At 55.7% G+C, this 57,451-nt stretch carries 54 protein-coding genes and 9 pseudogenes (2 of these 63 only partly in view); 27 read left to right on the top strand and 36 right to left on the bottom strand.

What is annotated here, in order from left to right; translation table 11 throughout:
• Window positions 1–544, top strand: the 3' end of a protein-coding gene (locus CUC55_RS04460) for a Fic family protein (RefSeq protein ID WP_103087079.1). Its footprint begins 563 nt before the window's first position; the window shows 544 of its 1,107 coding nt (coding positions 564–1,107); its start codon lies beyond the left edge, outside the window; its stop codon occupies window positions 542–544.
• A 262-nt stretch (window positions 545–806) separates the two neighbouring features.
• Window positions 807–974, top strand: a pseudogene (locus CUC55_RS23115) (IS3 family transposase); the annotation flags it as partial.
• 176 nt (window positions 975–1,150) lie between these two features.
• Here CUC55_RS23115 and CUC55_RS04450 read toward each other — a convergent pair.
• From CUC55_RS04450 to CUC55_RS04425, 5 genes are all read right to left on the bottom strand, one after another.
• Window positions 1,151–1,429 carry a hypothetical protein gene (locus CUC55_RS04450; RefSeq protein ID WP_245417687.1) on the bottom strand — a complete coding sequence of 93 codons (279 nt, stop codon included), beginning with the start codon at window positions 1,427–1,429 and terminating at the stop codon, window positions 1,151–1,153.
• A 179-nt stretch (window positions 1,430–1,608) separates the two neighbouring features.
• Window positions 1,609–2,259: an ABC transporter permease gene (locus tag CUC55_RS04445; RefSeq protein ID WP_103087077.1), complete on the bottom strand. Its 651-nt coding sequence runs from the start codon at window positions 2,257–2,259 to the stop codon at window positions 1,609–1,611.
• Between the two features lie 50 nt (window positions 2,260–2,309).
• Complete coding sequence (locus CUC55_RS04440; RefSeq protein WP_067653176.1) at window positions 2,310–3,008, bottom strand: RES family NAD+ phosphorylase; 699 nt, start codon at window positions 3,006–3,008, stop codon at window positions 2,310–2,312.
• Window positions 3,002–3,415: an MbcA/ParS/Xre antitoxin family protein gene (locus tag CUC55_RS04435; RefSeq protein ID WP_103087076.1), complete on the bottom strand. Its 414-nt coding sequence runs from the start codon at window positions 3,413–3,415 to the stop codon at window positions 3,002–3,004. The genes CUC55_RS04440 and CUC55_RS04435 overlap by 7 nt, the downstream gene beginning before the upstream one ends.
• 592 nt (window positions 3,416–4,007) lie before the next feature.
• On the bottom strand, window positions 4,008–4,730 hold the full coding sequence (locus CUC55_RS04425; RefSeq protein ID WP_103087075.1) for an SDR family oxidoreductase: 723 nt from the start codon (window positions 4,728–4,730) through the stop codon (window positions 4,008–4,010).
• A 62-nt stretch (window positions 4,731–4,792) separates the two neighbouring features.
• Between CUC55_RS04425 and CUC55_RS04420 the strand changes: the two genes are divergently transcribed.
• The gene (locus tag CUC55_RS04420) at window positions 4,793–5,779 is read left to right on the top strand and encodes a LysR family transcriptional regulator (RefSeq protein WP_425352733.1); all 987 of its coding nucleotides are present in this window, start codon (window positions 4,793–4,795) and stop codon (window positions 5,777–5,779) included.
• Window positions 5,776–6,936, top strand: coding sequence for an AAA family ATPase (locus tag CUC55_RS04415; protein WP_103087073.1), 1,161 nt, complete (start codon window positions 5,776–5,778; stop codon window positions 6,934–6,936). The genes CUC55_RS04420 and CUC55_RS04415 overlap by 4 nt, the downstream gene beginning before the upstream one ends.
• Window positions 6,937–7,372: 436 nt before the next feature.
• Here the strand turns inward: CUC55_RS04415 and CUC55_RS04410 are convergent, their stop codons facing one another.
• The gene (locus tag CUC55_RS04410; protein ID WP_103087072.1) at window positions 7,373–7,984 is read right to left on the bottom strand and encodes a TetR/AcrR family transcriptional regulator; all 612 of its coding nucleotides are present in this window, start codon (window positions 7,982–7,984) and stop codon (window positions 7,373–7,375) included.
• 148 nt (window positions 7,985–8,132) lie between these two features.
• On the opposite strand from CUC55_RS04410, the gene CUC55_RS04405 reads away from it, so the two are divergent.
• The gene (locus tag CUC55_RS04405; RefSeq protein ID WP_067653189.1) at window positions 8,133–8,399 is read left to right on the top strand and encodes a hypothetical protein; all 267 of its coding nucleotides are present in this window, start codon (window positions 8,133–8,135) and stop codon (window positions 8,397–8,399) included.
• 257 nt (window positions 8,400–8,656) lie between these two features.
• Window positions 8,657–8,922, top strand: a pseudogene (locus tag CUC55_RS23110) (DUF4172 domain-containing protein); the annotation flags it as partial.
• Between the two features lie 276 nt (window positions 8,923–9,198).
• Here CUC55_RS23110 and CUC55_RS23540 read toward each other — a convergent pair.
• On the bottom strand, window positions 9,199–9,498 hold the full coding sequence (locus tag CUC55_RS23540) for a helix-turn-helix domain-containing protein (RefSeq protein ID WP_425352740.1): 300 nt from the start codon (window positions 9,496–9,498) through the stop codon (window positions 9,199–9,201).
• An 815-nt stretch (window positions 9,499–10,313) separates the two neighbouring features.
• Here CUC55_RS23540 and CUC55_RS04390 point away from each other — a divergent pair.
• A complete protein-coding gene (locus CUC55_RS04390) occupies window positions 10,314–11,219 on the top strand; it encodes a helix-turn-helix transcriptional regulator (RefSeq protein WP_245304042.1) in 906 nt (301 codons plus the stop codon).
• 48 nt (window positions 11,220–11,267) lie between these two features.
• Here the strand turns inward: CUC55_RS04390 and CUC55_RS04385 are convergent, their stop codons facing one another.
• The 6 genes from CUC55_RS04385 to CUC55_RS04360 all read right to left on the bottom strand — a co-directional run bounded on the left by CUC55_RS04385 (window position 11,268) and on the right by CUC55_RS04360 (window position 17,619).
• Window positions 11,268–12,104 carry an alpha/beta fold hydrolase gene (locus CUC55_RS04385; RefSeq protein ID WP_067653384.1) on the bottom strand — a complete coding sequence of 279 codons (837 nt, stop codon included), beginning with the start codon at window positions 12,102–12,104 and terminating at the stop codon, window positions 11,268–11,270.
• Window positions 12,105–12,380: 276 nt separating this feature from the next.
• Window positions 12,381–13,982, bottom strand: a complete 1,602-nt coding sequence (locus tag CUC55_RS04380) for an MFS transporter (RefSeq protein ID WP_103087071.1) — start codon at window positions 13,980–13,982, stop codon at window positions 12,381–12,383.
• Window positions 13,982–14,422, bottom strand: coding sequence for a DoxX family protein (locus tag CUC55_RS04375; protein ID WP_067653197.1), 441 nt, complete (start codon window positions 14,420–14,422; stop codon window positions 13,982–13,984). Before CUC55_RS04375 ends, CUC55_RS04380 begins: the two co-directional genes overlap by 1 nt.
• A gap of 170 nt (window positions 14,423–14,592) precedes the next feature.
• Window positions 14,593–16,575 carry an amidohydrolase gene (locus CUC55_RS04370; protein WP_067653198.1) on the bottom strand — a complete coding sequence of 661 codons (1,983 nt, stop codon included), beginning with the start codon at window positions 16,573–16,575 and terminating at the stop codon, window positions 14,593–14,595.
• A complete protein-coding gene (locus CUC55_RS04365; RefSeq protein ID WP_067653200.1) occupies window positions 16,575–16,865 on the bottom strand; it encodes a XapX domain-containing protein in 291 nt (96 codons plus the stop codon). The genes CUC55_RS04370 and CUC55_RS04365 overlap by 1 nt, the downstream gene beginning before the upstream one ends.
• Window positions 16,866–16,926: 61 nt before the next feature.
• A complete protein-coding gene (locus tag CUC55_RS04360; RefSeq protein WP_067653202.1) occupies window positions 16,927–17,619 on the bottom strand; it encodes a hydrolase in 693 nt (230 codons plus the stop codon).
• 214 nt (window positions 17,620–17,833) lie between these two features.
• On the opposite strand from CUC55_RS04360, the gene CUC55_RS04355 reads away from it, so the two are divergent.
• The 4 genes from CUC55_RS04355 (at window position 17,834) to CUC55_RS04330 (ending at window position 22,357) form a co-directional block, all read left to right on the top strand.
• Window positions 17,834–18,736: a LysR family transcriptional regulator gene (locus tag CUC55_RS04355; protein ID WP_067653204.1), complete on the top strand. Its 903-nt coding sequence runs from the start codon at window positions 17,834–17,836 to the stop codon at window positions 18,734–18,736.
• Between the two features lie 618 nt (window positions 18,737–19,354).
• Window positions 19,355–20,227, top strand: a complete 873-nt coding sequence (locus CUC55_RS04345; protein ID WP_067653208.1) for a lipid kinase — start codon at window positions 19,355–19,357, stop codon at window positions 20,225–20,227.
• 51 nt (window positions 20,228–20,278) lie between these two features.
• Window positions 20,279–21,250: a DUF808 domain-containing protein gene (locus CUC55_RS04340; protein ID WP_103087092.1), complete on the top strand. Its 972-nt coding sequence runs from the start codon at window positions 20,279–20,281 to the stop codon at window positions 21,248–21,250.
• 768 nt (window positions 21,251–22,018) lie between these two features.
• Entirely contained in the window at window positions 22,019–22,357 is a 339-nt protein-coding gene (locus CUC55_RS04330; protein ID WP_425352732.1) for an ArsR/SmtB family transcription factor, read from the top strand.
• A gap of 246 nt (window positions 22,358–22,603) precedes the next feature.
• Here CUC55_RS04330 and CUC55_RS23535 read toward each other — a convergent pair whose 3' ends face one another.
• The 5 genes and pseudogenes from CUC55_RS23535 to CUC55_RS04305 all read right to left on the bottom strand — a co-directional run bounded on the left by CUC55_RS23535 (window position 22,604) and on the right by CUC55_RS04305 (window position 27,269).
• Window positions 22,604–23,422, bottom strand: a complete 819-nt coding sequence (locus CUC55_RS23535) for a TPM domain-containing protein (RefSeq protein ID WP_425352739.1) — start codon at window positions 23,420–23,422, stop codon at window positions 22,604–22,606.
• A 1,073-nt stretch (window positions 23,423–24,495) separates the two neighbouring features.
• Window positions 24,496–25,095, bottom strand: a complete 600-nt coding sequence (locus CUC55_RS04320; RefSeq protein ID WP_425352738.1) for a DUF3667 domain-containing protein — start codon at window positions 25,093–25,095, stop codon at window positions 24,496–24,498.
• Window positions 25,096–25,560: 465 nt separating this feature from the next.
• Window positions 25,561–25,942: pseudogene (locus CUC55_RS23105) on the bottom strand (type II toxin-antitoxin system VapC family toxin).
• 8 nt (window positions 25,943–25,950) lie between these two features.
• Window positions 25,951–26,016, bottom strand: a pseudogene (locus CUC55_RS04310) (type II toxin-antitoxin system VapB family antitoxin); the annotation flags it as partial.
• 341 nt (window positions 26,017–26,357) lie between these two features.
• On the bottom strand, window positions 26,358–27,269 hold the full coding sequence (locus CUC55_RS04305) for a LysR family transcriptional regulator (protein WP_067653217.1): 912 nt from the start codon (window positions 27,267–27,269) through the stop codon (window positions 26,358–26,360).
• 138 nt (window positions 27,270–27,407) lie between these two features.
• Between CUC55_RS04305 and CUC55_RS04300 the strand changes: the two genes are divergently transcribed.
• Both CUC55_RS04300 and CUC55_RS04295 read left to right on the top strand, forming a co-directional pair.
• A complete protein-coding gene (locus CUC55_RS04300) occupies window positions 27,408–27,737 on the top strand; it encodes a nuclear transport factor 2 family protein (RefSeq protein WP_067653219.1) in 330 nt (109 codons plus the stop codon).
• Window positions 27,734–28,513 (top strand): SDR family oxidoreductase, encoded by a 780-nt coding sequence (locus tag CUC55_RS04295; protein ID WP_103087067.1) that lies wholly within the window; start codon window positions 27,734–27,736, stop codon window positions 28,511–28,513. The genes CUC55_RS04300 and CUC55_RS04295 overlap by 4 nt, the downstream gene beginning before the upstream one ends.
• Before the next feature lie 28 nt (window positions 28,514–28,541).
• On the opposite strand, the gene CUC55_RS04290 is transcribed toward CUC55_RS04295, so the two are convergent.
• Complete coding sequence (locus CUC55_RS04290) at window positions 28,542–29,009, bottom strand: MarR family winged helix-turn-helix transcriptional regulator (RefSeq protein WP_103087066.1); 468 nt, start codon at window positions 29,007–29,009, stop codon at window positions 28,542–28,544.
• 144 nt (window positions 29,010–29,153) lie between these two features.
• Between CUC55_RS04290 and CUC55_RS04285 the strand changes: the two genes are divergently transcribed.
• The 3 genes from CUC55_RS04285 to CUC55_RS04275 all read left to right on the top strand — a co-directional run bounded on the left by CUC55_RS04285 (window position 29,154) and on the right by CUC55_RS04275 (window position 32,513).
• A complete protein-coding gene (locus tag CUC55_RS04285; protein WP_103087065.1) occupies window positions 29,154–29,951 on the top strand; it encodes an alpha/beta fold hydrolase in 798 nt (265 codons plus the stop codon).
• 466 nt (window positions 29,952–30,417) lie between these two features.
• Entirely contained in the window at window positions 30,418–31,728 is a 1,311-nt protein-coding gene (locus CUC55_RS04280) for a hypothetical protein (RefSeq protein ID WP_103087064.1), read from the top strand.
• Window positions 31,725–32,513, top strand: coding sequence for a COG3904 family protein (locus CUC55_RS04275; protein ID WP_067653229.1), 789 nt, complete (start codon window positions 31,725–31,727; stop codon window positions 32,511–32,513). The genes CUC55_RS04280 and CUC55_RS04275 overlap by 4 nt, the downstream gene beginning before the upstream one ends.
• A 427-nt stretch (window positions 32,514–32,940) precedes the next feature.
• Here CUC55_RS04275 and CUC55_RS23530 read toward each other — a convergent pair.
• The 4 genes and pseudogenes from CUC55_RS23530 to CUC55_RS04250 form a co-directional block, all read right to left on the bottom strand.
• Window positions 32,941–33,272 (bottom strand): annotated as a pseudogene (locus CUC55_RS23530) (helix-turn-helix domain-containing protein); the annotation flags it as partial.
• A gap of 333 nt (window positions 33,273–33,605) precedes the next feature.
• On the bottom strand, window positions 33,606–33,776 hold the full coding sequence (locus tag CUC55_RS22675; protein ID WP_157940909.1) for a hypothetical protein: 171 nt from the start codon (window positions 33,774–33,776) through the stop codon (window positions 33,606–33,608).
• Window positions 33,777–33,962: 186 nt separating this feature from the next.
• On the bottom strand, window positions 33,963–34,976 hold the full coding sequence (locus CUC55_RS04255) for an ankyrin repeat domain-containing protein (RefSeq protein WP_067653235.1): 1,014 nt from the start codon (window positions 34,974–34,976) through the stop codon (window positions 33,963–33,965).
• Between the two features lie 21 nt (window positions 34,977–34,997).
• Entirely contained in the window at window positions 34,998–36,008 is a 1,011-nt protein-coding gene (locus tag CUC55_RS04250; protein ID WP_067653237.1) for an alpha/beta fold hydrolase, read from the bottom strand.
• Between the two features lie 1,120 nt (window positions 36,009–37,128).
• Here CUC55_RS04250 and CUC55_RS04240 point away from each other — a divergent pair.
• Window positions 37,129–37,746: a TetR/AcrR family transcriptional regulator gene (locus CUC55_RS04240; RefSeq protein WP_082760354.1), complete on the top strand. Its 618-nt coding sequence runs from the start codon at window positions 37,129–37,131 to the stop codon at window positions 37,744–37,746.
• A 64-nt stretch (window positions 37,747–37,810) separates the two neighbouring features.
• Here CUC55_RS04240 and CUC55_RS04235 read toward each other — a convergent pair whose 3' ends face one another.
• From CUC55_RS04235 to CUC55_RS04225, 4 genes and pseudogenes are all read right to left on the bottom strand, one after another.
• Entirely contained in the window at window positions 37,811–38,371 is a 561-nt protein-coding gene (locus CUC55_RS04235; RefSeq protein ID WP_067653241.1) for a TetR/AcrR family transcriptional regulator, read from the bottom strand.
• 2 nt (window positions 38,372–38,373) lie between these two features.
• Window positions 38,374–38,838 (bottom strand): nuclear transport factor 2 family protein, encoded by a 465-nt coding sequence (locus tag CUC55_RS04230; protein ID WP_067653243.1) that lies wholly within the window; start codon window positions 38,836–38,838, stop codon window positions 38,374–38,376.
• An 86-nt stretch (window positions 38,839–38,924) separates the two neighbouring features.
• A pseudogene (locus CUC55_RS23100) lies at window positions 38,925–39,196 on the bottom strand (IS3 family transposase); the annotation flags it as partial.
• A 105-nt stretch (window positions 39,197–39,301) separates the two neighbouring features.
• A complete protein-coding gene (locus tag CUC55_RS04225; protein ID WP_067653245.1) occupies window positions 39,302–40,195 on the bottom strand; it encodes a LysR family transcriptional regulator in 894 nt (297 codons plus the stop codon).
• Between the two features lie 120 nt (window positions 40,196–40,315).
• Here CUC55_RS04225 and CUC55_RS04220 point away from each other — a divergent pair, with 120 nt between their 5' ends.
• From CUC55_RS04220 to CUC55_RS04200, 5 genes and pseudogenes are all read left to right on the top strand, one after another.
• Complete coding sequence (locus CUC55_RS04220; RefSeq protein WP_067653247.1) at window positions 40,316–40,927, top strand: glutathione S-transferase family protein; 612 nt, start codon at window positions 40,316–40,318, stop codon at window positions 40,925–40,927.
• A gap of 53 nt (window positions 40,928–40,980) precedes the next feature.
• Window positions 40,981–43,035, top strand: a complete 2,055-nt coding sequence (locus tag CUC55_RS04215; protein WP_067653249.1) for a 2Fe-2S iron-sulfur cluster-binding protein — start codon at window positions 40,981–40,983, stop codon at window positions 43,033–43,035.
• Between the two features lie 79 nt (window positions 43,036–43,114).
• Window positions 43,115–43,435: pseudogene (locus CUC55_RS04210) on the top strand (IS701 family transposase); the annotation flags it as partial.
• A gap of 578 nt (window positions 43,436–44,013) precedes the next feature.
• Window positions 44,014–44,322: a type II toxin-antitoxin system RelB/DinJ family antitoxin gene (locus tag CUC55_RS04205; RefSeq protein ID WP_067653253.1), complete on the top strand. Its 309-nt coding sequence runs from the start codon at window positions 44,014–44,016 to the stop codon at window positions 44,320–44,322.
• Window positions 44,323–44,363: 41 nt separating this feature from the next.
• Window positions 44,364–44,611 (top strand): annotated as a pseudogene (locus CUC55_RS04200) (type II toxin-antitoxin system RelE/ParE family toxin).
• A gap of 144 nt (window positions 44,612–44,755) precedes the next feature.
• Here the strand turns inward: CUC55_RS04200 and CUC55_RS04195 are convergent.
• The 5 genes and pseudogenes from CUC55_RS04195 to CUC55_RS04170 form a co-directional block, all read right to left on the bottom strand.
• A pseudogene (locus tag CUC55_RS04195) lies at window positions 44,756–44,833 on the bottom strand (IS6 family transposase); the annotation flags it as partial.
• Window positions 44,834–46,965: 2,132 nt separating this feature from the next.
• Complete coding sequence (locus CUC55_RS04185) at window positions 46,966–48,090, bottom strand: NAD(P)/FAD-dependent oxidoreductase (RefSeq protein WP_103087060.1); 1,125 nt, start codon at window positions 48,088–48,090, stop codon at window positions 46,966–46,968.
• Between the two features lie 35 nt (window positions 48,091–48,125).
• Window positions 48,126–49,133, bottom strand: a complete 1,008-nt coding sequence (locus CUC55_RS04180) for a Gfo/Idh/MocA family protein (protein ID WP_067653259.1) — start codon at window positions 49,131–49,133, stop codon at window positions 48,126–48,128.
• 28 nt (window positions 49,134–49,161) lie between these two features.
• Window positions 49,162–50,676, bottom strand: coding sequence for an amino acid ABC transporter permease/ATP-binding protein (locus tag CUC55_RS23300; protein ID WP_103087091.1), 1,515 nt, complete (start codon window positions 50,674–50,676; stop codon window positions 49,162–49,164).
• A 104-nt stretch (window positions 50,677–50,780) separates the two neighbouring features.
• Window positions 50,781–51,578, bottom strand: a complete 798-nt coding sequence (locus CUC55_RS04170; RefSeq protein WP_245304049.1) for an ABC transporter substrate-binding protein — start codon at window positions 51,576–51,578, stop codon at window positions 50,781–50,783.
• Between the two features lie 267 nt (window positions 51,579–51,845).
• Here CUC55_RS04170 and CUC55_RS04165 point away from each other — a divergent pair, with 267 nt between their 5' ends.
• The 3 genes from CUC55_RS04165 to CUC55_RS04155 all read left to right on the top strand — a co-directional run bounded on the left by CUC55_RS04165 (window position 51,846) and on the right by CUC55_RS04155 (window position 54,101).
• Window positions 51,846–52,922: a LacI family DNA-binding transcriptional regulator gene (locus tag CUC55_RS04165; RefSeq protein ID WP_067653263.1), complete on the top strand. Its 1,077-nt coding sequence runs from the start codon at window positions 51,846–51,848 to the stop codon at window positions 52,920–52,922.
• A 329-nt stretch (window positions 52,923–53,251) separates the two neighbouring features.
• Window positions 53,252–53,725: an Hsp20 family protein gene (locus CUC55_RS04160; RefSeq protein WP_103087059.1), complete on the top strand. Its 474-nt coding sequence runs from the start codon at window positions 53,252–53,254 to the stop codon at window positions 53,723–53,725.
• Window positions 53,726–53,801: 76 nt separating this feature from the next.
• A complete protein-coding gene (locus CUC55_RS04155) occupies window positions 53,802–54,101 on the top strand; it encodes a DUF982 domain-containing protein (protein ID WP_067653268.1) in 300 nt (99 codons plus the stop codon).
• Between the two features lie 505 nt (window positions 54,102–54,606).
• Here the strand turns inward: CUC55_RS04155 and CUC55_RS04150 are convergent.
• The 4 genes from CUC55_RS04150 to CUC55_RS23525 all read right to left on the bottom strand — a co-directional run bounded on the left by CUC55_RS04150 (window position 54,607) and on the right by CUC55_RS23525 (window position 55,924).
• Window positions 54,607–54,810: a hypothetical protein gene (locus CUC55_RS04150; RefSeq protein ID WP_067653270.1), complete on the bottom strand. Its 204-nt coding sequence runs from the start codon at window positions 54,808–54,810 to the stop codon at window positions 54,607–54,609.
• Window positions 54,811–54,881: 71 nt separating this feature from the next.
• Window positions 54,882–55,121, bottom strand: coding sequence for a DUF982 domain-containing protein (locus CUC55_RS04145; RefSeq protein ID WP_103087058.1), 240 nt, complete (start codon window positions 55,119–55,121; stop codon window positions 54,882–54,884).
• A 242-nt stretch (window positions 55,122–55,363) separates the two neighbouring features.
• The gene (locus tag CUC55_RS04140; RefSeq protein ID WP_210176163.1) at window positions 55,364–55,600 is read right to left on the bottom strand and encodes a SemiSWEET family sugar transporter; all 237 of its coding nucleotides are present in this window, start codon (window positions 55,598–55,600) and stop codon (window positions 55,364–55,366) included.
• Between the two features lie 132 nt (window positions 55,601–55,732).
• Window positions 55,733–55,924, bottom strand: coding sequence for a DUF2934 domain-containing protein (locus CUC55_RS23525; protein WP_067653276.1), 192 nt, complete (start codon window positions 55,922–55,924; stop codon window positions 55,733–55,735).
• A 446-nt stretch (window positions 55,925–56,370) separates the two neighbouring features.
• Here CUC55_RS23525 and CUC55_RS04130 point away from each other — a divergent pair, with 446 nt between their 5' ends.
• Together CUC55_RS04130 and CUC55_RS04125 are read left to right on the top strand one after the other, a co-directional pair.
• On the top strand, window positions 56,371–56,985 hold the full coding sequence (locus CUC55_RS04130; protein ID WP_067653278.1) for a flavodoxin family protein: 615 nt from the start codon (window positions 56,371–56,373) through the stop codon (window positions 56,983–56,985).
• A 67-nt stretch (window positions 56,986–57,052) separates the two neighbouring features.
• Window positions 57,053–57,451 carry the 5' portion of an exopolysaccharide biosynthesis protein gene (locus tag CUC55_RS04125; RefSeq protein ID WP_103087057.1) on the top strand. 210 nt of this gene lie beyond the right edge of the window, so 399 of the gene's 609 nt are visible here — the first part of the coding sequence; the start codon lies at window positions 57,053–57,055; the stop codon falls past the right edge of the window.

Raw genomic sequence — 57,451 nt, 5'->3', positions numbered from 1 at the left:
GCTTCAAGCTTTGGCACGCGCCGCAGTAGGACACCTTTACTTTGAAAGCATACATCCATTTGAGGATGGCAACGGCCGAATTGGACGCGCGCTCGCCGAGAAATCCCTGGCGCAAANCATAGGGCAGCCAAGCCTCATTTCACTCGCCTTCACAATCGAGAAGCGCCGGAAGGCCTATTACTCAGAGCTTGAGCGGCACCAGCGCACGCTTGATATCACCGACTGGGTCATTTTCTTTTCAGAGACTATCCTGGATGCTCAACGAGCGACGCTTGAGCGCGTAGATTTCTTCATCCAGAAAGCAAAGTTCTATGATCGTTTTCGGGACAAGCTGAATGAGCGGCAAGAAANGGTAGTCTCGCGTATCTTCAAGGAAGGCACGGCTGGCTTCAAGGGAGGTCTAAGTGCCGAGAACTATATCTCGATCACAGATACATCCCGCGCTACAGCAACACGCGACCTTCAGCAGCTCGTGGAGATCGGTGCACTGACGCGTAGGGGTGAACGTCGGCATACCCGGTACTCGCTTTTATTGCTGAAATAAATTGCTGTAGTCGAGTTAGGTTGGAACTTGAAACCGATGATAAACAATGTGTCGACGGTTCGAATGCGTCCAGGCGTTTGCCCCGTCCACCTACTCTGACGCCAGCGCCAAGTGGCTGGACGTGGACCGCTTGTCGGTCCGCGCTCGCGCCGACATAGGCATGAAGATCGAGATACGTCGTGTGTTCCATGAGAACTTCCAGGTTTATTGCGTTCGAGAGGTCTGGTGGCAATTGCAGCGGGGGGNCTTCTACAGGGCCTAGGTCATCCGTTGGCGAAGACCATGGCGAAACTTCAAAGCCGTTGAATTCGCCACTCTCGAATGGGACTGGCTCAACAACCGCCGTCTTCTGGAGTGCATCGGAAACATTCCACCAGCCGAAGACAAGGAGCGATACTACGTCGTGATGGACGTGCCATCCATGGCAGCATATCTGAGGCTGGTCGCGCCCGTGGCAAGATTGTTCTCACCCCAGCAGACTAGCTCCGCCAATCTTTAGGCCTTTCCTTCCGCTGATCACGGTTTATGACAAAATAGAAAGCGAACGCCGGTAACATCGGCTGGGTGGCTCTCAATCAATCAGACTTCAACATGCTTGCGCCGCTGTCAGATGGATTCATCGAACAATTCTGCCTCAGTTTGAGAAGTGAAGGTGAATGTGACCCGTTCACTGTCATCTTCCTGACGGATGCCCACTGCAGTCACAATCAACCGAGCGATCTCATCCCGTGCGTCACTGCCTGATCGAGACGAGTTCACCGTTTTCTCGATCGCTTGTGCGAAGACTTCGCTGATTACACCAAGACGCATATTGTGTTTCATGATGATATCGCGATCCTCAATGATCGCTGCCTGTTCAGCTTTCGGGAGTCCGGCGTTGTCCATTGCTGTTATCGTGGCATTCGTCGCGAGCTTGATTGGACCCTCGTTAAGCCAGCGCTCAACCATCTGATGGAATTGGTGCGTACGCGCTGCGGGGATTATTTNCTGTACAGTTATCGACATCTGCGTTCCTTTGTCAGCTTCGATGCATGCTTATAGACGTCCGCAACGAAAGGGACCGGCTACAGCGAAACATTAACAACTTGCTCGAGCACGGTGTATGAGGTCGAGCGGAAAGCTTCAATGCATTTGTGTTGCATGCCAGCTCCGCCGAGGAGGGTAGCCGTTGCGCTCGAGGTACGTATTGCAAGCAGCCAGCCCGCAAGACCGGCGATGGCACCAGTCATAACGANGGCGAGGATAAGGTTGCGGGTGACGCGGATACCGGCCCGGAACGTCGCCGTTTCATTGCCGCCGATCATCACGAGATGCCGCCCGAGCGGCGTTTTCGACATGAGAACCGAAAATACGACGAAGCAGGCAATCGCGATCCAGCCGGAAAGCGGAATGCCGAGGAAGCGTTCTATTGCGAACACCCGGATGGAGGGGTGCGAGATCCTGCGCGGACCTGCCGCCGGAAACGGCCAGCACGATACCGCGCACCCATATGAAAGAGGCGAGCGTGATGATGAGGCGCTCGTCTTCAGCTTGACGACGAGGACACCGTTGAGAAATCCGATCAGCGCCCCAATGGCACAGGCAATCAGCAGGGAGACCGGAACCATCAGCCACTCCGGCGATAGCTTGATGCCAAGCCCGATGCCAGCCGAGCAAAAANGGATACCGACGGCCATGGCAGACAGAGCTGCCACCGACTTCACGGATAGGTCCATATGACCCACAAAACACGATTTTGGGCATTTCTGGTTGTTTCGAAGCTAGGTTAAATGACAGCGAGCACGGTTCCGCTATCATATTGGCGAACAAAATCCACCCTTGAACCATCCCAGTGGTAGCAATAGTGCCGCCCTTGAACGGGTACCGGCGCCGTGTCCGGCCAGAAGAGACCAATGCACTGATAACTCGGCATACGTACGCTATCCCACACGAGTCCGTTGCTGCCATCGTCCCTCAGTGCTTTGCCTTCGATCTGCGAAGGACCGTAGTCGGTCGCGTCAAGGACGTCAGGTACTGCATTTACGTTATCAAGGGTTGTGTCTATGCTCCCTATCAGGACACGGAAGTCTGAAGTCCAGCCTGGACTTTCGGATGTTGCAGCCATGAATTTCTGGTGATGATGGACTGTCTCGGCTACTGCAACTTCTTCGCTGCTTCCCGCGTAATAGATGCCGTAACTACCATCNGTAAAGCGGCCGGGTCTTGCAGGTGAGCAATGGACGAATGGAGCCATCAACAGGCTAGCACCAGGCCCTGACACCCGTCTGTGTGCGGGAACTTTACCGAGGTCCCCCACTTCCAATCGAATGCGTGGGTTGGATTTCGCTTCGACCGAAACCAGAGCCTCCCAGTCACGTGGATCGGCAATGTCCTCAAACAAATCAATCGGCGGGTAGATTGACCGAATTATTCGATAAGTCTGCGGCCATTGAACCGAAGTCGGTACCGCAAAACCACTCACCATGCGCCGCGCTCTGCATCGAGCCACTCTCTTATAGCTGCAAGGTCGGAGAGTTCGCCGCGAAGCATGAAGTCAAGTGCTGACGCACCACCAAACGCAGAATTGGGTGCCTTGACCCAGGCATATCCCNGCGCGGNTTCTTTAAAAAGATGACGCAGCCCCTTATGGATACCCATCAGATGAGCCATGCGCATTTTGAGATCTCTGTCGATGCGGCCAAGGTTTCCCTCTTTCCATCGCGCCCAGGTGCGTGCGGACAGGCCACCCAGCAGCGTACTGGCTTGGGCGTCCGAGATATTCCATTGTCGGAAAAGATTGACGGTCGTGCGGGCCAATGCCCCTGCTTCAGCATCAGAAATTTCAGTTGAATTTGTACTTGCAGGTGTGATTGTAATCCGCTCTAGCAACATGCTTCATGCCCTCTGATTTGGCATAAAATACCATATATTTGCCAAATGGCAAGTCGCCTATAGCGCAGCAATCTGCGCTGTCTCAGATCATTTTNGCCAGGGGTATCTTGAATTGAAAANCTCCGACGTGCTCAACATCATTTGGTAAGAGGTTTACAATGGGCTTGAGAGCTTGAATGACTATTATAGAGCGTCGCTCCCTTCGCTTGGAAGCCACCTCTGTTAAATCCATGTCCCGTGGCAGACGTCGCCAGCGCCATGTGCTGGTGCAAATGCTGCACATCATCCAGTAGGGTTTTTATGGCTTTGCGCTCATCACCATCGTGCTATGCGATAATGCGCTCGACCGGGTCAGCCTGCGGCATTTCGAATTGCGGTGGCACGTTATTCAATCTCCATCTTTNAGATTCATTGCCCTGGTTCTCCAGACTGGACGCAGCCTGCATTGATTTGGTTCTTTTTTTGTTCCGCTTTGCGGATGAGTCAAAGCAACTCTTGGATTTGATTGAACGCTAGAAAATTATGCTACTGCTGAGTCTAGGGGAGGGGGAATGTGACCCGCGCAAGTTAGTGCGAGTTAGCGACCGCACAGTTACCATGGCGCTTGGCTTCTTTCGAAAAAGAACCCGCCCGATGGTCCGGAGGCATCTTGGCACGCCAGCCAGACAATTGTATCAGCGGCCTGTTCGACTGTTCGATATCCGGTGTGGTTGTTGAAGTCCGTCTTCGTGTAGCCAGGATCGGCGGCATTGACCTTGATCCCATCCTTCGCGAGGTCCTTGGACAAAGACAGGGTGATAGCATTCAGCGCCGTCTTGGAACTGTTATACGCAAGAATGTTCACAGCGTGGTAGGGGTGTGTGGGATCAGAAAGCCATGTCAGCGATCCAAGACCGCTGCTGACCATGATGACATTGGCTTGGCCGGACGCACGAAGCATAGGCAAAANCGCCTGCGTCGTTCGGATCGGGCCGAAAACGTTGGTCTGGTACACAGTTTCGATTTCAGTGATTTCCTGTGCGCCCGGAGCGGCATAACTTCCTGGTATACCAGCGTTGTTAATTAACACGTCAAGCTTCCCATCGGTGGCGGACACGGTTGCCGCTGCGTTCTTGACGCTATCGTTATCCCCTACATCGATGGCGATCACTCGCACATTAACACCCTCTGAGGAAAGCTTTTGGGCCGCACTTGCACCCCGCTCGGCGTCTCGGCTCCCAAGCCAGACGCGATAACCGAGCCGGCCAAGCTGCCGGGCTGTCTCGTAGCCGATGCTCTTGTTAGAGCCCGTAATCAACACAGACTTAACCGTCATGTGATTTCTCCTGGTTTGAATATGGTTGAAGGTTTTGACTTTCAACAATCCGCCTGCAGCCGATGCAGTCAAATCTAGCATTGAGGGATTGTTTGATAAGATACCTGAAACCGGCTAGTCTGATCGCCATGGCGAACAGCGATCAACTTCCTATGGACGATCTGTCCATCTTTCTTTCGGTGTGCGAGACGGGTGGTTTTCGTAAAACCGCTAAGCGACTTGGGTTGTCGCCATCGACGGTCAGCGAGAAGGTTGCTTTGTTGGAAACCCGGTTGGGGGCTCCTCTCCTCATAAGAACCACACGGAGCGTCAGTCTGACGGACGTAGGGCGGACGCTTGCGGAACGTCTGTCGCCGCTTATGCGCGAAACGCGAGCGGCACTGCAGGATGCCATGAGCTCTCAGGACGAGGTGAGGGGTCAACTCAAGCTAAATGTCACCGGGGCCGTCATGGTCGATATACTGCCTCCACTCATTGATCGTTTCCTGATCCGTTTTCCAGATGTACGAATTGAGATTGTGGTGGAGGACAGACTTGTCGACATCACGGCTGCGGGATGTGACGCTGGTATCCGCTACGGTGAGCATCTGGCGCAGGATATGATCGCTGTTCCCATCGGCCCGAAGTTTCAGCGTCTGGCGCTCGCAGCATCGCCGGGTTATCTCGATACGCAGGGTACACCCTCGCATCCCAGCGATCTTTTGGCCCACGATTGCATCCGGCTCCGGTTCTCAAGCGGTGCGCTCACGGCCTGGGAATTGGAGTGCGGCGACCAGTCACTGACCGTCGATCCTCCAGGTCGTGTCATCATCGGTGTCGATGCGGCACCTGCTGCGATTGAACTGGCGCGCGGTGGACATGGAATCATCTGTACTTTTAAGAATTGGCTTGATCCCGCGTTGAAGACCGGCGATCTCCAGCCAGTCTTGCAGCATTGGTGGAGCACGTTCGATGGTCCACGGCTATACTTCTCAAGCAGGCTCATGTCGGCACCCNTGAGAGCGTTCGTTGATCTGGTGGGAGAAGAGAGATTTAAGGGTAGCGCATGATCTTGACTATCGCCATTTCGGGTTATCGGTCCCTTCGTAACCTCGTCCTGCCGCTTGAAAAACTTACCGTCGTGACCGGCGGGAACGGGGCAGGAAAGTCGAGTTTCTATCGGGCGCTACGACTTCTGGCAGATGTCGCGCAGGGACGGGCTATCGCATCATTGGCGGCAGAGGGTGGCCTGCAATCAACGATATGGGCTGGACCGGAGGCTTTTTCGCGTAGCATGAAGGACGGCACGGTTCCCGTGCAGGGGACGGTGCGGAAACATCCGGTCGCACTCAAGCTTGGATTTGCATCAGATGATTACGGTTACGCGATTGATCTGGGATTGCCTGTGGCTCCACCCCAACCGAGCTATTTTGCGCTTGATCCCGTCATCAAGGCAGAAGCGGTGTGGGCAGGTGAAGCGTTCAGCCGCCGAAATGTGTTCGCAGAACGTGCAGGGCCAGTCGTGACCGCACTTTCCGAAANCGGTCAACGTCAGGTGCTGCTGCATGATCTCGCACCATTCGAAAGCATGATGACGCAGTCCGCTGACCCCAAGAACTTACCTGAACTTCTGTATTTGCGTGCCCAAATGAGTGGCTGGCGTTTTTACGATCACTTTCGAACAGATCCCTCTTCGCCTGTGCGACAGATGCAGATTGGAACTCGAACATTGGCCCTGTCATCAGACGGCGCCGATCTGGCAGCAGCCATCGCGACGATCCGGGAAATTGGCGATGCGGCGGGCTTTGATGCCGCTATCGAAGATGCTTTNCCAGGCAGCACAATCGAGATCAAGACGGAGCAAGGGCGCTTCGAACTGCTGATGCGCCAGAAGGGCTTGCTGCGGCCGCTTTCGACGGCAGAACTCTCCGATGGCACTTTGCGTTATCTGCTCTTGGTGGCAGCTCTCACCACGCCGCGCCCTCCCTCCCTGATGGTGCTTAACGAGCCTGAAACCAGTCTGCATCCCAGCCTCCTTGCGCCCCTGTGCCGTTTGATCATCCGGGCGTGTGACCGGTCTCAACTCCTCGTCGTGTCCCATGCGGAGGAGTTGGTTTCGCAACTTGACGCCGAAGGAAAGGCATTGATGGTGAGGCTCTCCAAGGTACTTGGCGAAACGGTGGCTGAAGGGATTGACGAACCTGCATGGAATTGGCCTGCACGATAAGCACTTCCCAACACTGATTTGGTAACTTCTTGCGCAAACATGGGTGATTTGCCGTTCCTCCCATATTCGAAGGTGCAACCTGCGGCGGGATGAAGACGGTGACGACGGCAGAATAGTTCGACAAGTGTTCGTTTTCTTATGAATTTGATCCATTTTTTTNCGCCGTAATCCACTTGCACCGGATAAAATTATTGTCGGACAATTCACTTCACCGAATGTGGTGGACTGACGCGATTTGGAAANTCGGGTTAAATCCTGCTGAACTCAACAGTGCAAATGAACAGGTCGTAAGTTCGGCTCCCATCAAGACCTTCAGCTTGAAATGATAACAACATACGACGTATGGGGCGAGGTCTCATTTGATGAGTATTCAGGTGGTCGATCAGAATGCCAGCTTCGCGCTCTTAGTATCACTTCCTCCGTGCTCCAGCAGGATTCAGGAAGGAGCCTGTGCATATAGACCGAAGGAGACCATGGCCGCTTCACACGCACGCGTAAACCGCATAGACGGACCTTCTTTGCCCGCTGCAAGTTTGCTGACGCGCGCTCCCTCCAACAGCATGGATAGCGTGTCAGCTAAANGCTCTGGATCGCTAACACCTGTGGAACGGCAAAGATCGGCAAGCCGGGAATGCTGTTCCATCTTCAATGTTTCTATGATCGCATGCGCCGGGTGGCCTTGCTCTTTCAACTCCACCGCAGCATTGGCCAAATCACATCCATAAGGTTCGCTGGAAAGACATTGGGCGCGTGCTTTTACCCAGGCTGTAAGCTGAGCTCTTGGGTCGCCTGGGTTATCCGTTTCGAGATCTTCCCAGGCTTTCTCGAGCGTTCGAGAACTGTGCTTGAGCGCTTCACAGACGAGATCGTCCTTAGACCCAAAATGTCGATATAACGTCATCTTGTTGGTCGAGGCGGCTTCCGCGATGGCATCAACACCTATGCCGCGTATCCCGTGTTCGCGAAACAGTTGACAGGCCGTTGACACGATCCGGTCACGAGGTGCGATTTTCTCCTCGGGAGCGCGATCAGATTTCTCGGGTTTCATGAGTTTTAATTTTTATCCTGAAGCAGTGTTGACATAGGTGTGACCGGTCGGTAACTATTCGAATGTTACTTACTGGTAACACCTCAGCCAGGGCCCGTCAAGTAATCGCCCGCTTTCAGGAATTAGGAATTATCGAAAGGAGACTGCGATGAAACATACGACGGACGAGATGACGCTCGCTGAAATTTTGGGGGATCCTTTGATCCATGCAGTCATGCACGCCGATGGCATTGCACTGAACGATTTTAAAGACATGATGTATTCAGCAGCTAGATCTTTGAAGACGCGAGATGGCACAGCACTTAGTGGAACATTCCGAACGACCGGCCTTGCAGCGTCGTCCAAACGTACACTCGTGGCCACCATGCGGCCTTTGTTTACAGGTTCCTTTGAGCCGTGCTCCGCGACTAGGTGATTCTAGGTGCAGCCCGCATCGGTAACCCATACGTCGAGAATACAGTCGTGATTGTTGAGTTCAGCTAGATTTGCGCCACTGCGCCATCTTCTACTGCACAACCTCGTTGCTTCTACGGTGTTCGCTGAAAAGATCTTAACGCCTTGTGGAAGGATGCCCCCGGGATGAGAAAGCGGGCCGGGTTGGCGCGGTAATGAACAACTACGGGAATGATGGGCCGGAAACAGCTTATCAATTCCGGCCGATCGTCCCAGCCTTACCACTCCGAGCTTGAGCGGCACCAGAGCACGCTGAATATCACCGACTGGATCATTTNCTTTTCAGAAACTATCCTGGATGCTCAACGGGTGACGCTTGAGCGCATAGATTTCTTCATTCAGAAAGCAAAATTCTATGATCGTTTCGACGCCAGTTGAACGAGCGGCAGGAAANGGTAGTCGCGCGCATCTTCAAGGAAGGCACGGCAGGATTCAAGGGGGGGGGNCTAAGTGCCGAAANCTACATCTCGATCACAACGTCGGCATACCCGGTATTCGCTTCATTTCAGAAATAAGTTGCTGCTAGTCTAATGAACTCCACCAGCGTCATTATCTAGGTGAAGGCTTATTCGATTCCGCTCAAAAGCTTTGACACCACGAATGTTCGCATCGTCTTCGGCCAGAGAATCTTCGATGGTTCTCGAGGAAATCTATTACATTGTAGAGATTGCTCAACCGGTTGATTGCTTGGGGTTGTGCGAGCTTGAAACATGGAAATTCCACCGATGAACTAACCGGCCGAAACGTTGTCGGAGACTAGGTCATACGTTCCGTCGCCAAGTCCCAGGAGTTGTCCCGACCACGGTAGAAAAAACGCGTGTGAAGTGGCTCTGATCTGCGAATCCGCAAGCCACTGCGATCTCTGCGAGAGGTGCATTGGACGCTCTGATCAATTGCCGGGCGCGATCGATGCGTTGGTTAAGGAGCCATTGATAGGGCGTCATCCCTGTGGATTCACGGAAAGCACGGATGAAATAACCCCGTGACAGGTTGCAGGCTTCCGCCACGTCAGCAATTGAGACTTCACCTTCAAGATGTTCAAGCAGGATGGATTTGGCCATTTGTTCGTGTGCGCGTGAGAGCAGCGGTGTTCGTGTAACAGCCGGTACTGGTCGCCCGCCGTAACGCTGAACCAGATAGGTGCCGATAGCCGTTGTCATCTGGTCAACGAACAACGCATTTGCCTCTTCTGGACGCTGAAGCGCGGGAAGCAGGGCGCGGGCTAGGTTGGCAAGGACGATGTCTTTGGATGCCGTTTCCGTCGTCAGCAGGGTTACGCCACTCACATCCGCATCTTCCGCTATCTTTGCAAGCGATGAGGGCGAAATCTGAAACAGCATGAAATCGAAAGGCGTGCTGAGATCGGCTTTGTAATTGTCGGAGAGGTCGCGGATGTAGATCGCGTTCTCGGAAAANTCATGGCTGATCGCATGATTTGCGTGAAAGATCCTCCGCTCGTGACCGGCGAGTAACGACACCCCGACGACGAACCCCTGATCACTGGCCGATGTCTTCACCTGATCAAGCGCGGTGGACTTTGTCGCCTTCCGGAAAATGTCTATGTTCGAGGATGACAGGCTTTGGTTGATCGACAGTTGCGTCAACGTACAGCCGAACTTGTCGGAGGGTTTGCCGTGGACGGGGAGGCCTTTATCGTCTGAACCGGCACTCATGAAACCCACCTCTCTTTTGATTGCAGCAACGGTGCTCTTTGACCGAATCGAAATGTGTTCCCGCACTGCAATCAGTTTACGGACTGTAACCACTCTACGAGAATGCTTTTATACAAGATAGCGTGACAAATTATGTGTAGAAAACTGCGATAGTTGATCCGCAATCAGGCCTGCAACGTAGTTTATGTAACAACGATACGAATGTGAGTGAATGGTTGGCAGTCAGTGAAAAAATTGCAGCGAGCTTTGGTGTAAAAGCGGCAAGGGCATTGGTCATCAGGCCGTTACGGGATGCCCAGCTCACCGTCGTGCATCTTCAGCAATGTTATGAGCATGGCAACAGCCGCGTCATTCTAGAGCCTGATAACGCATTCCTCGTCATGCTCTATCTTGAGGATGCCCAGCATTCCGATATTGGGTTGGACAAGCGGATAGAACCGATCAAGATCTATCCTAAGGCCTCCATCTGTCTTGTCAGTCTGAAACAGGGTGCGGCGATTTCCATCAATGGCCGGCTGGATGTTCTCGCCTTCCACGTTCCGTTTTCGCATCTTGCCGAACTGACCGAGGAAGCAGGCGAGCCTCGGATCGATGATTTCCTGACCTGTCGCGGTTTGCATGACCAAGTGATCCGCAATATGGGCGCAGCGCTTATGCCCATGTTTGACATGCCGGATGAGGTAAGGGATACGCTCGTTCCCCACATCGGTCTCGCCTTTATCGCGCATCTTGCCCATAAGTATGGTCGGTCTCCTGCCCAACATCTTTCGGCTTCCGGGCAGTTCACCTCCATGCAGGAAAAGCGGATCAAGACCTACATAAACACCAATCTTTCCCGCGACATCGGCCTTGAGGATATCTCCACTGCCAGCGGCTTTTCGGTGGAAGAGCTGTCCTCCGGCTTTGAAGAGACGACAGGACAGTCCATTAGCGAGTGGCTATTGGCGAGCCGGATTGCCAGGGCAAAGGCCTACCTTACCAAGACCGGCGAGAGTATCGATCAGGTTGCGGATGCCTGTGGCTTCAGCGAGCAAGCGACCTTCATTGAAAATTTCACGCATTCCGTGGGTGTCACACCGGACGAATGGCGCTCGCGCAATCGTCACTAGGCTGATGATGCCGACGACAGTTGGCCGTCGGCATCATGTTGAGTTGGATCAAGCCTTGATGAAGGCCAGCAGCTCGGCGTTCAGCACCTCGGCATTCACGGTCAGCATGCCGTGCGAGAAGCCGGGGTACGTTTTGATGGTGCCGTTCTTCAGCAGTTTGATGGCTTTGTGAGCCGCATCCGCAATCGGCACGATCTGGTCGTCTTCGCCGTGGAGAACCAGCGTGGGCACCGTAATTGCCTTCAGGTCTTCCGTCTGGTCGGTTTCCGAAAACGCCTTGATGCCATCATAATGCGCCTTCGCGCTTCCCATCATGCCCTGACGCCACCAATTCTGGATCACGCCTTCATGAACGGTCGCGCCTTCACGGTTGAAGCCGTAGAATGGGCCGGCAGGAACATCGCGGAAGAACTGAGCGCGATTGGCAGCAGTGGCTGACCGAAAGCCGTCGAAGACGTCCATGGGCAGGCCTTCTGGGTTGGCTTCTGTCTTCAGCATCAGCGGTGGAACGGCGGATACCAGCACGGCCTTCGCAACGCGACCGGCAGGCTGGCCGTGCTTTGCGACATAGCGCGCAACTTCGCCGCCACCTGTCGAGTGGCCGATGTGAACGGCGTTCTTCAGGTCCAGTGCTTCGACAACGGCGAATGCGTCGGCTGCGTAATGGTCCATATCATGGCCGTCGGAGACTTGCGCTGAGCGACCATGGCCGCGACGGTCGTGGGCAACTACGCGGTAGCCGTTTGCAAGGAAGAACAGCATCTGTGCGTCCCAGTCGTCGGAAGACAAGGGCCAGCCGTGATGGAACACGATTGGCTGTGCGTCCTTCGGACCCCAGTCCTTGTAGAAGATGTCGGTGCCGTCTGTGGTTTTAACGAAGCCCATTGTCTTGTCTCCTGTGGTTGGATTTGGGTTTGTGGCAGCCGGTGCAGCATGGACCGGGCGGGTTGTAAGTAGCACTCCCGCAGTCATGACAGCGCCGACAAGAAGTGCATCACGGCGGCTCAGAGAAAAATTGTGGTTTGCCATGATGGCTCCTTGTTGGTTCGAAGTGGTTTCGTGTGCAGTGCGTTTGTCTATGTGAAGAGAATGTGCCGAAAACGAACGACTAGCAATTGCAACAAAAGTGTCGATTAAATTTCGATAATTGCAATAATCCGGTCATGTTGCTCTGCTCGGTTTGTTGATTGTCAGAAGGTGCCGAACCACTGGTTTATCCTGGCCGGTATGGAATGCGATGACCTTGCTCTGAACATCCGCATCTGCAGTGGACACGCGCTTGTGCTGGCGCAAATGCTCCGCCCATGATTCCACCATGAACCATTCGGTGATTTNCTCGGGGTCGGCAGAGTCCTCGGTAACACCCCAGCCATAGGCTCCGTCCCGGCGTCGTTCGGATGACATCTCATCCAGCGCATGCAGGAACTTGCTGCGGTTGTGCTTCTCGACATGGTAGTCGATCAGGATCAACACGGGACCGCGATCATGCGCGACCGGCTCTGCGACCAGCGGCTCGGGCCAATGGTTGGACGAAACCAGATCTGCGTCGCCTGCTGGAAGCTTGACTCGGTGCATGATGAAGCCCGCGACCAGCAATCCTGCCGCTCCGATGAGCAGCGTTACTGGTACGCCCACGGCTTCGCCCACCGCGCCCCAACCAAGGCTGCCCGCCGTCATCGCACCATTGAAGACCGTCAGATAAACTGCAAGCCCGCGACCTCTCACCNAATTGGGTAGAACAGCCTGTGCCGCGCCATTCAACGTCGTTAGTGCGGTTATCCAGGATGCTCCAAGAAACAGCAGGATGATGATGGCCAGCCACTGCGGTGGGGCAAGTGAAAGAATGCCCATGACGAGGGCTGTCATGATGGCAGAGCCGAGAAGCAGGCCATTGGAGTCAAAATGCTCGCGCAGTTTCGGCATGACCAGCGCGCCACCAATGGCGCCTGCGCCGACCGAGCCCAGCAAAAGGCCGTAAAAGCTGGCGTCACCGCCAAGAAGTTGGCGGGCGACGAGGGGCAGCAGCGCCCAGACGGCGCTGGCGAAGGCAAAGAAAATGGCCGCACGCAACAGCACGACATGCAATGGCTTGCTGGCGCGGGTATATCTCAGCCCAGCACGAAACGCGCCGAGGAAATTTTCAGACAGGGCATCATCGGCATTTTTGGCGCGTGGCCACCAGATGAGTGCCGCTATGACGAGAATGTAGCTTGCGACGTCAGCGCCATAGGTAACAGCCGCTCCGAACGCCGCGAGCAGAAGCCCGCCTGCCGCAGGGCCAATCGAGCGGGCGATGTTTATACCCAGCGAGTTCAGCGCGACCGCGCCTTTTACATCTTCGCGCGGCACCAGTTCCGGCACGATGGCCTGCCATGTCGGTCCCATCAGAGCAGCTCCTATGCCGCCCAGAAATGTCAGGCCGATCAAGGCGCTGACGGACAGCATGCCGATATAGGACAGTGTCATCAGCGATATGCTGACGCTGGCAAGCAGAAGCTGAATGGCGATCAGGAATTTGCGACGGTCGAGAATGTCAGAGAGAACGCCCGCCGGGATCGCCAGGAGGAAGATCGGCAGCGTCCCGGCTGCCTGCACAAGAGCGACCGCTGCCGGTGCTGCGGAAAGATCGGTCATCAACCAGGAACTGGCGACATCGCGCATGAAGCTGCCCGTGTTGCCCAGAACCGTTGCCGCCCAAAGGACCGCAAAGACCGGCTGACGCAGCGGGGCGAAGCTTCCGCTTGAGGATGTGCGGACGCTCATCACTTCGCTCCTTTGGTCAGATCGAAGGCGGCAACGAAGACGAATGCTCCGGCAAGGCCAAGATGTTCGAAGAAAGCGTTGGTCGCCATCATGCGATCCATGCCGGGAGCCATTTCCCAGAAGCGCAGAGCGATGAGCGTCGCCACAATAGTGAAGCCTGCCAAGGCGAGCGCACCCGCCCAACGAAGAAAGCCTGAAATCACCATGGCAGACGCTGTCAGCTCAAATACAATGACGATCACGGCAAAGACGGCAGCAGGATGCAGACCGAAATGGTCCATCTCGCCCATGGCACCATTGAAATCGACAATCTTGGTCAAAGGTCCCTGGATATAGGCTGCGCACAGCGCAAGCAGCGAAACTGTCCGGACCGCTGGGGTTGCTATAACGCCCGCCAGGGCTGTCTTCAGTCTGTTGGTGTTAGATGAATGGTAGGTCATGGCTGCTCCTGCAGGTTGGCCCGTGTTGACGGGCTGTTGTCTTGCGATGGAGTGATTTTGAGCCGAAACGTTGCTGCCAGCAATTGCATCAATAGTTTCGATTTAATTGCGTTTTTNACAATATTGAGATGCGGACGGGCCATGGGGCCCGTCCGTCAGAGGAGGTACAATCACACCGCCCAGCACGAGCAACCCAGCGCGCCAAAGAAGCCCTTGAGATCGGCAATTGGCAGTTTCGACGTCCAGGCACCTGCGTGGTCGTGACCGTGAACACCGCAATCGCTGGCGCAGCCGCAGTTGGAAATCGCGGTGCGCCGCAAGGAACGTGCACCTGCACCCTCCGGCTCGCCCCATGCGGCGTAACCGCCGAACTTTCGAACGGGAGACCAGTCCGGCATAGCGGTCGGCACGTCGTTTTCATCCAGTGCCTTGAAGTCACCCGAACCATAGACGATCTTGCCACCGACCATGGTGAGATCCGAGGTCAGGAAGGAAATTTCGTCTTCGGAGCAGGAGAAAAAGTCCTTGTCCGGCACGATGAGGTCCGCAAACTGACCCTTTTCTATGCGGCCCTTCTTGCCCTCCTCGTTGGAGAACCACGTGACCTTTTCGGTCCACATCCGAAGTGCCGTTTCACGGTCAAGGCAGTTGGCGCGTGGATAAAGCTGCATGCCGCCAACGGTCTTTCCCGTCACCATCCACGATAGCGATACCCAGGGATTATAGGAGGCGACGCGGGTTGCATCGGTACCGGCTGAAACATGGACGCCCTTCTCCAGCATCTTGGCGATGGGCGGAGTGGCTTCGGCTACGCCGTGACCGTAGCGTTCCACGAAATATTCGCCCTGATAGGCCATGCGGTGCTGGGTGGCGATACCGCCGCCAAGCGCTGCAATGCGGTCTATGGAGCGATCTGAAATCGTCTCGGCATGGTCGAAGAACCAGTTGAGACCTTCGAGCGGAATATCCTTGTTGACCTTTTCGAACACGTCGAGTGCACGGGTGATCGTCTCGTCATAGGTGGCGTGCAGACGCCATGGCCAGCGGTTTTCGGCCAGAACCCGCACCACTTCTTCCAGTTCACCTTCCATTTCCGGCGCCATTTCGGGCCTTGGTTGGCGGAAGTCCTCGAAATCGGCGGCGGAAAAGACGAGCATCTCGCCAGCGCCATTGTGCCGGAAGTAATCATTGCCCTGCTTGTATTTGACCGACTGCGTCCATTTGAGAAAGTCTTCTTTTTCTTCCTTCGGCTTTTGCGTGAACAGGTTGTATGCGAGACGAACCGTCATCTGGTTTTCGTCGGAAAGCTTTTGGATGACTTCGTAATCGTCCGGGTAGTTCTGAAAACCGCCACCGGCATCGATCACGCCGGTAACGCCCAATCGGTTCAGTTCCCGCATGAAATGACGGGTCGAATTGACCTGATAATCCAGCGGCAGTTTCGGGCCCTTGGCAAGGGTGGAATAGAGAATGGCGGCGTTTGGCTTGGCCAGCAGCAACCCAGTTGGATTGCCATTGAGATCGCGCGTAATCTCACCACCATGCGGTTCAGGTGTATCCTTGGTGTAGCCAACTGCACGAAGGGCCGCGCCATTCAGAAGCGCTCTGTCATAGAGGTGCAGCAGGAAGACGGGCGTATCAGGCGCGACAGCGTTGATTTCTTCGATTGTCGGCAGGCGTTTTTCTGCAAACTGGTGCTCGGTGAAACCGCCGACGACACGCACCCACTGCGGGGCGGGTGTTATCGCCACCTGCCGTTTGAGCATATCCATGGCATCGGCCAGCGAGCGGACGCCGTCCCAGCGCAGTTCCATGTTGAAATTCAACCCACCACGCACGACGTGGGTATGGTTGTCGATCAGGCCGGGCAGAACGCGCTTACCTTTGAGATTGATGATCTTCGTTTCCGGTCCGGCAAGTGCCATGACATCGCCATCGCTGCCCACTTCGGAAAAAAGGCTGTCTTTGATGGCAATAGCCGTCGCATTGGGGTTGGCGCGATCAAGCGTCGTAACGCGGCCATTGTGAAGGATGATATCGGGATGCATGGTGTCTGCTCCGGTCTTGTTTGGATCCGCGGCTTTGGCCGACGAGAAGAGATTGGACAAGGCGAGGCTGGAAGCCGCACCAAGGAACGTGCGGCGCGTCGTCATCAGCCTTTACCTTCGGGAGCGTCTTGTCTGGAGGCGGCAAGATCGGCAGTAGCCTGCCCGCCCTTGGGCATATGGCCGAACATGTGCGGCTTGACGTGGTTGAGCCACGAGACCGCTGCCGGCTCCTTGTTCCAGATCGTCTTTGCGAGCGGCACGATCTGTTCGCCAACGAGAATGCCCAGAAGACCGACGAGAGCGATGACGGGCGGGGCGGGCGATCGGACATTGAGAAGGCCGTAAATAACCCCAACCAGAAGGCCGACGGCAAGCGAGAGCAGGTAGATTTTCATCGATGCGTTCCTTTTCCAAAATGATTGCCCCGCCCGACAATTCAGGCGGGGCTGCTTCAAATCAGATGGCGGCTGGGTTCGGGCCGATGCGCTTGCCATGGCTGACGCGCTCAGTGCCGCCGTGAACGTGGGTGACGGCATAGTCGATGCCCATGCCGTAAGCGCCGGAATGCTCCTTCACCAGGGAGGTGACGGCATCGTAGGTTTCCTTGCGAGCCCAATCACGCTGCCATTCCAGAAGAACCTGCTGCCATGTAACGGGGACGACACCGGCCTGAACCATGCGGTCCATGGCATATTTGTGCGCATCCATAGAGGTGCCGCCGGAGGCGTCGGCAACCATATAAATTTCATAATCGGTGTCGTTCATGCAGGAGAGTGCGAAAGTCGTGTTGCAGACTTCGGTCCACAGACCGGCGACGACGATCTTCTTGCGACCGTCAGCTGCATTCTTGGCGAGCGCATCGCGTACGTTCTGGTCATCCCAGGAATTCATCGAGGTGCGTTCGAGAATGTCATTGTCTGGCACGACGGCTAGCAGTTCAGGGAAAGTGTTGCCCGAGAAGCTGTCGGTTTCAACAGTGGTGATCGTCGTCGGAATGTTGAAAATCCTGGCCGCCTTGGCAAGGCCGACGACATTGTTCTTCAATACCTGCCGGTCGATGGACTGCACGCCAAAGGCCATCTGTGGCTGCTGGTCGATGAAGATGATCTGGCTGTTCTGGGGCGTTAGAACCTGAAGCTTGTTGGACATGTCGTCTTTCCTTTGATGTGTTGACTAAGGGAATGGAGGAGGGGCGGCGTTAAGTCTTGAAGGTTATGCCGACCGATTGTCTGAAAGTGACATCGTGCTGGTGGCCTTCCTTTTCTGAGGTCGCTGTCTGGTGTGATTTGAAATCTAAGCCAGTTGATCACGCGCCGGAATTGCAATAATAATTATCAATGAATTGCTTTGGGTGAAATAATCGATGAACGACTACAAGGCGCTGCGAACCTTTTTGATGGCTGCGGAAAAGCGCAACTTCGCTCAGGTCGCGCGGGAACTGGATATGACGCCAGCGGCTGTGACGCGCGCCATTGCGGCACTTGAGGACGATCTCGGCGTGCAACTCTTCGTGCGCACGACCCGGCAGGTATCTCTGACGACCGACGGGGCAATCTACGCGGCACAGATACAGCCCGCCTTTGAGGCGTTGGAGAACGCCCGAAAAGACGTGATGAACACCCACAAGGCCGACCATGGCCGCCTGCGCATCAGCGCGCCCACGTGGTTCGGCCAGCAGGTCCTGCCGCCTATTCTGTCAGGGTTCCAGAAGCGCTATCCAAAGATCAGCTTCGAAGTGTCCCTCGGCGATGGTCTGGTTAACATCATCGATGACGATTACGATCTGGCGATCCGTATTTCGGCAGCACCATCGGACAAGTTCACGATTTGGCGTAAAATCAGCGTGGTGAAGCGCATTCTGGTCGCTGCTCCGGGCAGTCGATTTGCGGATATGCAGCATCCGAGCGAACTGACGCCCGACGACTGCCTTGCCTATAGCGGCGAAAGCAGGCGGGAGAACTGGATACTCTCCGATGGCAGCGGAAGCGCCAGCATCTCAGCGGGCAGAACGTTCAGCGCCAATAGTGGCGAGGTGCTGGCGAAAATGGCGGCAGACGGCAATGGCGTGGCATTGCTTCCGACGTTTCATGTTGCGGAACATCTGCGGTCTGGAAAACTCGTCCATATTTTACCCGGATGGAAACCAACGGACCTGTGGCTGACGCTTTATTATCCACCCTATCAAGCGCTGCCGCCCCGAATTGCTTCCTTCTCTAAGTTCTTTGAAGAACAGGTCCCCGGCTTCATCGCTCATGATGCCGGTTGAGAGATTTTGCAAGCATAAAGATCGCCTCTGTCGAACCTTAAATTTAGCTGTGATGATGGTGATTGTTGCGGATCAGATCACGCCCACAGCTGCCCGTAATAAGAAAAGTCGACCCGCAGATGAGGCTGTCCGTACTCCGTGGCTGTTCGCCATAAATCTCGACTTTTGGGACTTGACTACCCTTCAGGCGAGTGCCTTGCCGTCCGTCTCAAAAGGCTGATCGTTCAAGGGAACGTCCGCTGCCCGTCGCCCGCGCGGTACACATATGAGGCGATAACTGTCATCTGGTTCTCTTCGAGAACAGGTTTAAGGCCTTGAGCCGGATATGTAGGGCCGATGACGCCCCGTTGCTTGGTGACTGGACAGTAGAGCGTGCTTCCTTCCACTTGCCTTTACGTCGAACTAAGGCGGATTAAGAGCCGGAATCGTGAAAAAAANTCGAGACGTGGAAACCGTCAATCTTGTCTTCTTTNCCGTAAATGCACATGGCGAGTGTGCCGCCCAAGCATGCCATTGAAGACGGATGCTGCAGTGCATATATAAAAAGCGGTCGATTGTTTGAAAGTGAACAACCAGCTATTATTCTAACCTTCGCAAACGCGCGCAGAAACTGAGAGTATGACGTCACAAGCAGCCTTGTTGCTGGTCAACCCGAATTCCCGCAGAGGAAAAGACAGTCTGCCCGAGGTGCGACGGTTGCTGCAGGAAGCTGAAATCCGTTTCACCGAGCTACCCGCCGATTATACGGGTACGACGTCCCAGGCGATAGAAGAGCATATTGGCTTGGTAGATCGTGTCATCGTCGGCGGTGGTGACGGTAGCCTGAACGGGGCGGCGAGGGGACTTTTAAAAGCGGGGCTTCCCTTGGGTGTTCTTCCGCTTGGAACGGCAAATGATTTCGCACGCACCATTGGCCTGCCGCTCGATCTTGCTCAGGCGGTGGATGTCATCGCTAAAGGCAACACGACTAGGATCGACCTCGGCGAAGCGAACGGGCATCCATTCTTCAATGTGGCAAGTGTCGGCTTCAGTGCCGATCTGGCAACGTCGCTGACTGAGAAAGCCAAGAAGCGTTGGGGCAAACTGGGTTACGGCATTGTCGCTGCCCGGTTGCTCGCCAGTTCACGGCTGTTCACCGCAACGCTCGAGCATGACGGTCAGACTGAAGAACTGCGAACCTTGCAGGTGGCTGTCGGTAATGGGCGCTTTTATGGTGGTGGCATGACCGTGCATTCGGATGCCACTGCGACAGACGGCATGTTGGATTTCTACAGTCTCGAGGTCGACCATTGGTGGAGGCTGCTGGCGCTTTTGCCAAGCTTGCGCAAGGGTACGCATGGCGACTGGAGCGATGTCCGGTCGTTCTCGACAAAGCATCTAACGATTCGCACCAGCAAGCCGCGCGCAGTCAATCTCGACGGCGAGTTAAAGACCAATACACCCGTGACGTTTCATATCAGGGAAAAGGCGATCTCTGTCTTCGTTCCGTGATGGATGCGAATTCATGTTTATTTATTTCAAAATACAAAGGCTGCATTTTTCATGGCAACAGGTCTCATAGCGCTTCTCGATGATGTCGCGNCAATTGCAAAGCTGGCTGCTGCGTCACTCGATGACGTTGCGGCGCAAACGGCCAAGGCCACTGGTAAAGCAGCAGGTGTCGTCATTGATGATGCTGCCGTCACGCCGCGATATGTGGTCGGCCTCAGTCCCGCCCGTGAACTGCCGATCATTGCCCGCATTGCATTGGGTTCGTTGAAGAACAAACTTGTGTTTCTTCTGCCGGCCGCGCTCCTTCTCGGCTATTTTGCGCCGTGGGTCATTACACCGCTGCTCATGGTCGGTGGGGTCTACCTATGCTACGAAGGGGCCGAAAAGCTCTATGCGGTTTTCTTCCCGCATGCTGCGCACGGTCACGAAAAGCAGGTTCTGGGTGAAGAGCTCGATCCGGTCGCTCTTGAAAACCAGAAGGTCAGCGGCGCGGTTCGCACCGATTTCATCCTTTCAGCGGAAATCATGGCGCTAACGCTGGCCGATGTTTCGCAGTCCAGTGTCTATATGCAGGGCTTCGTGCTCGCCGCCGTTGGTATTCTGATCACGCTTGCCGTTTACGGTTTCGTCGCGCTTATCGTTAAGGCAGATGACGTTGGCATTGCGATGGCCAAGACCTCATCGTCGGTCCTTCAGGTCATCGGTCGCGGTCTCGTCTACGGCATGCCTATCTTCCTCAAAGTGCTTGCAGCCGCCGGCACTGCGGCGATGCTGTGGGTCGGAGGCAGTATCTTGGTGCACGGGCTTGCCCAGCTTAGTTATTCTGGTCCCGAACACCTCATCAACGATGTTTCCGCTGCGGTCGTTTCTGCCATCTCATTCGCTCCGTCCGTCGTCGGTTGGCTCGCGACATCTGCCCAGCAGGCTGTGCTCGCCATCATGATCGGTTCCGTTGCCGTCGCTGCCATGGGCACTTTGATTGCGCCCGTGTGGAAAANGATACTCAGCCGCAAACATGTCTAATGCCCGGGATCAGGTGAAATAGCGCACTCTTAGCGGCAGCAGCGCAGCGCCGATGGCGGAAGGATCGCCCTCGGTCTCTCTGAGAGCCAGTTGGAGTATCTTTGAAGCTCAGCATGTTGATGGGAGAGGCTAGGGGCGCTGATGGTTTGAGTTGCTTGCCGATGCGCTCGATTTTGCTTCTAATGTTTCGAAGACGATCCCTGTGAAANGAGTAGCATAACCACCAATCGATCTCATGCACTGGCCATAATCTTTCACGAGGACAAACGTGTTACCCCGCTTTACGCGATAAGCAATGTCGAACGGCTGCCTGTCAATGACTGTCATTTNCATCCGTTCAATGACACCTGCTCGATCATCCGGATAGACGGTCTCAAGGAAACTCTCCGCGGGAAGCCCGCGATCAACCTCCGAATAATCAACATTCATGATCTCTGAATAACGCCTGTCCGCCCAAAACTTATTTTCCACGATGTCCCACGTGTAGAACCCTCCGTTCGTTACGGAAAAGAGCTTATGCCTCATCGATAAAAGTCCCATGTCTAAGTCTCATCTAATGTTGGCTAATACTCAACGATTCGCGTGGAAANTACCCCNTCAAACAGGGGGNAACGATTTTCACAGGCGAATTTGTGGTTGACGAACTCGCATTTACATCTCAATTTGTGGTATTCAATATTGCTGAAATAGCGCTAGTTTGTCTGGAGAGACTTACCAAGTTGGTTTTTTCTATTCCAGTTTATCGCTCGGTGCACAGAGTGCCTCGCTATGGAGCCCGATGGAATGTACTCAAATGCTTCAAAAGCACGATTGCTGAACAACCTTTCAAATGCTGTGCGCCTCGAACTGCTTTCGACCCTCTCAAAAANTGAAATGTCTGTCGGCGAGCTTTGCTCAAAGATAGGCATGAGCCAATCCGCTGTTTCTCAGCATCTGGCGAAACTGCGGTCCGACGGCTTAGTAAACACCCGGAGAGACGCCCAAACCATTTACTACCGCTGCGCCAACCCTGGTGTGCAACGTGTCTTGAATTTGCTCGACGAGATTTTCAGTCCAGAATTTTCCGCCGAGAACACTTACGTCTTTAAAGGCTCCAATAAAGCATGATTACACGGCTGACGATTTAAGACGGATTGGATAGTTGGATTGGTTTCCGCCTTACCCAAGCGAGAATTCTTGTTTGAAGATTGTTGCGTTCAATCTACTCGCTTGGAAGGATGGCAGACATGACGACAGAGACAATGAGGAGTTGCGCCAAGCGAGATGACGTTGACGCGGATACCGTTACCATTTGGATCGAAAGGCCAGGCGTTCGAACCGGTCAGCACGAACGTCCACGCCCCTGTTCGTTATCTACTGCAACAGATCATAGCTGATCAGGTCGAGTTGTGGCGCACCCGTTCTGAGGATCGTATCACGTGCGATGAAGGCGTAATGTTTTCCTTCTTCCAACGGCACCGGCATAAGTGTCGGAACGGCGTCGCTGACATAGAGCACCACATCTTTGCCGTCCGGCGTCCGCACCTGCATAGCAGGACCGATAAAGCGAGAGCGTGGTTCGTTGACCGCCAAGTTACGGTCGCTCATATCAGGTGATTTGGAAACGATCTTCGCCTCGAACCGTAGAAGCTTTTGGAAGACTGCGTCCCTAGCCGGGTCGAACGGTATCGTGCCGCTCGCATGGTCGGCCTGGTTTCTCCGTTTCGCTGCATCATAATCTGCAAANGTCGGATAGCGCACAGACCACTCGAGTGGCTTTGATTGGTTCATCACGCGGTAGGCCGCGCCCGCAAGTGTCGAACTAATCCTTNGTGCAGATACCCTTNGAGATATCTGATCAACAAAGCTTTGTAATCGGCGCCTTGGCGAGTCGTCGTTTNCGAAANGAACCTGCAGGCCAGGCCCCAGAGCCACGCCAACTTGTTTTATGTCCGGAGCGACCACCAGAACGGCGCCGTTGCCTACATCCAGCTTTCCGACCCGCATTTGTCGCATGAAGTCCAGCGCATACTGGTCAGGATCCCGACCTTGCAGGTCCCTGACTGCAACGGTGACCACCTCGACATCGGCGGCCGCNGCGAACTGAAAGGCGATCGTTTGCAATTTGTCGCGTACAAGCGGGTCGAACACGCCTACCTCGTCATAGACAAAACGGTCGAATTTTGATGGCATTGCTTCGGCTGAGAGCTTGGGCAAACGGTCAATGGCAGCGGGGCCGATGGTCTTGGAGCCGCCACTGGGGTTCAACGATGACATGTCATCCAACGGACCCGGAATATCAGGCATCCGGGCCGTATCGGGGTGATTGGATGCGATTGCCGGAACTTCAGCAACGGTTGGCGCCTCCGGCACGCTCTGTTCGACATGTCGTGCAGGGGGCTCCGCTAAAGCGACGGCTAGATCACCATCGCAGTTTTCTTGTTGCTGTTCGCAGGATTGTGCCCAGCCTGCCTTGACGGCATCAAGCCGTCTCTTGCGTCCGGGGTGGGTTGGCCCATCGGCCNGCGGGACCAGAGTGGCAATCGCCTTCTCCGCCTGCGGCAAAGTGGCCCCCATCTTGAAGAGAACGAAGCCTGAGAACTTGTCGGCTTCCAATTCTATCGGCGGCTTGCTGCCGCCCGGCAAAAGCGTGTGGCCGGAAAGATGGTGGCCGATTTCATGCGCAAGGATTGAGGTTCCGCTCCAGTCGTGGTCTCCCGTGGTGCGCGCAACCTCCTGCATGAACTGCCGGTTGTAGGCAATGACCCGCTTCGGAACGCCGTCCTTACCCATGACGATCAGTGCGGCAGCATTCGGCACTGCGCTTTCCGTGATTGTGAAGTTCTGTGGCAGGCCGGTATAGCGCATGATCCGGGAGACAGCGGCGGTCCCGTTCGCCTCGGTGGAGGCCTTGAATGTCCTCGCATCGACCTTTAATGCCTTACCATCATAGGAACAGGCTTGCAGCATTTCGGAAAGCTGCGTGGTCAGTTCATTTTCGTCGACTTTGCTCGCGTCCGCATTGTCCTTTTTCGCCTCTTTATCTTCGGAGGATGTCGGAGGCTGGGCCTGCGCAATAAGCGTGCCTCGTTCAGCTTCATCCAGTTTCGAGAACATGGAGTCGCATATCGCCTTATCGCTCTGCGTTGGCCAGAAACTCGTAGAATTCGCAGCAGATGCACCCTGTGTCAGGATAGATCCCGCGGCCACGCTCGCGCACAGAAATAAGGCTCTCATGGTGTCTTCCTTTCATGTCTTCGCTTCAGTCAGGAAAGTTGCGCGATAACGATACGAATTACGGCGCGTGCATAAAGATAGAAGAGACCCTCCTTCGACAAGTAGAACAGGCCCGCTCCGATCGCGGGCCACCACCATTGTTGTCGCCAATCAATGGCGAAAAACTGTCCGAAAGCGAAAAATACGATCCCGATTTCCACAAAGGGCATATAATAGCCGGTGTAGAAACGGTGAGACTTGACAATTTCTGCGGTGGAATCGAGCAGTAGCGGTGACAGATTGATGGTGTTGGCAACGATAATGACGAAATGCGCATACGTCGCCAGGACTAGGTGTTCAATAAAATTGAACCCCTGCCGCGCCCAGAAAGCGATGTTTGATGCAACCAATATTGCCAAGATGCCAAGTGAGAACGACCATTTTGACCATGATTGCACCAATGCCACTGCTTTGCTGAGCCGCTCGTCCTGGCTGCCGAGGTAGTCAACCTGCGCAATTACCAACAGCAGCACGACAATCGCTGCGAGAAGCAGTTTGAGTGGATGCGTGTGGCTCTTCCGCTGACCAAGAACATACTCACGGGCAACGGCGCCAGGCTTCGTGACGACGCGAAAGGCAGATTTCGCCATGTCGGCTTCAAACCATCGAAGCTTCTCCCAAACCTCGTCGCGCAGGTGTGAAGAGTTCAGCCTCTGTGCTTTCTTCTGTCCGCAAACATGACAATATTTATCACGCAGGGGCTCACCGCAGTTGCGGCAGATCGGCTCCTCAAAAAANCGATTGGATGCACCGGAGATGTCATTCCTCGTGGGTTTCTCACCTAGAGCTGATCTGGTTTCCGGCGATTGTTCCATGCAAATCTCCGCTCGTTATGACGTATTTTCACTGCGAGCGCGGGTGGCACCTCAGTCCATGCAGTGTACAATCGATTTCGGATCGCTGCAGAGCTCACCGTGATAGTCCAAGAGAATAACTCAATATGTAGGCTTCAGCTCTGGTGAGTTCTTTTACTCTGATGGCGTTTTAACAAGAGGGGCGTTGGTTCTGATCCAGTGCAGGCGTTATACTGAATTTCAATACGGTTTGACACTGTGCTAGGTCGGTGTGTCGATTGGTACATGAAGTGTGGCGCCCGTCTTTTTCGTCGCCGCTGTAAGGCGCTTATCTCTGGTCCACAAGAGTGCTCGATGGTCGATTAACGCGGACGGTCGCAAATGCACGTCCGTATGTCTGATCCCCGTGCTGAAGATTGAGTGTCGGTCAATTACAGTCATCACCTCGTCGTGAGAGGCGATCAATGCTTCGGGCTGCGCGGCTAGACACGCTACTACGGCATGACGGTCCTGTAGGTTGCCAAGCGCGAGTTCTCCGATCACGACAGGTGGCAAACAGTTGGTCGTCTTCGAAAATTTTTCGTAGCTCTGCATCTCCGTGGCGGGAGTGATCTATCCAGATTGAGGTGTCTACCAGTATCACTGGGCTGCCTTCGTCCCAGTGAGGGACCTAGCCCTCTCGATAAGGTTGTCGTCGAGATTGATGGTAGATCGCATGCCCAGACCTCTTAAGTTGAGGAGTTAACATTAGCACCATTTGGTGTTGAAATCCACGCCTCTGTCGGGAGGGATGAGAGTTACATATCTGTTTGTCGAGCAGAATTATATTCACCGCCGTGGGATCGATTCCTTCAAGGCGGTAACTGCGCCTCTTGATTTGGCCATTTCCTGCCATTTGATTTNCCGAACACCTTAAATCTCAGCGAGTGTCTACGTGCATAGGATGCAGGTCCCTGTCCTTGGCCGGATAGCAGTCATTTTCCGGACTGTTCTTCCCAGCAAGACGGATGACGTAAAAGTATCTTGGGTACGTATCTTCATGTCGAGAAGACGTTGATCTAAGCACTGGGTAATTGCCCCTTCGCAAATTCGCGCGCCGCCTGAATGAACGCGCTAAAGGCAGCCGGTGGGTTCTTTCTACCAGCGTAATACAGCGCGAGCGGTGCTAGGGAGGGCGTCCAATCCTCTAGAACGCGCACCAGTCGACCGGTCGCAATGTCGTCGCGCACATCTGCCTCCATAATGTATCCCAGGCCCACTCCATTTTGCGCCGCTATCCTGACAAGGCTTGACTCGTCGAGAGTTATTGAGCCTTGCACATCGATCTGGACAGCGTTCCCATCCTTTTCAAATTTCCACCGAAACAAGGCGTTGTTGGGCAGGCGCGCACGGATGCAGCGAAACCGATATAGGTCGGCTGGCACCGTTGGGCGGCCATGAGTGCGCAGGAACTCGGGTGATGCGACAACGGCGTTGCTGCGCTTGGTACCGAGTGGCACAGCGATCATGTCGGTCGGCACTAGATCGGCCGGCCTCAAGCCCAGGTCGAACCCCGCCGCAACAATGTCAACGATCCGTCCCTCCGTGACCAGATCGATATGCACCTGAGGGTAGCGTTGCATGAACGACAATATGAGCGGTTCGATTACCTCTCGGGCTGCTGTCGCGAAAGCATTGATCCGCAAAGTGCCCGTCGGAGTTTCCTGGAGCGATTGGACCGTGAGCATAGCGTCGTGGATGTCCGTCATAGCCGGCCCGACCCGTTCGACAAATGTCTTTCCCGCATCGGTAAGTGAAACGCTACGCGTTGTACGGTTGAACAGGCGCACGCCCAGGCGCTGCTCAAGCTTTGCGATGGCATTGCTCAATGCGGTCGTGGACATGCCGAGCTCGAGCGCGGCGGCTCGAAACGAGCCCAAGCGCGCGATGCTGAGAACGGCGTCTAAATCGACAAGTACAGAGCGTGTCATTATCCCTCTTTTCGCAATTCCTCATCCTCTTTTATCCCAGTTATCGTGTCAAGCAACTCGCCTTAGACTGCTTACACCGACCCCATAAGGGGCGACGCCCTCAACTGGCAGAGGTTGGAATTAAAATTGGAGGAACCAATGACGATCAAACTTCCCATGGCCATCAAAGCGTATTTCGAGGCCGACCGGACAGGCAGCCCGGATGCGATCGCTGCAACATTCACCGAGAACGGCATCGTGAAAGATAAAGGCCTCACGCACCGAGGCCGTGATGCCATCCGCGCATGGATGGCTGATGAAGCTCAGCAATACAGCTACACGGTCGAACCCTTCTTCATTGCCACCGAAAATGGGAAATCCCAGGTAACGGCCCATGCCGTCGGCGATTTCCCGGGCAGCCCGATCAATCTGCGCTTCTTCTTCGTCCTCGCGAACGACAAGGTCGCCGAACTGGAGATCACCGTATGACACAGTTTCTCACCTTGCAGGGCCGTCGCGCTCTGATCACCGGCGGGACCTCGGGCGCCGGCGCTGCAACCGTGGCACTGTTCAATGAGCTCGGCGCCAGCGTATTGACCACCGCTCGTAAGAAGCCCGCCGACTTCTCCGGAGCGGCGTTTGTCGAAGCCGATCTGACCACCCNGACGGGGGTTAAGGCCGTCGTTGATGCGGTACAGCGAGAACTCGGCGGTCTCGACATCCTCGTGAACGTGCTGGGCGGCTCTTCGGCCCCGTCAGGCGGCTTCGCCGCGCTCACCGACGCCGAATGGGAGAAAGAGTTCAACCTCAACTTCTTCCCGGCAGTCAGACTGGATCGCGCTCTCATTCCCGGGATGATCGCTCAGGGAAGCGGTGTCGTCATCCACGTTACGTCGATCCAGAGAAACCTTCCGCTACCCGAGGCGACGACCGGCTATGCTTCGGCCAAGGGAGCTCTCAACACTTACAGCAAGAGCATCTCCAAGGAGGTTTCTCCGAAGGGCGTCCGGGTGGTGCGGGTCTCTCCGGGTTGGATCGCCGATCCGGGTGCCAATGGTCTTGCCCTGCGCATCGCCAAGGAAGCCGGCATCGAGTATCAAGCCGCAGTGCAGGTGATCATGAACTCCCTCGGCGGCATACCGCTCGGACGCCCGGCCAAACCAGAAGAGGTCGCCGATCTGATTGCATTCCTTGCATCGGATCGAGCCGCGTCGATTACCGGAACCGAGCACGTGATTGACGGCGGGACCGTGCCAACCGCTTGAGCATTTGGCCACCACACGCCATCGCAGGTCAGGCGGGTGCGTCCCATCCGCCAATCTGGGAGTAGATCGCATCACGCAAATGCCGCACGTCGCGATTCAACGCAGCGAGTTCCGGTGGTGTCTGCGTCGAGGCTGCAAGCAAGGTGTCGCTGAGGCTACCTGCCTTATGCTGCAAGGCANGACCCAGATCTGTCAGCCCAACCAGTACCTGCCGTTCGTTGTTCACGTTGCGCGTCCGACGTAAGTGTCCGGCGGTTTCAAGGCGCTTCAGAAGCGGTGTCAACGTGCTGGACTCAAGAGCTAGTTTGTCGGCGATAGAAACCACCGTTTGTTCGTCTTCCGCCCAGAGAACGTTCAGGACGAGATATTGCGGATAAGTCAGCCCAAGCTCATCGAGAAGGGGCTTGTATGCGCGCTGGATTGCGATGCCGGCGGTGTAGATCGCATAGCACAATTGGTCGTGCAGAGGCGGGGGATCGTTATGGCGTTGGGTCATTTTGAACTCCTGTAGACATCCATATAATCGAACTTATCACGAAANCCAATATCGCGATAAGAATTATGTTGACGCGGTTATCCAGATGTGAAACTTAATAGATATCGCGATAATAGTTATCGTAATTAAAAAAAGGAGAAAGTCATGACACGCAAGTCCATCACCACAATTTCCGCGATCGCAGCTGCAGCCTCACTGTCGGTTGCACTGCCGGCAGCGAATGCCGCCGACATCATTCCCAAAGATCAATCCGTCAGAAACGTCGTTCTGGTTCACGGTGCTTTTGCCGACGGTTCCGGATGGAAGGGTGTTTACGACAATCTGACCAAACGTGGCTACCGCGTCACCATCGTGCAGAATCCGTTGACGTCCCTTGCAGACGATGTTGCCGCCACCAAGCGTGCGCTCGAGCGGCAAGATGGTCCGGCCATTCTCGTCGGACATTCCTGGGGTGGAACTGTCATCACTGAAGCTGGCATCGATGAGAAGGTTGCAGGCCTCGTCTATGTCTCTGCTCTCTCCCCGGATGCGGGTGAAAGTACGGCCCAGCAATACGAAGGATTTGCGCCCGCATCGGAATTCGTCATCGAGACGACAANGGATGGTTTTGGCTATGTCAGCCCGGCGAAGTTCAAGGCCGGTTTCGCGCACGATGTCAGCGATGCAGAAGCCGCGTTCATGAGCTCTTCTCAGGTTCCGATCAACATGTCGGCGTTCGCCACGAAGCTCGAAAATGCCGCTTGGCGCACCAAGCCCAGTTGGGCTGTTATTGCCACCGAGGACAAAGCCTTCGACCAGGCAATGCTGATTCACATGGCAGACCGCATCAATGCGAAAGTTACCAAGGTGTCGGCAAGCCATGCCCTGTTCATGACGCAACCAGCGGTCATCTCCGACACCATTGACCAAGCCGCCAAGTCCGTCTCCGCAAAAANGCAATAAACGATTTAGCTTCATCGGGACGGTCGCGACCCTCCCGATGACGCTCAAACACATCTGTTGAACAGACCGCGGGCCTGAGCGAGATGCCGACAGGGTCGGAGACTTCCAGGATTCACTCGTCCCTTGCGACCATGACTTCAGCAAATTTACTAAGATTAATTCACGGAGGGCCGCACGTGAAACTGTATGCCGATGACGAAAATGTATCGGCGGTGTATGCGCTTTACGTGAAAACACGGGGCTCCGTTTGGTCGCCAGCGCTTCGATATCGCCTGAAGGCGGGCGGCTCAATTTTGCCCGCCTGTGCTTTCGCATCAGAAAGCGCATACTGCGGCTGCTTTCACGCAGGAATAACCAAAAGTTGATCAGCCATGGTGCACTGCGGGAGCCTCATGTTTTGGCAGCCTTGAATTAGCCGAATTTTGAGGCACGGTTAAGGAATACATTCCTCTTCCGGAGATCGCCCATGGCGCTTGGCGCATCGCATCGCTTAAAGGAAAGCCTGGCGGCGGTCGAAACGATGACACGTTTCGCCCTTGCCGTTCTCGCACTCGCTTCCGGCGTCTACACCTATCTGGGTGTGCGCAGCATTCTGGACGGATCGCCGACGGCGGTCTTTTTNGCCGCCATCATCTACTCCGCGTCGGTATCCGTCGGTATCTATGCCTTCTGGTCCTACATGGCGCGGTTTTATCCGCACGTCACCAGCCGTTCCAGCCGCACCGCCATGCTGGCGGTGATGGCCGTTGGCTGCGTGATGATCCTGGCGATGTCGAGCTGGTTGAATGCCGCTGCGCTCGCAGGATCGGCGGCACTTGAACAGCATCTTGCGGAAACGGTCGAGGATTACACAGAAGATCTGGATCAGGCGCACCAGAATGCGCTGGCCGCACAGAGCCTGTTGCCGGACATTCAACGCGCCAAGGAGCGTTTCACCCAGCTTGCGGCATCCGAACGACAGTCCGGCGCGCTGACCGGCACTACCGGTTCCGGCAGCGTTGTTTCACTGCTGTCGCAGATGTCGTCGCAACTGAACGAACTGGAAANCGGCATCAATGCCTCGCGTGAGCAGGTTACCAGCCTGTTCAACGAAGGCCAGAAACGCCTCGAGACCATGCGTGGTCTCGTCTCTGCACCCGGCGTCGTGGAGCCACGCGCAGACAAGTTCTCGTCGGAAGTCGTGGCCCTGACCGGCGTCATTACCTCGTTGGGACAAACCTCGATCGCTCCCTCCATCCGCCGTGCGGCCGACGATCTTTCGCTTGGCTTCATCGCTCCGATCCCGGACGGTGGCGAACAGGATCTGATCACCCGTCAGGACCGAGTGATGGAAACCATCCGCACCTCGGTTGCGGCGCAATCCAAGGTGCTGTCCGACGCCGCCGACGAAATTCTCTCGCGTGCTCCCGTGGCCGAGCGGCGTTTTGTGCCGCTATCGTCTGCCGAAGCCGTTCTGCGTTATGCTTCCGACTTCATTCCCGCATGGGCAGGGGCAATTTCCATCGACCTGTTGCCAGGTGTCCTGGTGTTCATTCTGGCCGTGGTGAATGGTGCAATCCGCAGGCAGGAAGAGACCATGCCGTTCGCCGAACGGATCACCGTGGCAGAACTGATGCAGACGCTGGCGATACAGAAGGCCATTGCCGCGGAAGCCATGTCAGCCACCGAAGTGCAGGCCACAGAAGATGCCATTGCCGAAGCCAAGGACGACACGGAGGCCAACAACATCACGAGTCTCGGTATCAACAAAACGCCGCGCAAAGGTCCCGCGACGTGAAAGCGGCATCCGCGCTAAAGGCCTTGATCAACATGGACGACGGCGTGCTGATGCGCGGCGCCTTCTATTTGCTGCTCGCGGCTGCGGCCGTCTTTCTGGTAATCGACATCCGGGAGATCAGCACGGCCGAAGCGGCACGACCGGGTCTTGAAACATTGCCGGATGTGCCGATCTTTCTCCCGCCGACGACCGTGCCAGAGGCGCCTGGCGCGCCGCCAGTCCAACCCTCGAGTCCGGAGGAAGTTTTGCGCAAGCCGATGACATTCAATCTTGTCTCGGGTGGCGTACTCGTTGCCGAAGGCACCATCGAACCCGGCGCAGCCGGCCGTTTTGCCAGCGAGGTCGAGGCCCGTGGCGAGTATATCAAATTGGTCTCTTTGAACTCACCGGGAGGTTCGGTCGATGACGCCATTGCGATGTCCAAGCTGATCCGGGAGAGGAATATCGCCACGAAGGTTGCGGAAAAGGCGCTCTGCGCCTCCTCCTGCCCAATTGTGTTTGCCGGTGGCGCGACACGATCAGCCGAAAAAGATGCCGTGGTGGGCGTACATCAGGTGTTCAATGCCGGCATCGACCGCCCGTCACCGGAGCAAGCGATGTCCAGTGCTCAGGCGACCACCGCGCGTGTCGCGCGACATCTCGATGAAATGGGGATCGGCGCGGGTTTGTGGATCCATGCCCTGGAGACCCCGCCGAACCAGCTCTATTATCTCACGCGCGCAGAAATGTCGGAATACCGGCTGACGACCGACGCAACCCCTGTGGCTGGAAACAGCGCTGGCTGACGCTCAATCAGACATGTCGAAACCCGGTAGCCATACCCGCAAAGCCTCGAAGAGGTGACCCGCACAACAGGCAATGCAGGCGTTTTATTGGTTCCGATAAATGACTGCTAGGTAAACAAGACTATCGCCTTGGCAAATCATGCGCAGTAACACGAGGGGAGGGCGTGAACTGCAAAATCGTCACCCACCGCAAGCCAGGCAACCATAGGCGTGCCAAGCGGGAGTATGCTGGTCGCGGCCGGTCCGGCCTTGTCATCGATCACGCGCTTCACATCGAATATGACGGGCCATCCTTCCTAGTTGGCTGGGAAAGCCCCCGGGGGGGGNCTGCGATCAACCTCCGCACTTTGAACTTGGCGAAGCAAACGGCGGCCGATGCGGGACCCAGCGCCGTCTCGATCGCCCGGCGGGGGATGTTTCACATATAGTCCGTCGGCAAATGATTGGTCGTCTGCACTCGAACGTCGCCAAAAAGCTTCCTGATCATCAGTTCCCTGATCTTCCTGGCATCCCAGTGTGGCTTGCTGTTCTTGGCAGGGACGATCATAATCTCATTGCATCAGGCAACCGGTTGGCACAGCGCACCGGCCGCCGGGACCGGTCCGTCAGTGCCTCCAACCCGCCTTGCCTGTAGCGAATGAAGATTTTGTAACCGGTCATGGGCGAAATGTCGAACTCTCGGCACAACTCGCTCATCCCTTCGCCCTCCAGACGCGGGGCGACAAAACATTGAGCAGAGAGGCGGGCGGTTGCGATCAATCCGCAACTAACCTATGCCGTTTTCGTCTTAAATCCCGATTCAGTTTCGGGCGGTGATCGGTATTTACTTTCGCGACCCCTTTGACCAAATTGAAANTACTATTAAAGCAGCTTGTGTTTAAAGTCAGGAGCTGCGTGTCCTCTCGTCGCAACAGAAGTCTCCTATCATCCGAGTATCTCATTTCGATAAGGTGCCTTTGATCCGATGATGATGAACCCGCGATGGACAGCACCGGTCGTAACATTGATCTTTGGCATATTTTTCTGGCAAGTCGTTTGTCATCTAGGCGACGTCAATGAACCTTGGGATGCCACCGCGTACTGGTACGCTGCCTATCCTTTATCAGTAATCATATCTGGAGTAATCGCGTGGTTTTCCGGTAAATTGTGGTACGCAGGAGCCATAATCACATTCGCGCAGTTGCCTGCGTTGGTCGTTGCAAACAACGACACTTCAATAATGATCGGCCTCCCTTTTTTGCTCGCCTTGTCGCTTCCTGCCATCGCGACATCCGCGCTTGCAACGCGGTTGCGACGTCGGGCTTGAGATTGAGAGGACGCTTCCCCCTCGCGCTGAACGCAATGAAGAGCTGCTAACAATCCCGGCAGAGAATTCGTGCTTAGGCTCATCGCCCCTCATGCGTCGCCGCGGCACTTGCTGCGACAAACGCAATTTCCGATGTGGCGTGATCAGGTGGTCTGCTGAGTGTCGCTGCTCAGGATTTCAACGATCCGGTCGTAGCCGTAGAGAGTAGCGAGGCTTAGGGGTGTCAGGCCCGAGTGGGTTTTCAAATCACGGCGAGCACCGGCGCGTACCAGGGATGCTACGGCATCCACATATCCATGCCACACGGCATCGTGCAACGCGGTCAGGCCATTGTAAGGACCCTGTGCATCGAGCTCAACCTGTGTGTCCCCCTGCTTTGTTGATGAGGTCAGAATATCGATGTGATCCACCTTTCCGAAGTAGGCAGCGTCATGAAGTGGCGAACCACGCATGAGACCGATGGTACGGCGAGGATCTGCACCAGAATCCAGCAATACGCGCACTATGTCGGCATGGCCTTCGCGAACTGCGAGACCGAGAGGCGTGTAGTCGTCATCGAACGTCCCGGTTATTGGCACCCTAACCTCAAAATCCGCGCCATCTGCGATCAATCGCTTCACCTCCTCCATATTTCCGGCCTTGACTGATGAGATGATCGACAAGCCCGCGATGTGCTCTTCATCCGCCTCATCCCGCTCCTCAATAAGCGCTACGATTGCTTGGAGGTCGTCGTGCTTGGCGATTTCGAGCGCGGTCTGTTGCCAGTAGTTCCGTATCGTGGTCCGAGCGCGACGCGACAGCAAAACCCGCACGGCAGATTCGTGCTTGTGAAGCACGGCATCCATCAAGGCGGTGTTACCGAGAACGGGCGACTGCTGATCGATGAAGGCGCCGTGGTCCAAGAGCATTCCGATGACGTCGGCGCTGCCGGACTGTGCTGCCTTGTGAAGTGCTGTTGCTCCCATACGAGGTTCCGTCGCCAGCACGTCCGCGCCGGCAGTCAGGAGCAAAGCAACAGCTTGTGCCTGCCCAAGCGCAGACGCGATCATCAACGGCGTGAGACCATCGGGGCCTCTAGCATTGACGTCGGCCCCGGCGTCAATAGCGCATTTGACCGAAGCAAGATCGCCTGTACGAAGTGCGTGAGAAAGTGTCATGGTCTTATGGTCCTTGATCGGTTAGGCAGTTGCTGTAACGGTGGTATTCAGGCCGTTCAGGAATTTGATGATTTCGGCATTCACGCGTTCGCGGGCTTCATGATGAGGCCAGTGACCAACACCTTCCAGGCGCACGACATCGACGAGCCCGGGCGCTGTCTCGCGCATCTCTTCCACGGTTGGTGGGACCGGGTGGAACAGTCGGCACAACCCGTCTGCATCGCCCCAAATATAAAGGGATGGCTGCTTGATCAGCACATCCTTGTAGGCAGCGAGATGCTCAAACGTTGCCTGCACGCCACGGTACTGGTTCAGACCGCCTCGGAATCCCGTTCGCTGGAACGTTTCGATGTTGTGCTTCACATAGGCTGGATCGGCCCAGCTCGGCAGCACGTCGGGGGCAGGTCGAAACATATTCCGCTTTGTGTCGATGGGGTCCCAGCCGGTTCCTTCAGCGGGCTCGCCTGAGAGCCAGTAAAGTGCACTGGGAATAGTCTTGCTCGCATCACGGATTCGGTCATCCGTCTCGGGCTTCATCATGTCGAAAGCATAATAGAGAGCGCTGAGACCGCGACTGCGTAACATGTCCCAGGTACTCAACTCGCCACGCGGCAGGAATGGAATACTGAGCGTTATGATCCCGTTGAAACGATCTGGTCGCATGACCATTGCCCGTTGTCCGTGGTCCGCGCCCCAATCATGCGATACGATCGTCGCGGTCGGTACCTGCAATGCATCAAGGATGCCAATCAGGTCGCCCACAATGAAGGCTCCGCTATAAAGTGCTGGATCATCCGGGGAATAGCTGTCGCCAAAACCCCGCATGTCCAGCGCGACCGCGCGGTACCCGTTTTCGGCGACGACTTGCATCTGGCTACGCCACGTTTCCACTGTGTCTGGAAAGCCGTGCAAGAAAAGCACGACTGGACCACGGCCTTGTTCAACGACATGGAAAGAGGCGCCGTTGGCCTCAATTTGCGAATGCTGTTCCGGGTAATCCGCTGCGGCTGATACATCATGAGGGTCACTCATTTTATGCTCCAATTTATACATGATCCGCGCCTTGTGGTGCGCGTTGGATCGGCTCCAATTCGATAACTTCTCCACCTGAGGCGCGAAGCCGCTTGAAGTATGTGGCGTGGTCGATAAGCTGGGCTGGGAAGTAGAGGCCCGATGGAGGCGTATCGCCTGCGAGACCAGCCAGGCGTTCAAGAACGAGAGCGACACCCAAACCCGTTAGCGGCATCTGACCACCGGGGTGAATGATCGCGTGACGTTTCCGAAGCTGCCGCCCGGCGTGATCCAGGCCCGAAAGGTTGATCATGATTTCAGTTGAGACCGGTCCGCCATTTCGGCGGGCGGAGCTCATTCCAATGGCCAAGTCGAACCGAATATCAGGTGCGCCGGTTGCGTTTGCCAGCAACAAGACATCGTTCGGCGAAAACATGTTCGCGTCCAACTCGGTACCGTCGATTGCGCGAACTTTGGATCTGGTCTCGTCGCCATGGCACCACCGCCACGCGCCAGCCGTTCTCATAAGAGCGGCAGCTCCCGCATGCATCTGGCGCTCAAGGTCTGCATTTGCTGCGGGTCCGAACGCCTCCTGTTCGTCGAGCACCGCCTCGATGTGAATGTTTNCCAGACGACCAAATTCTCGGGCGAACAAGAGTGACGGTACGCTTGTCGCACCTACTAGCCACTCTGTACCGAGGACAACGGGCGCGGCGGCAGGGTTTTGCATGAATGTCGCAGTTTCCAAGCCGAGTTCGCTGATGCTTGGTGAGATGTTGACGTGCCCGACGCCCATTTGCTGTGCCCAGCGGAGAGCCGCCCCGGTTTCATCGGTGAACAGCGTTGCGACTGCCGAGACACGCCGCTCACCTAGCCCCAGGTTGGACGCAGTGAGGTCCACGACCACTGCAGACGTGCCGTCGACAGCTGCTGCTGCTCGTATCGCGCGTTGTTCGTCGCGACCGCCAATGAGGATAGGTACATCAGGATGTTGGTCACGCAAGAAGCGTGTAGCCCAGCGCCCGACCTCACCAGCGCCGCCGATAATCAGGATTGGGTCGTGCAGACTTCCAGAAGCTTGTAACATTGCGGTACCTATGTTTNACTAATACCTACTTATGGTAGGTTACTAAAAGTAGGTATGCAAGTGGAAAAACCAAAAGTCGCTGCCGATAACAGGACGGCGGGTCGTCTTTCAAAGCCTGAGCGGCGTCAGCAGCTCCTTGAGACGGCGCGCCTGATCGTTCGGGAGGAAGGCGCCGATAGGCTGACGCTAGGCCATCTCGCAGTGCGTGCGGGCGTTTCCAAGCCTGTGACGTACGAGCATTTTGAGACCAGAACGGGTCTGTTGATTAACCTCTATCGTTGGATAGACACAGAACGCATTACCGCGTTTCGCACGCTTATGGCTCAGGATAATCGACCGGCGAGAGAGACTGTTTCGGCTTTGGCTAAAACCTATCTGGCTTGCGGAACCGACCAGGGTGACGAATTTCATGCTGTCGGCGCGGCGCTTGCAGGAAGCGAAGAGAAAGCAGGCGTTTACCAGGAGTTGGTCGACGCTGTGATCGAGATGTTCGTGGAAGTTCTACGGCCTCACTCAAGCTTACGGCCGGAATCGCTGGCGTTGGCTTCCGCGGCTTTGGTTGCAGCAGGAGACGCATTGACAAGCGCCGTTACGCGCGGGAATTGCTCTGCTTCTGAGGCAGCGGAGGTGTTTTCGAATCTCATTGGAGCTGTTGTCCAAGGCAAAGTCTAAAAAGAGGTGCAGGGCGCCAACAACCCTTAGTTTTTCAACATTAAGTGGCCAGAGCAGTCATCTTTCAATGGACCAGTAGTCGCCTCCGGAGCTGGTCCATGGCGCGTTGAAACACGGCTGGATTGTCCAGCGCGCGCGACAGCACTATTGCGCCTTGTATGGAAAGCACGGCGTCTTCCGATAGAATACGCGCCTGTTCATCGTGCTGGCCCTGCCGAACAAGTGCCGCTTGCAACGCGTCTACCCAGCTTGCGAAATAATCCCGAACGGCCCGCGAGAAGCGGTCTCGTGTATTGGAGACGGCCAAGGCACCAACCAGGCACACGCGTCTGCCGGATTTGAAGTAATCCGTGACAGCATCAAGCATTGCATCGATGGCAGCATTGGCATCGCTCCCGCTCCGCAATGGGACGTATACGGCATTTTCGAACCATTGCTCGATTTCGGTGAGGACAGCTCGCACCATTTCTTCCTTCCCGCCGGGAAAAAAGTTGTAGAGACTGCCCTTGCCGAGGCCCGTAGCCTTGCCAATCAAGGCAAGGCTTGCGCCTTCGTAACCGTGTTCACGGAACACTTCAGCCAGGGGAGCTATGGTGTCAGATCTTTCGGCGACCATGCGGGCCATGACTAGAGACCCAAATCGCTGAGGCCAGGGTGGTCATCCGGCCGACGGCCGAGCGGCCAGTGGAACAGGCGCTCGCTTTCAGAGATCGGCATCTCATTGATGCTTGCATGTCTGTGCGCCATCAGACCGTCCTCGGCGAACTCCCAGTTTTCGTTGCCATACGCTCGGAACCATCGAGCGCTATCGTCACGATATTCATAGGCGTAGCGCACGGCGATGCGGTTACCGGCAAAAGCCCAAAGCTCCTTGATGAGGCGGTATTCATGCTCCTTGTTCCACTTGCGTGTCAGAAATGCCAGCGCGTCGTCACGAGTCGTGCAGAACTCCACGCGGTTACGCCAACGCGTGTCAAGCGTATAGGCCTGAGCGACCTTGGTAGCATCGCGCGTGTTCCAGCCGTCTTCGGCAAGACGAACCTTTTGTATTGCACTTTCGAGTGTAAAAGGTGGGAGTGGAGGGCGTGACATGGGAGTCCTTTTTNCAATTTGTACTGCTCGGTACTTAGTTTACTGATCAGTACAATGTTCGTTGACGTGTTACCTGTCAAGCACGCAAGATCGGAAAGCGATCTATCGGCGACGAGCGTCAGCCACTTCCTTGTGTAATCATCAACCACGGTCAGAACCCGCAACCCGCGCCAATCGTTTAGCCGATCCGAGACGAAGTCGTGTCACCATCACTGGCTGCCCTAGGCATCGGCGCTAGCGTGCCTATCGCTCGTCTCCCACCGCCGCGCCTGCGCACCCTCCGCTTGTCCCCGCGATAGAGCCGGGAAAACTTTTCGTGGTTCACAATGCGAACCAGGAGCAGCACATGAATGCGTCTATCTGGCGATCCGATTAATCACCGCTTGCAGCGCGTCGTTATTCACCCTGCCTGAGCTGAGTTGCTTATCGAGACTGTCACGTAAACAGTGCCGAAGGGATTTGTCTATTTCAACAATGCCCTCAGCCGCGGCGTCGCAAAGTCCAGAAACGTCCTTAGTTTGAGCGGCATCAGGCCCACCGATAGATGAACGAGATGAACCGGCGATGCCTCTCGTTCAAAATCTTCCAGCAGCGGCACCAGCAAACCGGCATCGACTGCGCGCTTTGCTTGATAGGCCATGACCCGCGTCATGCCGAGGCCGGACGCTGCTGCATCTACCGCAGCTTCTGCCGTGTTGACGGAAAGGCGCGTCCGGATTGGCACCGCGATATCTTTTGCGCCATCGTGGAACGTCCAGAACCGTGTCGAGAGCACGCCTTCGAACGCGATGCAATCGTGTTGTTTGAGTCCGTCTGGATGGGACGGATGGGAATGCCGCTTCAGATAGTCGGGATTGGCATAAACGGTCGTGCGCGTGGAGCCGAGGGGGATAGCCATCAGGCTGCTGTCCGACAGGCGGCTGATGCGCAGCGCGACATCGATATGTTCGTCGGCAAGACTGATCGGCCGGTCGCTCATGATCAGGTTGATGTTGATGTCCGGAAACGCTTTCAGAAAATCCGTGACAACCGGCAGAACATGCAGACGACCGAAGACGATGGGCGCCGTCAGTGTCAGGTCTCCCTTTGGTGCGACGTATTCTCCGGTGGCGCGGCGTTCGGCTTCTTCTACCCTCTCAAGAATTTCGCGCGCTGCACTGACATAACTCTCTCCAGCCTCTGTGAGCAGCATTCTGCGGCTGGTGCGGGTGAACAGGCGAACGCCGAGAAGGCTCTCCAACTCTGAGATCTTGCGGCTGACCGTCGGTAGCGGCGAGTGCAATGCGCGCGACGCAGCGGAAAGGCTACCATGTTCCACCACTGACAAGAGAACACCCATGGCATCGAGACGATCCATATTTACCTTCCATAAAACGAGAGGGTGGTTACATAAATAACCGTCTACTCTAAAAATATGGTTCCCGCTAGGTTTGTCACGTTACCGGATGAAGGTGTCCGGACCTCAAGGGAGCAAACCATGAAACTCTATCACTTTCCGCTTTCGGGCCATGCGCATCGCGCTCGTCTTTTTCTTTCCTTGCTGAATGTGAAAGCTGAGATCATCGACCTCGATCTGGCGAACGGCGAGCACAAGACGCCAGAATTCCTGAAGCTCAACCCGTTCGGCCAAGTGCCTGTGCTCGTAGATGGGGATGTCGTCGTCAACGATTCCAATGCTATCCTAGTCTATGTTGCCACGAAGCTTGGCCGCAAGGACTGGATGCCCGACGATCTTACCTCTGTCGCAAAGATACAGAAGTGGCTTTCCGTTGCCGCCGGAGAAATTTCGTATGGCCTGTGCGCGGCCCGCCTGATCACGGTATTCGGAGCAGACTTCCGCGCCGACGAAGTGATTGCCCGCGCTCACCGGATTCTCGGCCTTATCAATGCCGAACTCGAAAATCACCGTTTCATCATCGGCAATACACCGACCATCGCGGATATCGCGCTCTATAGCTACATCGCTGGCGCACCGGAGGGCAATGTCGATCTGACGCCGTATCCGGAGGTCCGCCACTGGCTGGCGCGGATCGAAGCTTTGCCCGGTTTCGTCGCTCTTCCGAAAACGGCCATCGGCCTCGCAGCCTGACATAGCCTTGCGGCCGGGTGCTGGCCCGGCCGCCGTTTCCATAGGAGGTTCGAATGCCTGTTAAAGAACTCTCACCATCGTCACCCTGGCATGCGGGCGAACTGCAAATACAGCGCCACGCCGGTGTGGTCGAACAAATGGACCCTGTCGGGCGCAAGGTTTTGCGCACGTTCATGCTTGATCAGCATCGGGAGTTCTATCCGATGCTGCCGTTCATCGTCATCGGAACTGTCGATGGCGATGGCACGCCATGGGCGACGATCCGTAGCGGACGGCCGGGCTTTATGCAGGCGCCCGATGCCCTGACGCTCAGCATCGATGCCGCCAGCGATCCCGATGATCCCGCCGAAGCCGGAATGAACGACGGCGACCCGATCGGTCTGGTCGGCGTCGATCTCATTACACGCCGACGTAACAGGATGAACGGTACGGTCATTCGCAGCGGCGGCGATCGTTTCACCGTCGCCGTCGGGCAGAGCTTCGGCAATTGTCCGCGCTACATCCAGCATCGTCAGTTCAGCTTCGTACGCGATCCAGCAACGCGGCAATCTTCCGAAGTGATTGTTTCAGATAGGCTCGACGCACATCAGCGTGGCATCATCGAAGCCGCCGACACTTTCTTCGTGGCGTCCTATGTGGACCTGGAGGGTGAAGGACGGCAGGTGGATGCCTCCCATCGTGGTGGCCGGCGCGGTTTCGTTCGTGTCGATGCCGATGGTGGCCTGACTGTGCCGGATTTCAACGGCAACCTGTTCTTCAACACGCTCGGCAATTTCGCCGTCAATCCGCGCGCCGGGCTACTGTTCGTCGACCATGAGACGGGTGACATGTTGCAGATCGCTGGAAGCGTCGAGATCATACTGGATTCACCCGAGATCGCGGCCTTCGAGGGCGCCGAGCGTCTATGGCGCGTCATGCCGGAAAAGGTGGTGCTGCGCAAAGATGCACTGCCACTGCGCTGGAACTTTCTTCAAGATGGCATGTCGCCAAGCAGCTTGATGACGGGAGACTGGCGCGAGGCCGCAAGCCGCTTGAAGGTCGCGGCCCAGGCAAAAGCCTGGAGGCGCTTCCGCGTGGAGCGAACCATCGACGAAAGCTCGACGATCCGTTCGCTGTACCTTGCGCCGGTCGATGACGAGGCTGTCATCCCGCATCAGGCAGGCCAGCATCTGCCGATCAGCATCACGGATGGGACGGACACGATCCGCCGCAGCTATACGCTCTCAAGTGCTCCGTCGGACGGCTTCTACAGGCTGAGTGTGAAGCGTGAAGGCCGGGCATCCACTCTCCTGCACAAAATGCGCGAAGGCGACGAGATCGAGGCGCTATCACCAGCCGGAGCGTTCACAATCAATGCAACGGAACGCACCCGTCCGGCTGTGCTCCTTGCAGCTGGCATTGGCATAACACCTTTGCTGTCGATGCTGCGTCATGTCGTCCATACAGGTGACAGAACGCGTTATCGTCGGCAGGTTTGGTTGTTCAGGTCGTCGCGCACCTCTGCCGAAAGAGCATTCGACCGCGAAATCGGCGAACTGGTTGTGCGTAGCGAAGGGACCGTTCGGGACATCAAGGTGCTCGGTGCGCCCGATATCGACGGCGACGGCCTTTTCGATGCAATCGGGCGCATCGACATGGCGCTTTTGAAGGCACAGTTGCCGTTCGGCGATTATGACTTCTACATCTGCGGGCCGTCGTCCTTCATGCAGTCGATGTATGACGGGCTGCGCAGACTTGACATCGCCGATGGTCGTATTCATGCGGAAGCGTTCGGACCCTCCGGCCTGAAGCGCGATCACGCTGTTCACGTATCCGCGCAGCCGCGCAAGCCTGCCGCTTCGGTCCCGACGCCTGTCGTCTTCACGCAATCTTCAATAAAGGCGCAATGGAAGCCGGACGGCGGGACCTTGCTGGAACTAGCAGAGCAAAGTGGCCTCAGCCCGCCCTATGGCTGCCGCGCTGGAAATTGCGGGGATTGTCGAACGAAGATCGTCAAGGGTGACGTCAGTTATCTCTCCGAACCTAGCTATGCGGTAGAAGATGGCGAGGCGCTGATTTGCTGTTCGGTTCCTGCACAAGGGGAGGAGGGTTTGCAACTCGGATTGTGAGTGCTGCAAATTCGTTGTCAGACGACTTGTCGCGTGCCTGTAGCTCCGGAAGACATTTCCGCTGAACCTTCGAAGATAAACCGGGCTTTGGACGCGTGGCTTGTTGATCCGGCGCAATATCAGCGATGGCGATCTAGCATTCTTCACGACCTGGTGCCCGGCCGGAACAGGCATTCAGACGCTCGTATCCGTCGAAGGTCGGCGTTGGGCAATGGAAGATAGCTTCGAGACAGCCAAGAGCGAACTGGGCCTCGATCATAATGAGACCCGCCCGTGGCATGGTTGGCATCCCCATGTCTCGCTCGTCATGCTCGCCTTCGCAACGATGGCTGTGATCCGATATCGCGCCAATAATGCGGCACCCCAAAAAAGACCGAGGATGCCGACCATCAAGATCTGATCCGCTGGTCCATCCAAGAGGTCCGACGCATTGCTAATAAGCTTGCCCAGCGACGTATAAAGCCCGCCTACATTATTGCATGGTCATGTTGGAGACTAGCGCATCAGGCTCCCGCATGACGCGCTCATTTGAAATTAAAATGCAACTGTAATGTTAGGTTAGAAACCACAGAAATCGTTGGCCCCGGCGGTCTATATTTAACGGGGAGTAGTCTTGAGGTTGCCGTTGAGGGGTACCGTGACGACGTTATCCATTATCATCTACACCTGCTGGATGATGCCGGTTTNCTATGCCGGTGAGGATCAAAAAGCAGCCTTCAATTTCAGTAACCTTTCGTGGACTGAGTTGGAGCGACCACGAGTTCCTAGACAGTGTCCGACGCAAAGACGTTTGGGATCAATTATGAAAATGGCGGGAGGAGGCAACTTCGAGATCGCGAAGGCAGTTGCTGTCGCTTATATTTCTGAGCAGCTATGATCGCAGTTTGGTATCGCGCTTAAAAGTAGAGTGGCGAAAAGACGAACGCTAGATTTNGTAATTCAATTGCATTACTATTAGATATCAATCTGGAGATAGCTATGGCTGCAAATGCGCTCGTTCAAACTCGTATCGATGCTGACGTTCGTGACCGGGCGTCCCTAGTTCTTGAAGGTATGGGACTTACAGTGTCAGACGCGGTCCGCATACTGCTTACGAGAACCGCCAACGAGGGCATGTTGCCGCTTGAACTTTTTTCAGGCAGCGAGGCTCACGATACTTGGTTTCGTGCCAAGGTGCTTGAGGCGCTAAATGATACAAGACCGGATATTTCCGACGATGAAGTCGAGGCTCGTTTCGAAAAGCGTCGGCAGGCTGCGCGCAATAAGGCGGCGGGTATAACGTGTTGAGACTAACCTAGTTTCCGTTTGCTTTATCGGATCGCGACGCAATTTTTACTTTTATCGAGTTGGAAACCCGGCCGCCGCCATTTTGGTCAACGAACGCATCGTCGTTGCAGTCGGTCGCCTGATCGATTTTCCAGCAAGTGGCCGGGTTGGCAGAATTGCCGGGACACGCGAACTCGTAATTGGCGGAACGTCTTACGTCGCAGCGTACGCAATCACAGAAGCTAGGGTTCGAGTACTGCGTGTCTTGCACGGGGCTCAAGAATGGCCTGAAGATTTTCCAAATAGTTAGCCTGGTCCTAAGTCTTCCGGACCAAGGTGTTTGCGGTTCGTACCCCTTCAAGGCGTCAGGTCCTGACGTCTGGTCTCGCTATTATATTCGCGGATGCCGATCGGGCACAGGCACTGTAAAATTGTCAGCTGCACCGTAGGATCACAGCTCGTCAGTGATCATCACACGTGGCGAACACCATTGTCCTTTCAGAAGCTTCCGCATCAGACGCTTCGCAGGCTTGACATAGGGGCTGCGGCAATCTCACATGCGCGCGTTGATACGGCCAAGGGAGATTTATCGAGATGCGTCATGTGCTTACCACGGCGACGAGCGCCATTATTTTGGCTTTGACCACGGGGNCGTCCGCGGCGGATATCAGCCAGGGCGGCGCCAACGCCATACGTGACAATCTCAATCATCTGCTGCCCAAGGACATAGCCAAGAGTGCGCCTGTTACAGTCACGCCGGCCGGATCGCGCTACGAGATCGTCTATGACTTCGCCAAACTGCTGGCAAAGATCAAGAAAGAGGATTTCAACATCAAGGGCCTGGCGCCCTTCAAAATGTTCGCGAAACCGCAGGACAACGGGCTCTGGGATCTCGAAGGCAACAACAACCTTAATGTTACCGGCCATTTTACCGGGCCTGACAAGAAACGCTCGGACTTCACCTATTCGGTTGCCGACATGGTGTTTAACTCGGTCTTCGACCCGGCAATCAGCTATTTCCGTTCCGGTGATTTCAGCGCCAGGGATTTGAAATTCACCTCGTCCACCGATACCGAGGTGGTCAATATCAGCTTCGGCGACATGATCTACAAGTTGGCCTCCGCCGAAAGCGCCACTGCAGGACGCCTGGATTTTGTTACCAACGGCAAGTTCAGCACGTTTGCGGAGCAGGTCAGCAGCGAAGAAATGCCACCGATCCAGATCTCGGCAGACAGTCTGGATTTCGATGCCAAGGTCAATGGCATTGCAGCCAAGGACTTAAAGGAAATGGTCCTGTTCGTGCTAGATCACGCTGACCAGAAGCATCTCACCAAGGAGAGCGAGACCAAGCTCAAGGACATGCTCGGCAATGCCTTTCCGCTGCTGAGCTCGCTTGAGGAAACTATCAGGCTTAACAACTTCGCCGTCACCAGCGCCATCGGCGGCGGCGGCGCCAAGTCCTTTGGCTATCACATCAAGGTCGATGGGCCGAGCAACGCGACGCGCATCGGCGTGGCGATGGATGCTGCCGACGTGACGCTCGACAGCGTGCTAGTTCCTGCCGATTATACCGCCTTCTTGCCGCAGGCGCTCGATATCCAGTTCGGTGTCCCGGGCATGGATTTCGCAGCTCTCGGCGACGAGTTCATGAAGATGGACTTCACCAAGTCGACCGGCGACAGCGAGAAGGCGGGACAACAGGCCGCCGAGAAGCTCTTCCCGGGCGGTATCCTGAAGGTTGATTTCCCGAAGGTCAGCGCCAAGTCCAGCGTCTATGACGTTGAGGTGTCCGGGGAGCTGGAAGGCCGCGTCGATACCCAGACGGACTACAAGCTGAACGCATCGATTGTGGCGCGCGACTACGACAAGACGATCACGGCCGTGCAGGAACTGGCAAAGACCAATCCCGATATGACCCAGGCATCCTTCGGCTTGATGATGATCAAGGGTTTTGCCAAGGCCGATCCCGATGGCGCGCAGCGCTGGGACGTGGCGATTGCCAGCGACGGCTCGGTCAGCGTCAACGGCCAGCAGATCAAGGGGCCGGACGCACCGGCCACTGACGAGGCCGTGTCTTCGGACGAGGCGGTTCCCTCGGATGAGACAGCGCCTTCCGACGATACCAAGCCCTGATTGAAGAAGGCCCGCTCTGAACGCAGGCTTTTTTCGTCGGCAAGACAATGACGAAGCGCCGGTTGCCGGCCTTGCAGGCATTCGGGACGGTTTGCGTCTGGCAGCCGTGCTCGCTGCAAACCAAGCAAAATTCGCGCGTGCAGATGCTATCGGGACGGCCCGGTCGGTCGGGCCNGCCTGAACCATCCAGCCAATCATAATTACAGGCGATGTTACGGCCATTCGCCGCGATCAGCTGTCGCACGCAACCACGCACCTACTCGACCTGCTACAAATGTCGTTGGGCACTTAATCGGGTCTTCCTGAATTTTGTGCGTTCGATCGGTCAATTTTATTGGCATTATCCGGGCGCCGAGAAGTTTAGGTCCGGCCGTGCCGAATATTTCGCGCTTGATCTTCTTCCGTCGGCTGATCTGGCCTTCTGTCTGGCCATCTAGCCTAGCCTCGTCTCTGTCAGATACACCACTCCTCCCAAACCCAGCCCGAGTGTGGAGGGCGGCGCTCTGTTATCAAGTGCTGCCGCCTAGGTGTTCAGGCGTTGAAGCGTTCCGGTCGAAACGTCGCTAGAAGCGGATGTCGGTTGCCTGTCGCCATTTCGTGGGCTGTCAATTCGCCAATGATGAGGCCGAGAGTGGCGCCGCTATGGCTAAATGCGACGTGGCAACCTGGCACATTGGGCAATACCCCAAGCACTGGCTCGCCGTCACCTGGTATCGGTTTAAGACCGGCACCGTAGGAGGCCATTTCCAGCTTCGGTTGTCCGGCCAGGACACGGGACGCTTCCGTCAGCAGTCTGTCTATGGTGGATTGTTCGACTTCGTAGGAACCGTCGGCGCGCGTCACGACTTCGTCCGCTGCCCAATCGGCATCTATGGCGAAGGTGGCGTCCGGGGCGGGACGGATAGCAACACGGGGCGTGTTGAGTACGGCTGTCAACGGATGATTGATCTTTTTGGTGGTCACAACAAGGGCGACAGGGGTGCCATCGTCAATTTTTTCACCGAGTTCGGCAGCCATTGCTGGAACGGCGGGTCCGGTTGCGACGAGAACCGCATCAGCGATATGTCGCTGGCCTGCCGCCGTATCCGCACCAACAGCTTGCCCTTCTTCAACAGCAACTTGCGCCTTACCCTCGTCGGAAATGAGTACCCCACCGCGCTTGGCAAATTCTTTCATCAGATGAACGATAAGCGAGGGCAGATCTACCCATCCCTCGCCGGGATTGAAGATCGCGCCGATCCCAGTGATCGCGGTTGCTTCGACACCGGGCGTCATATTGGATACGTCCCCAGGGNTCAGATGCTGCGCATCATAAGCAAGCGATACCTCGTGGGCATACGCCGCCGATATCTCGTTGCCTTCGCCTTCCGGATCCCATGTCAGGCCACCATCGAACTTGAGCCAGTCGACCGGACCAAGCTGGCTTGACAATGTCCGATACCGGTCGATCCCAGCCATGCGCAGAAGGTGATAGGGGTTCGAGCGCATACGGGCTGAATTGAGCCACGATAACGAGCGGCCAGAGGCCCCGTTGGCAACTGGGCCGTCGTTAATAAGGGTGACGGAGACGCCTCGCCGCAAGAGATTTACGGCGGTCGAGACCCCGAAGATACCAGCGCCAATGATAACGGCTGAAGAGATTGTATTTTTGGACATAGGATTGTCTTTCACTCAGATTGCTATTCAAAAATTCAGAGGGTTTCCCATCGGCCAGAGATGGCCGAGCGAAAAAGGGCGTCGATGGCCCTCATATTGGCGATGGCGTCATCGAGACCTGGTAGCGGCGGGGTGCCAGAGAGAATTGCCTGCGCGAACGCGTCTGCCTGCAAGCGGTACTGGTTGGCAGATGCAATCTCCATCACCTCGCGACCGGAGCCTGAAAGATCGCGTCCATCATCCACGGTGATTGTGGTGGTCGCGTCGAGCGGAGCATTAAACGGCACATCGATTTCAATACGGCCCGCTGTTCCAAGCAGCGTTACCTTTTGCGTCAGAGCCAACTGTGTGGAGCAGGTAAAGCCGAGTTGACACCCGCCGGGAAACTCGAGAAGACCGCTGGCTAACCTGTCCGTTCCGAACTCTGGATCACGGTCGAAGAGGCCGATCGCGCGAAGGGGCTCGTTTGCGAAGGCATAGCGGGCTATGTTGAGGGCATAGCAACCGACATCGTAAAGGCCACCACCGCCAGTGCTTGGCTGATTGCGGACATTGTCCGGCTCGTTCAGAAAATAAGAGAACAAAATCTGGATCGCTCGCAGTTCGCCAATACGGCCGCTGGCTATAAGCGCATGCACCTTATGCCATTGCGGATGATGACGCACCATGAAGGCTTCCGCGACCGGCACCCGCAGGATTTTGGCAGCTTCGGCAAGCGATTTGGCCTCGTCAGCCGTAAGTGCGATGGGCTTTTCGCAAAGCACTGGTTTGCCGTGCTGCAACGCCTTCAGTGTCATCGGTACATGCAAATGGTTAGGAAGCGGATTGTAGATAACATCGATATCGGGATCCGCCAGTAACGCATCGTAGCTGCCGTAATAGCGCGGGATGGAATGCGCCAAAGCGACAGCCTTTGCCTTTTCGAGCGATCGTGAAGCGACTGCCTCCACACGACCAAACATGCTCGTCTGTATTGCGGGAATGACCGTACTTGTCGCGATGTCGGCGCACCCCAATACGCCCCAGCGGAGTGTCTTCGTCATTGTCAATCCTCTCTCTGATGTCGGTCGGTCACAATACTTCGGCGAGGAAGCGGCGCAGACGGGGGCTTTGCGGGTCGTCAAAGATACGCACTGGCGTGCCGGTTTCCACCACGCGACCTTCGTCCATGAAGACGACCTGATCGGCAACGCGTCGAGCAAAGCCCATCTCATGGGTGACGACCACCATTGTCATACCCCGCCCACCAAGCTCCGCCATCAGGTTGAGGACACCTTTGACGAGTTCGGGATCAAGCGCGCTCGTCACTTCGTCGAACAGGATGACTTCTGGTTCCATTGCCAGGGCCCGGGCAATGGCCACGCGCTGTTGTTGGCCGCCGGAAAGACCACCGGGCCGATGATGTTGGCGACTGGCCAGTCCCACATCGGCAAGGCGTGCCTTGGCAATGCGCTCTGCCTTCTCCCGGGNCATTCGCTTGATTTTGGTCAGGGACAACATCACGTTGTCGAGTGCCGTGTGATCGGGGAACAGATTGAAATGTTGGAATACCATGCCAACGCGGCGCCGCAGTTTCTCGGGCTTCATTGCAAGAATATCGTTACCATCAAGCAGAAGCGTGCCGCTCTTTGGTTCTACCAAGCGGTTGAGGCAACGTAGCAGCGTGGATTTCCCAGAACCTGACGGGCCTATGATGCAGGTTACGCTGCCCGGCTTGATCGTGAGGTCTACGCCTTTCAGCACCTCCAACTCGCCGTAGGCCATGGTCAAATCCCGAACATCGATGCTCCCGCCCTTGAATGCAGCGCTGGTATCCTTAGTCTGTTGGGCCCGGTCGAGTTCAGAGACCTCTTCCAGACCGCTGGTCAGGGTTGTCGACTTCTGCTTGCCAATGCGCAACCGCATATCGATCGTGTTGACCAAGTGCGTCAGCGGTACCGTGATGACGAGGTAAAAAATTCCGGCCAAAAGCAGAGGTGACAGGTTTCCCGTAACAACGGCCTGATCCTGTCCAACGCGAAAGATCTCGCGCTCAGAGGCGAGCAGGCCCAGGAAGTAGACGAGGCTGGAGTCCTTAACGTTGCCGATGAATTGGTTGACGAGAGCCGGTAAAACCCGGCGTATGCCTTGTGGTACAACGATCAGGCGCATGCCCTGGCCGTAACTCATGCTGAGCGCACGTGACGCTTCCATCTGCCCTCGATCAACGCTTTGAATCCCCGAGCGGAAGATTTCACCGATGTAAGCACCGGCGATAAGACTGAGTGCAAGAATGCCGAGAGGATAGGGAGAAGGCCCAAATAGATCTCGTCCGATGCGAGCAAAGCCCTGACCGATGAGAAGGATGGTAACGATGGCGGGAAGGCCGCGGAAGACGTCGGTATAGATACGCGCGGGGATGCGTAGCCATGGCGAGCGGGATATCCCCATGATTGCCAGGACCATACCAATAATGACGCCGAACACCGTGGACGCAAAGGCAAGAATGAGGGTGTTCTTCAGGCCCACGGTGATCATTGCAGGCAGGACTTCGGCCATCGCATTCCAGTCGAAAAAGCTTCGACTGATATTATCAAACCAGTTCATACGGTCTTCCTTCGAAGTATCTTTACCTGCCGGGCAGGACGAGGAAATGTGGCCATCAAGCGGCTGCTTGGAAAGCCCGACCAAGAGGCGGTCGGGCCAGCGCATTACTTCTTGGGGAGATAGGCTTCGGGCATCGGAGAACCTGGGAACCACTTTTCGTAAAGCGACTTCCAGGTTCCGTCCTGCATGGCGTCATGCAGACCTTTGTTGAAGGCAGCCTTTAGCGCGTCATTACCCTTGCGGATGACGAAGCCTGCGGGGGCGTCAAAGCTCGGAATGTTGATTGCGATCTTCAACGCCGGATAGCGGGCCGTGTACTCTTTGGCGGCCTCGTAGTCGAGGAAGTGGCCATCAACGGTGCCATTGTTCAGGCCGGAAATGGCGGAGTTGTTATCGGGAAATTTGACGAGATCTGTTCCCGCAAAGTTTTTCTCTGCATAAATTTCTTGCAAAGTGCCCTGTACCACGCCCAGGCGTTTGCCTTTTAGCGCTGCCGCATCCTTGATAGCAGCATCGGGCGTGACCACCGACAGATATCCGGCGAGGTACCCATCGGAAAAATCAACTGTTTGCTTCCGTTTGTCCGTCGTGCCAATGGCGGCGACCGCAACGTCGAAGCGACCGTTGGCAACCGACGGCATCAGCGCTGAGAACTCCTGGCCTGTGAAAATGACTTGGTCCTTTTTGAATCCCATCCGTTCTGCAACGTTCAAGAAAAGCTCAATATCGAAGCCGGTAAAGGCACCGTCCACTGTGGTAAACGTGTAGGGCTTCGCGTCGCCCATTGTGCCGACGCTGATCGTCTGCGGGTCGATCAATCCGTAAGGGTTTTCAGCCGCTCTGACAGCGTTTGTTGTTCCGCCGGCCAGCACAAGGCTGAGGGCGAGCGCTGCGGTGCGCATTTGCGCTGAAAACGAGAATTTTGGCAGGGCAGAAATCTTCATTTTGGTTCTCCGTCTCTGGTGGTTGTTTGCGGATCGGTTTCGCATGACACGGAGCATTAGCCGACGGAGGTCGCCCTCAGTCGTCACTTGCGTCACGGACCGGTTTCTCAATTGATTATTTCCACTGAGACCAGTCTCTTTTAGATTGAGACCGGTCTCTTTGTGGTCTCATGATTGTTATATTCGAGTTGACCGCTCGTCAATATCTCTTGTAAAGCTTAATCCATGAAAGAAATTCAGCCAAAGAATACTGCTACAACGGTGGCCGACGTTGCACGTTCAGCGGGGGTGTCGAAGGCGACAGCCGCCCGCGTCCTCGGAGGGTACGGGACCGTGAGCGACAAGGTCCGGGACGCTGTCAAGCTTGCTGCGAAAACACTTGACTACCGCCCAAACGAGCTAGCACGCAGCATGACCACCGGCCGGTCTGGCACGATCGGGGTTGTGGTAGGTGATATTGAAAACCCGTTCTTTGGCTCAGCCGTACGCGGCATCTCGGATGTCGCGCGTGCGGCAGGCTTCAACGTAGTACTGGCCACGTCGGGAGAAGATGTTGACGTCGAGCGCGCGGCTGTCAAGACGCTTGTTGCCAAGCGGGTCGATGGGTTGATTGTCTCGCCAGCGCAGGAGAGCGAGACCGAGCATCTCAAGGAACGAGGACGTGCGGGCCGACCGTTGGTTCTCCTCGATCGCGCCATTGCGACACTGGCAGTTGACAGCGTCACGGCCGACGATAGAGCCGCGTCGGAAGCCGTAACACGTCTGCTGCTTGACCGTGGCCACCGCCGTATCGCCTATGTAACGGCTTGCGACACGCCAACGCATCTCTACAATGATATTGGAGAGATACTGACTGGTTCCGTGCGAGAACGCATCGAGGGCTTCCTCCATGCTGGTGAGGAGGCAGGGCTCGCAAACATGCCCCAATGGGTGCGCTTAGGTGCAAACACGGCCGAGGCCACGCGTCAGTTGACCATCGATCTGCTCAGCGCCACTCCGCCTCCGACGGCGATCATTGCTTCCGATAGTCTTATAGCAATCGAGGTGTTCAAGATTGCACGTGAACTCGGCATCATTATGCCAGAGGCCCTTTCGCTTGTTACCTTCCACGATGCAGCGTGGACAGCGGTGACAACGCCGCCTGTTACGGTGGTTCGCCAGCCTGTGTACGAATTGGGCGAAGCAGCCGCCCGAATGCTGATCGAACGGTTAAGCGGTCTTGATAATCCTCCGCGCCAAGTCGTTCTTCCCACGAGACTGATTGAACGTGGCTCAATCGCAACTCTTTTTACGGGGCTCTAAACCTCACTCTCATAGACGTGGTGTAACCTTAAATCTTGGAAGCCGATGCTTCAGGCTCCGATTTTACTCCCACGGGTTCAATCCAGTCGTCCGACGTATCACTTGATATCGGATCCGGGGAAAGCGCCGCACTCGTCGGTGATCCGCTGTCGCTACGCGCTAATGTCGACGGCGGCAATAAAGCTCGATTTTTTCTTCCGAAGCTCTTGAACCCGAAATTTCGAAAANCCAAATCGATGACCGCCAGTCGCTGATAAAGGGCTGGCCTTGCTGGAGGTACCGTCTTTCGGCACTTCCGTACCCCATGTTGCTTCAAGGAGGATATGGCTATGGCAACATCTTACGACTACGCACCTCTTTNCCGATCGAGCGTTGGTTTCGATCGGGTCTTCAACCTTCTGGAAANTGCCCAGCGCGCCCACTCAATCAGCGACTGGCCGCCCTATGACATCGTCAAGACTGGCGATGACAGCTACCGGATCTCTGTTGCTGTGGCAGGTTTTGCGAAGGACGACCTCGACATCACTTTTCAGTCCAACCTACTGACCGTCACGGGCAGGAAGCAGGAGGCAGTAAATGATGGTTACCTGCATCGCGGCATTGCCGGGCGTCCGTTTGAGCACCGCTTCGAGCTTGCCGACCATGTCAGGGTGAACGGAGCGGATCTGGCCAACGGTCTTCTGTCCATCGATCTTGTTCGTGAGATCCCCGAGGAACTAAAACCGCGCAAGATCTCCATCGAAAGCGCACCCGCGCTGACATCGGCCGCTCCGGCGCAGATCGAAGCTCAAAAGGCCGCTTAATCTTCATTGTCGGCTCAACAAGAGGGTGCCGTCGCAACGGCACCCATCACCATTCCGGGTAGGGAAGGAGAGAACGATGAAACCCGATATGTTCAGACAACCCGTTTCCATTATGGTGGGCCTCGGCTTTCCGGCTGAGGTTCGAAGCGTGATGGACGCTTACCGACATCTTGTGGAATGGCCACCGTCACAGAGGAATAGCGCGCACTCAGTCGCGCTTAAGGCATGCAGTGCCGCGCTACGCGGTGAAATCGAAGCCGAGACGGCGCGCGGCTTTTTTGCTGCTTTTGCCGAGAAACACGATCTGATAGCGTCGGAAACAAACTCGATCGCTGCGTGGCGTTGGCGCCGAGACAAAGATCCGCACGTGCTGTGAGGTGACGGGATGATACACAATATGCACCAGAACGCTGCCAACAACGCGATGAAACTAACGGTCCTGTTTCAGGCATACAGATTCGGCGACAAGTGAAGCATTGAGAGTTCCGGCATTTCCGTTGATGCCAAACAGGCGATCTCCACCGCCTGGGGATCAGGCCGTTACGTTGTCAATCCGAAGCCGGTGCTCCATATTGCCGAAANGATCAGAGCCTCATAACCCCACTGGCGGAATAGTATCTGATGGACTGTGCGTCCAAGCGGAACGTTCGATCGTCTGTTCCAGAGAGTGCGGCTCTCATAATGGGCCTAACCGGCGCGCACATTACAAGCGGCTCTGGCCCGGAACGCAGCTCTTGGACTGCGCCGGAATGTGACCAAATAACACATGCCGTGAGAACGATCGTTCCTATCTCATGTGTTGGCTCGTGCAATATGTTTCGCCGTGCCCACTTCTTGTGTCAGAAAGCGGAGGCGATCAGTGCCCATCTCGACTGATTCATCTACTCGTCGTCCCGCGTCTTAAGCGCATCGGAAATTTTTGTTTTCTCTGGGTGGGCGTTGTTTTCTCCCATCGCGTCTCGATCTTCGTCGGGGTCATCGTCCGGGGGCAAATAACCGCGCGGCCTGTTCTCAACCGGCCCTTCCCACCGGGGAGACTGATCGGTGGTTCCGGCAGCACCGTCCGTTGGATCGCCTTTTGCCATTTATATACCTCCTTTGTTAGAGACGGTCGCAACTGGATTTTGTCTCGATTGCGGACATCACCTGATCATGCTCAGTGAAGCAGATTGGCTTCACTGGCTGCCCGCAAGAAGGTCTCGCGAGCTTCCTCTGGGGACGTCCTGCCAGCGATCGCGGCACGACAGATGCTGCGAGCACGTACATATGCCGGACCTCGCAGGTCAGGCCACTCGTCGAGCAAAAAANTCAACGCTGCGAACGGCCCCTGGACTGTCTGACGTCCACTGACGGGCATACTGATTTGAACGGGCTCTCCCCATGCGGCAACCGGCATTTTTCTCCTCCTTGCTGAATGCGTGCCAAACCTAGCTGTTTCATATAGGTTCCCTGATCGGGGATTTTTTCTTTATCAGCCGAGTGGCGAGACAGGGGGCAACCGCCAGTTCCCGCTTTCGAGAACCAGAATGACGGCAGTTAAATTGACCGCTTCCCAAGCTTGGNTCTTATTCTTTAAAGGCACCTTCGGTCTGTTTGACTTGCAGTCCTTGACTAAAATTGGGCAGACAAGCGCGCCTCTTACGGCTTTAGCTTTTTCACGAGTATGACCAGCGACAACAGAAAACAGGCTGAATTTGTGAGGATAATCGGCCATTCGGCGCGCATGATGCCGAATGTTGTCCAAAGTGCAAAGCCTGCAACTGTGAGACAGTACATGCCCGTCGAAATCGCTCGAGTATCGTTGGTCTTAACAACTTTGCAGACTTGCGGGACAAAGCTTGACACCGAACAGATGGAGGCAAGGTATCCAACCAACAGAGCGGTATCCAATGATTGGTTCCTTTCTACCGATTCGTTAGTCGGAAGGGAAAGCCGGGGTGCCTCACGGCTTTACAAAAATATCGACGTTCTCGACCCACGTTCGTTCTGACGAGTTTGATCCACGGGCTAATTTCTACTGTCGTGTTTTCGGCTGGCCAGTATTTCCGAGCCGTCAGGGGATGCCTGGGTTTGGATCATAAGCTCGTATTCTTGGATGGCTTGAAACCAGTGTTCGCGGTCGCCCCCGTCTGTTCGCCCGTTTTCTTCCCAGAGTGCGTATGCGCGTGCGCTAATCCATATATCCCGTTTCTCATACATTGGTGCTGCTCGATCTTATATAGACAAAAGCCTAACTGGCAGGCCTTCCAACCGTTTACTGTCAGCAAAGTTCCTGAAGAATCGGGAGAGGCGATAATCGTACCCTGCAGCATGCAACTCTGAAGCAATGATCAAAAACCGAAGACTTCCGATTATGGAATTTAGTAACTCACGGGACATCGGAATAATGTTCATTCAATGCATCATTCACCTGGCGACATGAATGTGAGTTTTTCCCGCAGGCGCATCTGGGCGATTTACGGTCATCGGCATCAGATGGCCGGAGCCGGAGTTTACTCCCTGCGACGAGTGATCCCTTGAGACGCCGCGTCGATGTTTTGGGAACCAAAGACGCAGCGCATGGTTGGGATGCCAGTTGTTCGGCTCATCAGNCCCCCGCGTCTATGCACAGACTGCTGACCGTCCACAATCTTTCGGAGGTAGATATGGCACTGAAGGTTCTTGCCCTCAACGGCACTCTCAAGACATCGTCATCAACAGAGACATCGTCGACCGCTAGGATGCTTGACCTCATAGTGAAGGAATTCAAATCTTTCGATGCAGTGACAGAAACAGTTTGGCTGGCAGATCATGATGTCAAACCCGGTGTGACATCTGATGAAGGTGAGGGAGATGCGTGGCCCGCAATAAGGACCAAGATACTGAGCGCAGATATCCTTCTCATCGGCACTCCTATATGGCTTGGGCAGCCCAGCAGCGTAACAAAGCGTGCGCTTGAACGTATGGATGCTTTTTTAGAAGAGACCGATGACCAAGGTCGAATGGTTTCTTACGGCAAAGTTGCCGCTGTGGCTGTCGTTGGCAATGAAGACGGTGCCCATCACGTAACTGCCGAAGTTTTCCAGGCATTGAATGATGTCGGCTTCACGATTCCGGCAAACGCCGTCGCCTATTGGGTGGGTGAGGCAATGGGATCCACAAACTTCGCTGATCTCGAGGAAACGCCCGACACTGTAACGACAATGGTCGAAATGCTGGTACGGAACACGGCGCATCTCGCCAACCTCCTGCGAGGAAATCAATACCCAGGTGAGCAGTGAGGTCGCCCTGTGCAAGACAGCCAACGTCTTTGCTCGGCATTGAGCGCTCAGATTGTGGAAACGGAACATGACGTCCCCCGCTCACGCTGATCAACGACAGCAGAACCTCGGAGCTCTTCTCCGAGATTTGTATGCCCTTGCCAGCGACTGTGACAAACCAACGATCCATCACATAAGGGAAACAGTGGGCGAACGAAGTTTTGGGCCTTTTCTGACGATCCCGGCCATAATTGAGATAAGCCCGATCGGTGGAATTCCGGGCCTCCCAAGCGTCATTGCCATTATCATCGCTTCCTTCGCAGTCCAGATATTGCTGGGGCGAAAGCACCTTTGGCTTCCCCAGTGNCTCGAGCGAAGGACGATCAGTGGATCGCAGCTCAAGAGTGGACTTGAGAAGATCGTACCAGCATCGCACTGGATCGACAAAATTGTCTGGCCGCGGATGGAGTGGGCAACGAAATCACCC

Origin of the sequence: Agrobacterium bohemicum, assembly GCF_002896715.1 — a bacterium.
In the GTDB taxonomy this organism is placed as follows: domain Bacteria; phylum Pseudomonadota; class Alphaproteobacteria; order Rhizobiales; family Rhizobiaceae; genus Agrobacterium; species Agrobacterium bohemicum.
Note: the sequence above shows the minus strand (reverse complement) of the source record. Positions and strands in the feature narration are given on the sequence as shown.

Excerpts from the sequence above, each read along its gene's own strand:
- CUC55_RS04220 (WP_067653247.1), top strand. The coding sequence starts at position 40,316 with ATGAAACTCTATCACTTTCCGCTTTCGGGCCATGCGCATCGCGCTCGT.
- CUC55_RS04250 (WP_067653237.1), bottom strand. The coding sequence starts at position 36,008 with ATGAGTGACCCTCATGATGTATCAGCCGCAGCGGATTACCCGGAACAG.
- CUC55_RS04385 (WP_067653384.1), bottom strand. The coding sequence starts at position 12,104 with ATGGGCTTCGTTAAAACCACAGACGGCACCGACATCTTCTACAAGGAC.
- CUC55_RS04225 (WP_067653245.1), bottom strand. The coding sequence starts at position 40,195 with ATGGATCGTCTCGATGCCATGGGTGTTCTCTTGTCAGTGGTGGAACAT.
- CUC55_RS22675 (WP_157940909.1), bottom strand. The coding sequence starts at position 33,776 with ATGGCAGGAAGCGACAAGGCGAGCAAAAAAGGGAGGCCGATCATTATT.
- CUC55_RS04230 (WP_067653243.1), bottom strand. The coding sequence starts at position 38,838 with ATGTCACGCCCTCCACTCCCACCTTTTACACTCGAAAGTGCAATACAA.
- CUC55_RS04165 (WP_067653263.1), top strand. The coding sequence starts at position 51,846 with ATGAAAGAAATTCAGCCAAAGAATACTGCTACAACGGTGGCCGACGTT.
- CUC55_RS04305 (WP_067653217.1), bottom strand. The coding sequence starts at position 27,269 with ATGACACGCTCTGTACTTGTCGATTTAGACGCCGTTCTCAGCATCGCG.
- CUC55_RS23525 (WP_067653276.1), bottom strand. The coding sequence starts at position 55,924 with ATGTATGAGAAACGGGATATATGGATTAGCGCACGCGCATACGCACTC.
- CUC55_RS04180 (WP_067653259.1), bottom strand. The coding sequence starts at position 49,133 with ATGACGAAGACACTCCGCTGGGGCGTATTGGGGTGCGCCGACATCGCG.
- CUC55_RS04345 (WP_067653208.1), top strand. The coding sequence starts at position 19,355 with ATGACGTCACAAGCAGCCTTGTTGCTGGTCAACCCGAATTCCCGCAGA.
- CUC55_RS04155 (WP_067653268.1), top strand. The coding sequence starts at position 53,802 with ATGAAACCCGATATGTTCAGACAACCCGTTTCCATTATGGTGGGCCTC.
- CUC55_RS04370 (WP_067653198.1), bottom strand. The coding sequence starts at position 16,575 with ATGACGACGCGCCGCACGTTCCTTGGTGCGGCTTCCAGCCTCGCCTTG.
- CUC55_RS04405 (WP_067653189.1), top strand. The coding sequence starts at position 8,133 with ATGAAACATACGACGGACGAGATGACGCTCGCTGAAATTTTGGGGGAT.
- CUC55_RS04170 (WP_245304049.1), bottom strand. The coding sequence starts at position 51,578 with ATGCGCACCGCAGCGCTCGCCCTCAGCCTTGTGCTGGCCGGCGGAACA.
- CUC55_RS04375 (WP_067653197.1), bottom strand. The coding sequence starts at position 14,422 with ATGACCTACCATTCATCTAACACCAACAGACTGAAGACAGCCCTGGCG.
- CUC55_RS04235 (WP_067653241.1), bottom strand. The coding sequence starts at position 38,371 with ATGGCCCGCATGGTCGCCGAAAGATCTGACACCATAGCTCCCCTGGCT.
- CUC55_RS04130 (WP_067653278.1), top strand. The coding sequence starts at position 56,371 with ATGGCACTGAAGGTTCTTGCCCTCAACGGCACTCTCAAGACATCGTCA.
- CUC55_RS04205 (WP_067653253.1), top strand. The coding sequence starts at position 44,014 with ATGGCTGCAAATGCGCTCGTTCAAACTCGTATCGATGCTGACGTTCGT.
- CUC55_RS04150 (WP_067653270.1), bottom strand. The coding sequence starts at position 54,810 with ATGGCAAAAGGCGATCCAACGGACGGTGCTGCCGGAACCACCGATCAG.
- CUC55_RS04365 (WP_067653200.1), bottom strand. The coding sequence starts at position 16,865 with ATGAAAATCTACCTGCTCTCGCTTGCCGTCGGCCTTCTGGTTGGGGTT.
- CUC55_RS04450 (WP_245417687.1), bottom strand. The coding sequence starts at position 1,429 with ATGGACAACGCCGGACTCCCGAAAGCTGAACAGGCAGCGATCATTGAG.
- CUC55_RS23540 (WP_425352740.1), bottom strand. The coding sequence starts at position 9,498 with ATGGCCAAATCCATCCTGCTTGAACATCTTGAAGGTGAAGTCTCAATT.
- CUC55_RS04215 (WP_067653249.1), top strand. The coding sequence starts at position 40,981 with ATGCCTGTTAAAGAACTCTCACCATCGTCACCCTGGCATGCGGGCGAA.
- CUC55_RS04300 (WP_067653219.1), top strand. The coding sequence starts at position 27,408 with ATGACGATCAAACTTCCCATGGCCATCAAAGCGTATTTCGAGGCCGAC.
- CUC55_RS04240 (WP_082760354.1), top strand. The coding sequence starts at position 37,129 with ATGCAAGTGGAAAAACCAAAAGTCGCTGCCGATAACAGGACGGCGGGT.
- CUC55_RS04360 (WP_067653202.1), bottom strand. The coding sequence starts at position 17,619 with ATGTCCAACAAGCTTCAGGTTCTAACGCCCCAGAACAGCCAGATCATC.
- CUC55_RS04355 (WP_067653204.1), top strand. The coding sequence starts at position 17,834 with ATGAACGACTACAAGGCGCTGCGAACCTTTTTGATGGCTGCGGAAAAG.
- CUC55_RS04320 (WP_425352738.1), bottom strand. The coding sequence starts at position 25,095 with ATGGCGAAATCTGCCTTTCGCGTCGTCACGAAGCCTGGCGCCGTTGCC.
- CUC55_RS04255 (WP_067653235.1), bottom strand. The coding sequence starts at position 34,976 with ATGACACTTTCTCACGCACTTCGTACAGGCGATCTTGCTTCGGTCAAA.